Source organism: Clostridium pabulibutyricum (assembly GCF_058242705.1).
On sequence record NZ_JBZAYZ010000006.1, the window covers coordinates 115343 to 158405 of the forward strand.

The 43063-nt window shown below is 35.3% G+C and carries 43 protein-coding genes, 1 pseudogene, 1 riboswitch and 1 other annotated feature (1 of these 46 only partly in view); of the genes and pseudogenes, 6 read left to right on the forward strand and 38 right to left on the reverse strand.

Going from position 1 to position 43063, the window contains the following annotated elements:
- The 3 genes from AC4CVH_RS08570 to AC4CVH_RS08580 form a co-directional block, all read right to left on the reverse strand.
- Nucleotides 1-900, reverse strand: partial view of an MFS transporter gene (locus AC4CVH_RS08570; protein WP_490787341.1) — the 5' portion only. The gene continues 420 nt to the left of window position 1, outside the view; only the first 900 of its 1320 coding nucleotides appear in the window; its start codon is at nucleotides 898-900; the stop codon falls past the left edge of the window.
- A gap of 147 nt (nucleotides 901-1047) precedes the next feature.
- Nucleotides 1048-1308, reverse strand: a binding site (T-box leader).
- An 80-nt stretch (nucleotides 1309-1388) separates the two neighbouring features.
- Entirely contained in the window at nucleotides 1389-1982 is a 594-nt protein-coding gene (locus AC4CVH_RS08575; protein WP_490787342.1) for a TetR/AcrR family transcriptional regulator, read from the reverse strand.
- An 87-nt stretch (nucleotides 1983-2069) separates the two neighbouring features.
- Nucleotides 2070-4064, reverse strand: a complete 1995-nt coding sequence (locus AC4CVH_RS08580; protein WP_490787343.1) for an oxidoreductase — start codon at nucleotides 4062-4064, stop codon at nucleotides 2070-2072.
- A 352-nt stretch (nucleotides 4065-4416) separates the two neighbouring features.
- Between AC4CVH_RS08580 and AC4CVH_RS08585 the strand changes: the two genes are divergently transcribed.
- Nucleotides 4417-4749 (forward strand): LytTR family transcriptional regulator DNA-binding domain-containing protein, encoded by a 333-nt coding sequence (locus AC4CVH_RS08585; RefSeq protein WP_490787344.1) that lies wholly within the window; start codon nucleotides 4417-4419, stop codon nucleotides 4747-4749.
- Nucleotides 4750-4761: 12 nt separating this feature from the next.
- Complete coding sequence (locus tag AC4CVH_RS08590; RefSeq protein WP_490787345.1) at nucleotides 4762-5043, forward strand: hypothetical protein; 282 nt, start codon at nucleotides 4762-4764, stop codon at nucleotides 5041-5043.
- A gap of 31 nt (nucleotides 5044-5074) precedes the next feature.
- Here AC4CVH_RS08590 and AC4CVH_RS08595 read toward each other — a convergent pair whose 3' ends face one another.
- Genes AC4CVH_RS08595 through AC4CVH_RS08610 form a run of 4 tightly spaced genes read right to left on the reverse strand, consistent with a single transcriptional unit; the run spans nucleotide 5075 to nucleotide 7661 of the window.
- Entirely contained in the window at nucleotides 5075-5635 is a 561-nt protein-coding gene (locus AC4CVH_RS08595; RefSeq protein WP_490787346.1) for a UbiX family flavin prenyltransferase, read from the reverse strand.
- A gap of 25 nt (nucleotides 5636-5660) precedes the next feature.
- Entirely contained in the window at nucleotides 5661-6002 is a 342-nt protein-coding gene (gene lpdD, locus AC4CVH_RS08600) for a prenylated flavin chaperone LpdD (RefSeq protein ID WP_490787347.1), read from the reverse strand.
- Nucleotides 6003-6007: 5 nt separating this feature from the next.
- The gene (locus AC4CVH_RS08605; protein ID WP_490787348.1) at nucleotides 6008-6241 is read right to left on the reverse strand and encodes a non-oxidative hydroxyarylic acid decarboxylases subunit D; all 234 of its coding nucleotides are present in this window, start codon (nucleotides 6239-6241) and stop codon (nucleotides 6008-6010) included.
- Between the two features lie 13 nt (nucleotides 6242-6254).
- A complete protein-coding gene (locus AC4CVH_RS08610) occupies nucleotides 6255-7661 on the reverse strand; it encodes a non-oxidative hydroxyarylic acid decarboxylases subunit C (protein ID WP_490787349.1) in 1407 nt (468 codons plus the stop codon).
- 264 nt (nucleotides 7662-7925) lie between these two features.
- Here AC4CVH_RS08610 and AC4CVH_RS08615 point away from each other — a divergent pair, with 264 nt between their 5' ends.
- Together AC4CVH_RS08615 and AC4CVH_RS08620 are read left to right on the forward strand one after the other, a co-directional pair.
- Complete coding sequence (locus tag AC4CVH_RS08615; RefSeq protein ID WP_490787350.1) at nucleotides 7926-8798, forward strand: methyl-accepting chemotaxis protein; 873 nt, start codon at nucleotides 7926-7928, stop codon at nucleotides 8796-8798.
- A gap of 47 nt (nucleotides 8799-8845) precedes the next feature.
- A pseudogene (locus AC4CVH_RS08620) lies at nucleotides 8846-9611 on the forward strand (3-hydroxyacyl-CoA dehydrogenase family protein).
- A gap of 20 nt (nucleotides 9612-9631) precedes the next feature.
- Here AC4CVH_RS08620 and cytX read toward each other — a convergent pair.
- The 7 genes from cytX to AC4CVH_RS08655 form a co-directional block, all read right to left on the reverse strand.
- A complete protein-coding gene (cytX, locus tag AC4CVH_RS08625) occupies nucleotides 9632-10813 on the reverse strand; it encodes a putative hydroxymethylpyrimidine transporter CytX (RefSeq protein WP_490787351.1) in 1182 nt (393 codons plus the stop codon).
- 6 nt (nucleotides 10814-10819) lie between these two features.
- A complete protein-coding gene (gene thiD / locus AC4CVH_RS08630; protein ID WP_490787352.1) occupies nucleotides 10820-11611 on the reverse strand; it encodes a bifunctional hydroxymethylpyrimidine kinase/phosphomethylpyrimidine kinase in 792 nt (263 codons plus the stop codon).
- A 169-nt stretch (nucleotides 11612-11780) separates the two neighbouring features.
- Nucleotides 11781-11891: riboswitch (TPP riboswitch) on the reverse strand.
- A 43-nt stretch (nucleotides 11892-11934) separates the two neighbouring features.
- Nucleotides 11935-12363: a flavodoxin gene (locus AC4CVH_RS08635; RefSeq protein WP_490787353.1), complete on the reverse strand. Its 429-nt coding sequence runs from the start codon at nucleotides 12361-12363 to the stop codon at nucleotides 11935-11937.
- A gap of 170 nt (nucleotides 12364-12533) precedes the next feature.
- Entirely contained in the window at nucleotides 12534-14612 is a 2079-nt protein-coding gene (locus AC4CVH_RS08640) for a heavy metal translocating P-type ATPase (RefSeq protein WP_490787354.1), read from the reverse strand.
- A gap of 77 nt (nucleotides 14613-14689) precedes the next feature.
- Nucleotides 14690-14941, reverse strand: coding sequence for a DUF6110 family protein (locus AC4CVH_RS08645; protein ID WP_490787355.1), 252 nt, complete (start codon nucleotides 14939-14941; stop codon nucleotides 14690-14692).
- 138 nt (nucleotides 14942-15079) lie between these two features.
- The gene (locus tag AC4CVH_RS08650) at nucleotides 15080-15670 is read right to left on the reverse strand and encodes a class I SAM-dependent DNA methyltransferase (protein ID WP_490787356.1); all 591 of its coding nucleotides are present in this window, start codon (nucleotides 15668-15670) and stop codon (nucleotides 15080-15082) included.
- Nucleotides 15660-16199 (reverse strand): ECF transporter S component, encoded by a 540-nt coding sequence (locus AC4CVH_RS08655; RefSeq protein ID WP_490787357.1) that lies wholly within the window; start codon nucleotides 16197-16199, stop codon nucleotides 15660-15662. Before AC4CVH_RS08655 ends, AC4CVH_RS08650 begins: the two co-directional genes overlap by 11 nt.
- Nucleotides 16200-16380: 181 nt before the next feature.
- Here AC4CVH_RS08655 and AC4CVH_RS08660 point away from each other — a divergent pair, with 181 nt between their 5' ends.
- Nucleotides 16381-17154, forward strand: a complete 774-nt coding sequence (locus tag AC4CVH_RS08660) for an SDR family NAD(P)-dependent oxidoreductase (RefSeq protein WP_490787358.1) — start codon at nucleotides 16381-16383, stop codon at nucleotides 17152-17154.
- 67 nt (nucleotides 17155-17221) lie between these two features.
- Here the strand turns inward: AC4CVH_RS08660 and AC4CVH_RS08665 are convergent, their stop codons facing one another.
- The 19 genes from AC4CVH_RS08665 to AC4CVH_RS08755 all read right to left on the reverse strand — a co-directional run bounded on the left by AC4CVH_RS08665 (nucleotide 17222) and on the right by AC4CVH_RS08755 (nucleotide 37502).
- On the reverse strand, nucleotides 17222-18169 hold the full coding sequence (locus tag AC4CVH_RS08665; RefSeq protein ID WP_490787359.1) for an aminopeptidase: 948 nt from the start codon (nucleotides 18167-18169) through the stop codon (nucleotides 17222-17224).
- Nucleotides 18170-18181: 12 nt separating this feature from the next.
- On the reverse strand, nucleotides 18182-19798 hold the full coding sequence (locus AC4CVH_RS08670) for an OPT/YSL family transporter (protein ID WP_490787360.1): 1617 nt from the start codon (nucleotides 19796-19798) through the stop codon (nucleotides 18182-18184).
- Between the two features lie 21 nt (nucleotides 19799-19819).
- Nucleotides 19820-21331: an AroM family protein gene (locus tag AC4CVH_RS08675; RefSeq protein ID WP_490787361.1), complete on the reverse strand. Its 1512-nt coding sequence runs from the start codon at nucleotides 21329-21331 to the stop codon at nucleotides 19820-19822.
- Nucleotides 21332-21333: 2 nt separating this feature from the next.
- Nucleotides 21334-22263 (reverse strand): DUF1177 domain-containing protein, encoded by a 930-nt coding sequence (locus AC4CVH_RS08680; RefSeq protein WP_490787362.1) that lies wholly within the window; start codon nucleotides 22261-22263, stop codon nucleotides 21334-21336.
- A 23-nt stretch (nucleotides 22264-22286) separates the two neighbouring features.
- The gene (locus tag AC4CVH_RS08685; protein ID WP_490787363.1) at nucleotides 22287-23372 is read right to left on the reverse strand and encodes an S-methyl thiohydantoin desulfurase domain-containing protein; all 1086 of its coding nucleotides are present in this window, start codon (nucleotides 23370-23372) and stop codon (nucleotides 22287-22289) included.
- 26 nt (nucleotides 23373-23398) lie between these two features.
- The gene (locus AC4CVH_RS08690) at nucleotides 23399-24040 is read right to left on the reverse strand and encodes an aspartate/glutamate racemase family protein (protein ID WP_490787364.1); all 642 of its coding nucleotides are present in this window, start codon (nucleotides 24038-24040) and stop codon (nucleotides 23399-23401) included.
- A gap of 232 nt (nucleotides 24041-24272) precedes the next feature.
- Nucleotides 24273-25868: a PucR family transcriptional regulator gene (locus tag AC4CVH_RS08695; protein ID WP_490787365.1), complete on the reverse strand. Its 1596-nt coding sequence runs from the start codon at nucleotides 25866-25868 to the stop codon at nucleotides 24273-24275.
- A gap of 123 nt (nucleotides 25869-25991) precedes the next feature.
- The gene (locus AC4CVH_RS08700; RefSeq protein ID WP_490787366.1) at nucleotides 25992-26858 is read right to left on the reverse strand and encodes a DMT family transporter; all 867 of its coding nucleotides are present in this window, start codon (nucleotides 26856-26858) and stop codon (nucleotides 25992-25994) included.
- A gap of 63 nt (nucleotides 26859-26921) precedes the next feature.
- A complete protein-coding gene (locus tag AC4CVH_RS08705; protein WP_490787367.1) occupies nucleotides 26922-28001 on the reverse strand; it encodes a polyamine ABC transporter substrate-binding protein in 1080 nt (359 codons plus the stop codon).
- A 2-nt stretch (nucleotides 28002-28003) separates the two neighbouring features.
- Entirely contained in the window at nucleotides 28004-29644 is a 1641-nt protein-coding gene (locus AC4CVH_RS08710; RefSeq protein WP_490787368.1) for an amidohydrolase, read from the reverse strand.
- Between the two features lie 2 nt (nucleotides 29645-29646).
- Complete coding sequence (locus tag AC4CVH_RS08715) at nucleotides 29647-30459, reverse strand: ABC transporter permease (RefSeq protein ID WP_490787369.1); 813 nt, start codon at nucleotides 30457-30459, stop codon at nucleotides 29647-29649.
- Nucleotides 30460-30472: 13 nt separating this feature from the next.
- Nucleotides 30473-31345 carry an ABC transporter permease gene (locus tag AC4CVH_RS08720; protein ID WP_490787370.1) on the reverse strand — a complete coding sequence of 291 codons (873 nt, stop codon included), beginning with the start codon at nucleotides 31343-31345 and terminating at the stop codon, nucleotides 30473-30475.
- Nucleotides 31346-31359: 14 nt separating this feature from the next.
- Complete coding sequence (locus tag AC4CVH_RS08725) at nucleotides 31360-32481, reverse strand: ABC transporter ATP-binding protein (protein ID WP_490787371.1); 1122 nt, start codon at nucleotides 32479-32481, stop codon at nucleotides 31360-31362.
- A 35-nt stretch (nucleotides 32482-32516) separates the two neighbouring features.
- Nucleotides 32517-32858 carry a P-II family nitrogen regulator gene (locus AC4CVH_RS08730; protein WP_490787372.1) on the reverse strand — a complete coding sequence of 114 codons (342 nt, stop codon included), beginning with the start codon at nucleotides 32856-32858 and terminating at the stop codon, nucleotides 32517-32519.
- A gap of 92 nt (nucleotides 32859-32950) precedes the next feature.
- A complete protein-coding gene (locus AC4CVH_RS08735) occupies nucleotides 32951-34087 on the reverse strand; it encodes an NAD(P)/FAD-dependent oxidoreductase (protein ID WP_490787373.1) in 1137 nt (378 codons plus the stop codon).
- Nucleotides 34087-34413 carry a (2Fe-2S)-binding protein gene (locus tag AC4CVH_RS08740; RefSeq protein ID WP_490787374.1) on the reverse strand — a complete coding sequence of 109 codons (327 nt, stop codon included), beginning with the start codon at nucleotides 34411-34413 and terminating at the stop codon, nucleotides 34087-34089. The genes AC4CVH_RS08735 and AC4CVH_RS08740 overlap by 1 nt, the downstream gene beginning before the upstream one ends.
- An 11-nt stretch (nucleotides 34414-34424) precedes the next feature.
- Nucleotides 34425-35993: an FAD-dependent oxidoreductase gene (locus tag AC4CVH_RS08745; protein ID WP_490787375.1), complete on the reverse strand. Its 1569-nt coding sequence runs from the start codon at nucleotides 35991-35993 to the stop codon at nucleotides 34425-34427.
- 19 nt (nucleotides 35994-36012) lie between these two features.
- Nucleotides 36013-36327, reverse strand: a complete 315-nt coding sequence (locus AC4CVH_RS08750; RefSeq protein ID WP_490787376.1) for a (2Fe-2S)-binding protein — start codon at nucleotides 36325-36327, stop codon at nucleotides 36013-36015.
- Nucleotides 36328-36353: 26 nt separating this feature from the next.
- Complete coding sequence (locus AC4CVH_RS08755; protein WP_490787377.1) at nucleotides 36354-37502, reverse strand: tyramine oxidase subunit B; 1149 nt, start codon at nucleotides 37500-37502, stop codon at nucleotides 36354-36356.
- Between the two features lie 289 nt (nucleotides 37503-37791).
- On the opposite strand from AC4CVH_RS08755, the gene AC4CVH_RS08760 reads away from it, so the two are divergent.
- On the forward strand, nucleotides 37792-38643 hold the full coding sequence (locus tag AC4CVH_RS08760) for a MerR family transcriptional regulator (protein WP_490787378.1): 852 nt from the start codon (nucleotides 37792-37794) through the stop codon (nucleotides 38641-38643).
- Between the two features lie 43 nt (nucleotides 38644-38686).
- Here AC4CVH_RS08760 and AC4CVH_RS08765 read toward each other — a convergent pair whose 3' ends face one another.
- The 5 genes from AC4CVH_RS08765 to AC4CVH_RS08785 all read right to left on the reverse strand — a co-directional run bounded on the left by AC4CVH_RS08765 (nucleotide 38687) and on the right by AC4CVH_RS08785 (nucleotide 43051).
- Nucleotides 38687-38869 (reverse strand): hypothetical protein, encoded by a 183-nt coding sequence (locus tag AC4CVH_RS08765; RefSeq protein ID WP_490787379.1) that lies wholly within the window; start codon nucleotides 38867-38869, stop codon nucleotides 38687-38689.
- Nucleotides 38817-39836 (reverse strand): Rossmann-fold NAD(P)-binding domain-containing protein, encoded by a 1020-nt coding sequence (locus AC4CVH_RS08770; protein WP_490787380.1) that lies wholly within the window; start codon nucleotides 39834-39836, stop codon nucleotides 38817-38819. The genes AC4CVH_RS08765 and AC4CVH_RS08770 overlap by 53 nt, the downstream gene beginning before the upstream one ends.
- A gap of 22 nt (nucleotides 39837-39858) precedes the next feature.
- Nucleotides 39859-41025 (reverse strand): iron-containing alcohol dehydrogenase, encoded by a 1167-nt coding sequence (locus AC4CVH_RS08775; RefSeq protein ID WP_490787381.1) that lies wholly within the window; start codon nucleotides 41023-41025, stop codon nucleotides 39859-39861.
- A 150-nt stretch (nucleotides 41026-41175) separates the two neighbouring features.
- Nucleotides 41176-41925 (reverse strand): 2-dehydro-3-deoxy-phosphogluconate aldolase, encoded by a 750-nt coding sequence (gene dagF / locus AC4CVH_RS08780; protein WP_490787382.1) that lies wholly within the window; start codon nucleotides 41923-41925, stop codon nucleotides 41176-41178.
- A 19-nt stretch (nucleotides 41926-41944) separates the two neighbouring features.
- Nucleotides 41945-43051 carry a DgaE family pyridoxal phosphate-dependent ammonia lyase gene (locus AC4CVH_RS08785; RefSeq protein ID WP_490787383.1) on the reverse strand — a complete coding sequence of 369 codons (1107 nt, stop codon included), beginning with the start codon at nucleotides 43049-43051 and terminating at the stop codon, nucleotides 41945-41947.
- Between the last annotated feature and the right edge of the window lie 12 nt (nucleotides 43052-43063).

Here is a 43063-nt window from a genome sequence, read left to right on the forward strand (position 1 = left end):
TGAAGTGGAATTCCCATTTGCTATAAAACCTACAAGTGCCACTGCCATAGGTATTATAATTAAAAAGCTCACATTTGAATTACTCATGCCGGATACTGATTTTAAAACTGTTGGCAGCCAAAATCCAAATCCCCAAAAGCCTGTAACCCACATAAAATATATAAAACACAATTTTAAAACAGTCCTATCTTTCAATGCTTCCCAAAGAGTGTACTTTTTAACAGAGTTTTTAAGTGCTATTTCTTTTTCATACTCTGATTTTATTTTTTTCTTCTCTTCCTCTGTAAGCCATCCTGCATCTTCAGGTTTATCTTTAAGCCAGAAAATAAGAATTATTCCGAATATAAATGCAATAAGTCCTTCAAGTACAAAAAGCATCTGCCATCCTTGAAATCCAAAAGCCTTTATTTGAAGAATCAAACCTGCAAGAGGCGATCCTATAATGCTTGAAACCAGCATTGAAGTAAGAAGAACTGAAAGCGCCTTTGGCCTTTCCTTTGCATTGAACCATCTTGGTATTACAGCAGAATAGCACACAGGATAAAAGCTTGCTTCTGCCGCTCCTACAAGAAAACGCACAATATAAAATTGAAGTTCCGTATGAACAAATCCCATAAGACTCGTAACCATTCCCCAGGTAATCATTATTCTCACGATCCACTTGCTTGGACTTCTTTTCTCTGCAAATACAGTCCCCGGCACCTCAAATATAACATATCCAAAAAACAAAATTCCCGCACCCATTCCAAATACCTGTGCACTAAAACCGAGATCTTCATTCATTGTAAGCGCCGCATAGGATATGTTAAGTCTATCTATATAAGCAATCATAGATCCTATAAAAAGCGGTAAAATAATATTCAAATACTTTCTTCTTGTCACACTGCCCTTAACAGACATATTTCTAAGCCCCCTTAATTCTAAATGATACTATTGCCCCAATTTTTCTAAAATTCTAGATTATATTCTTCCTCCTTTCTTTTTTATATCATGTAAATTACAAAAGTAAAAAAATCTTTCATCCTCATAAACACATTAAAATATGTTCATAAGGACGAAAGATCTACTTCCGCGGTACCACCTAGTTTACAATTATCTAAAACAAATAATTGTCCCTTCAATCAAGTCTGTATTTTAAAACAAACCCTAACCATATATCGCCGGTGTACGTCCTTGTCTACTTGACAAAATGTCTTTCTACTCGGAAACTCCAGAGTGATTTCCACATTCCCTTAACGCTGATTTCCACCACCCATCAGCTCTCTTCTGTCAAATCAGGAACATTTCTTTCTCCATCAAAGTTTAATTCATTTAAGTTAAAACAAGTATATTATTTTTTTTATTGCTTGTCAAATATTTTTTAAAATAAAACATTTTAAGATTTGGCCTTATAACAAATTATCAGCATAAAATCCCTTAAGCGTCAGTGATATTACCTCTGTCATTTCTTGTTTCAAATCCATTTCCCCACATTTCAAACACCACTCATACACCATTCCTCTGGCTATAATAAAAAGTATGTTTACTGCCTTGTGAGAAGAAATATCACAAGGAAATTCACCATTTTTTTTACCAGCTTCTATTATTTCTTTTAAAACATTCTGCATACCACGCCCCTCAGTAATAAACATCTTGTTGTCAGGCGTATATAGATTTCTGACCATGTCAAGACCGTTCGATATATTAAATTCGGCATATTCGCAAAAAAAATCTATGATTTGATCTGGACACCTTTTATGCTGCAATCTATTTGAAGCATAATCTATGAAGTAATCGTCTCCCCTGTTAAAAATTTCTCTGAAAAGTTCGAACTTCGATTTAAAATAATAGTAATACGTACCAACTGAAACCCCGGCCTCTCTTGCTATTTCTTCAATTGTTACACTTTTAAATCCATATTTTTTTATAAGACTTACGCCGCAGTCATAAATTTTATTCTTGGTCATCTCGGCTTGCTTTGCACGCATGGTCTGCTTCTTCATAGTACTCTCCTCTTTATGTTGAAAATAATAGTGAATATTAAAAACAGGAGCAATTTCACTCCTGTTTTTTAATATTATACCACACTTTTATATATATCTTGCAACTTCATAGGCATCCCATATAGCATACATTATATTGGCAACCTTCCTCGCATCCCCAACAATATGTATGTTTGGAATCTCATACTTAAGCTCCTCATACAACGACTTCTCAGAACTATATCCAACAGCCAGCACTATACTGTCAGCCTGAAGTTCTTTCTCGATTCCGTTTATATCAACCACAGCACCTTTTTCAGTAGCTTTAACAACCTTCGAAGATGTAAGAACTTCTATACCATTAAAAGGTATAAGTCTTTCAAGCATTTCGGAATTGGCATGACAAAGAGGACCATTCACGGCAAGAAGTTTATCCTGAAGTTCAACTATGGTAACTTTCTTTCCTTTTTTTGCGAGGGATAAGGCAAGTTCACATCCAACAAGACCTCCTCCTACCACAACTATCCGTTCTCCATAATTTACTTTTTCAAGCAGCACATCTGCAGCTGAATATACTTTTCCTCCACCGAGATCGAACATCTTTGGAACTGAACCTGTAGACACTATAACTTCATCTGCATTAATTTTCTTTACATCATCAAGTGTAATTTTAGTATTTAAATGAATTTCAACTCCAAGCTTATCCAGTATATTATCATACCAGGCAACAAGTGCAAGATCATCTTCCTTGAAATCAGGTGAACCTCCCGGAATAAGGTTGCCTCCAAGTCTATTTTCCTTCTCGCAGATTACAGGTTCATGACCTCTTAGCGCAAGAACTCTTGCTGCCTCGCATCCTGCAACTCCTCCACCTACAATGAGGACTTTCTTCTTCTTTAAAGCAGGCCTTAACTCCATTTCTTTTTCCCTGCAGGCAGTTGGATTTACAGCACAGTTCAAAGCTGAGTATTCCTGTATACGTCCCATGCAACCCTCATGACATGAGAGACATGGACGAACATATTTGTAATTTCCAGACTTAACCTTGTTTACATAATCCTCATCTGCAAGAAGTGGACGTCCAAGACTTACTATATCACAGGCACCATCCTCCACAGCTGAAAGTGCAAGTTCCGGGTTATCCATACGCCCTGCACATATAACAGGCACCGTTACAGACTGTTTTACTATTTTGGCATAAGGTATATAGAGCCCTTTTTTCTGATACATTGGCGGATGATTCCACCACCACGAATCATAAGTTCCAACATCAACATCAAGAGCATCATATCCATAAGATTCAAGAAGCTTTGCAGCCTGTATGCCTTCTTCTATATCTCTGCCTTTTTCTTCAAATTCTTCCCCTGGAAGACCTCCCTCTCTCCAGTCCTTTATAAAGCTTTTGAGACTATATCTAAGAGTTACAGGAAAATCCTCTCCACATCTTTCTTTTATTTCTTCAACAATCTCTCGAGCAAATCTTAAACGGTTCTCAAGAGAGCCACCATATTCATCTGTTCTGTGGTTGAAAAAAGAAATAGCAAATTGATCTATTAAATAGCCTTCATGAACTGCATGTATCTGTATTCCATCAAACCCGGCACGTTTTGCATTAAATGCGCCATCTCCAAATTTTTTTACTATATATTTTATTTCCTTTACGGTAAGTTCCCTACATGTCTTGTCAAGCCACCTATGCTGTATAGGCGATGGTGCAACCGGTGGGAATTCCCCAAGGTTTGTAGGAATAGTAACCCTTCCAAAACCTCCACTTATTTGCAAAAATACTTTTGAGTCATACGCATGTATTCTCTCTGTCATTTCCCTTGCAGTACGTATAAATTGCACCGGATTGTACGTAGAACAGGGGCAATTCGGCATTCCATGTTCTTCGACTTTGTTTTCAGCAAATGTCACCCCCGTAATTATGAGACCGGTACCGCCTCTTGCACGTGCCGTATAATATTCTATACCCCTTTGGTTAAATCCTCCCTGGTCATCTGAAAGTCCGAGAGGTCCCATTGGCGCCATGGCAAATCTGTTTTTTATTTCAAGTTTTCCTATTTTCACAGGTTCAAATAATTTCTTGAATCTATAATCCATATTGCACTCCTCCTTTTTTACAATAAATTCACTGAATATATTCAGTTAAATTTATTTTATACTTTAAAATCTTAAAGGTCAATGTAGACAACTTATTAAATTCACAAACAATGATATAATTATATTATTATTTGCAATAAGTGAGGTATAATATGCTAGAAATATTTATTTGCAACGACAATAAATCTTATAGAGATAAAATTAAGCAAATTATTGAAAACACTATTTTAAAGAAATCTTTGGATTTGGGCATGCCCATATGCATCAACTGGAATTTACTTTTTGGATGTTGACTTAAAAACAATATTACGGGAATAAAACTTGGTGAAAAGATAAGAGATTTAGATTCCTAATGAACTATCTTGTATTTGAATACAAAGTTGAAGCAATAGACTATATTGCTAAAGATGAGGATAACTTTAAATCACGGGTAACAAGTTGTCTTATAAAAGCTTACAGCATATATACTAGAAAAAATTTGAATGAAGGATATATTAAAGTAAATGAAAATTCCAGAATAATAAATATAAAACTATGTGATATCTTATTTGTTGAGACAAGCAGTACTCCTCACAAAATAAAAGTACATGAGCTAAACAGGCAAATAGAATTTTATGGAAATCTTAAGGATATGGAGGTTAAGCTAACTCAGAATTTTTACAGATATGTTCTTCCCTTCATTTGAGATTAGCTTATTATGTTGCATTTCAATATACATAATAACTTTGGAAATGTAACTCCAATAAGATTTTTATGGGAATGTCTTTTTAAAAATGAAATCATAAAAATGTTACATTCCAAAAAGTTATATGTACTTATAGCCTTTGTCATATTCATGATTTCAGCAATATGTTATATGACATATATGAATAAAGGCCATATAATATCTTTGCTTATGGTAAACGGAGTATCAGCTGTCTATCTTTTAGTTGCTTATTTCATAGGAAGAAGATTGTTCAAGAACATGAACTTTATCTAAAACTTAGAAAATATATTAAAAATAGGACATTTTAAATCCCCTGCCATCTGTTTTTATTATTATATCTTATTCCAAATTGATCTAAAACTTTCATTACATGATGGTTTATAATATCATCTATGGTGACAGGATTATTATAAAATGCAGGCATAGGAGGAAGTATCCTTACTCCTAGCCTTGAAAGCTTAAGCATGTTTTCAATATGTATGGTACTTAAAGGAGTTTCCCTTGGACATACCACAAGCTTTCTTCCTTCTTTTAGCATAACACCTGCACATCTTGATATAAGATTATCATCATAACCCTGTGCGATGGAGCCTAATGTTTTCATACTGCAGGGAAGTATAACCATACCGTCGGTTATACATGAACCGCTTGATATCCTGGCTCCAAGCTCCCTATAGTCATAGTTAAAATCTGCAATATTCTTTATATAGTCAACATCATATATCGTCTCAGTTTTTATATTTTCCTCAGCCCACTCACTAGTTACAAGATGAACCTTTACATTTTCAATGCCTTTCAATACTTCAACAAGTCTTACTCCATATATAACTCCAGTAGCTCCAGTAATCCCTACTATAATTTCCATATATCCTTCTCCCGCACAGTTAAAATCAAATACTCTTTTTTAGTTTTTTACATAAAATTTTCGCCATTTCACAGGAAATATTCTTCACAGACAATATCTCCTCTTTTGTAATATTATCAAAATGTATCCCACAGCATATTACAAAACTTTTTCCAAATTCCCGTATAAATACATCTGAAAGACTCTCAGTTATAACTTTTTCTTTATGACCGGAAAATGCAGTTGTTTCAACTATTCCATCGTGGAAAACCGTAACTGCTCCTATATGTTCCTTTCCACCAGTTAAAACAATGCACAAATCTTCTCCCATTTTTAATGCTTTTAATTTAAGATGTATTCTATTTACTCTTTTTTCTATGTATATCATAAATTCTATTTACTTTCGTGCACTATTTCAGGAATAGGAGGCATTTCAGGTAAATTTTTTATTTCTTCTCTAGTTATTTTGAACTCTTTATTGTACTCTTTAGCATCTTTAATATAGCTGTCTTCTGTAGACCTCCATGAAAAACAGCAGTCCTTGCATATATATACTTCCCAAACATTACCTTTCGGTGAGCTTGCCATCACTTCCACATTTTCAGATTCACATCTTGGACACATCATTTTCAATTCCTCCTTATTTAGTTGAATTTTTCATGTAGTTGAACCAGTACTCTGATTTTGGAGGCGGTGTAAGTGGATTTACTTTTCTCCAAGTATCAGGATATACCGGAGTTGTGGCATCTATTATAAGTTTTGTATGCATTCCAGTTGGATCAGATGACGGATCAAGCGGCATTCCAGGTGCATTTGGAATTAAAGCCACATCTTTATCCGGCCTTACTCTAGTTGTCATAGCCCACATTACCTGTGACAAATTAAAGGGATCTACCGTTTCATCAACTACTATGATTATTTTTGAATACGGCATTCCATGTGGCGTGGATAAAAGTCTCATGGCAACTGATTTTCCGTAACCGCCAAATCTCGACTTAGTTGAAATTATAACACCTATTCCATGAGTATACATTGCATTCACAGCAGAAACTTCGGGGAAATCCCTCTTAAGTTGTCTGTACAAAGGAAGGCTTGTATTTAATCCAACCAAATAATCAACTTCTGTCCATGGCATACCTATATAAAGGTTCTCAAATATAGGATTTTTTCTGCATGTTATAGCAGTTATTTTTATCTCCGGCTGAAGTCTGGCTCCTGAATAGCTGCCTGGGAATTCTCCAAATGGTCCTTCTATTTTTCTTGACCTCGGAATTATATACCCTTCAATTACTATTTCACTTCTTGCAGGAATATCCAAATTCCCATTCTCACTTTTAGTAAGTTCTATAGGTTCACCTTTGAGTGCACCTGCAAATTCATACTCTGATTGTGCATATTCTATAGGTGTACTAGCCATAAGATTTAGAACAGGATCGTTACCTATACATATTGCAACTGGAAGTTTCTCATTTCTCTGTTCTGCTTTTTTGAGGTGAACGGCTATATCATGAAATTGAAGTGGCTGTATTCCCAAAAGATCCTTTCCCTTTACCTGTATTCTATATGTTCCAACATTTTGCTTTTCAAAATTATCAGGATCATCCGGATCCCTTGTAACTGTAAGTGCTTTTGAAAGATAGAATCCTCCATCATATTTGTTTACTCTAAAAAGTGGTATTATATCAAAAATGTTGATGTCTTTTGTAATTTTTATTTCTTTAACAGGTGCATCGTCAATCCAAACTGGTTTTACAGGATACTTGGACCACCTTTTATCAAGTTCAAAAAACTGGTCTTTTACAGAAGTGTTTTTCGGAAGTCCCATCATTAGGGCACTATTTTGCCATGATCCATGTACATTTAAAACAACACTGTTATTGTACCCCTTTATATTTTCAACTATAACAGCAGGTCCATTGTTCAAATCCGGAGCGGATTTTCCTATAGCTGCAAGGTCAGGTTCCGGCATGACTTCCTCTTTTATGCGAATTAGTTGGTTTTCTTTTTCCAATACTTCTAAAAATTCTCTTAAATCTTTATATGCCATATTTTACTCCTTTATACTTTTGACATTATTGTAAATTGATATTATAAATTATATAATTAAATACAAAAAATATCAATTAATTATATAATTAGGCTAAATATAATATATATACTTATTTAATTTATTTTTTCATATAAGGAAAATTTTATTGCTTAGAAACCTTCAAAGTAATATAATTATATTGTTTATACTGTATTTATAATTTAAATTTTAATATAATTAATATTTTATATTTAAAACATTTTTAAATTGGAGGTAGTAATATTGTTAGAAAATAATGAAACTATATTCTCAAATCCATATTTTACAGAAAATGAAGATAACCTGCTTCTCCACTTTCTCGGAAAAGCCTGCCCGATATTTCAAAAAGGATTTTCCCTCGACTGTGCTATTGGAGTAACTGACAAAGAAAAATTTTTATGCTATTACAACGGTGATGAACTAAACTGCGGTGATCTTGAAGGCAAAACTATTCCTCCTGGAGGATTGATAACAGATGCACTTGAATCTGGTCAAATAGAAAGCGGTACAATGCCAAAAGATACTTACGGCGTTGCGTTTAAAGCATCTGTCATACCAATAAAGGATAAGGGCGATAATATAATTGGTACATTGAACATAGCAATAAATTTAAAAAACCAGGAGACATTGTCTGAAATAAGTGATACCATTCAATCTTCTTCGGAACAATTAAGTGCTACATCCCAAGAAATTGCATCATCTGCACAGGACCTTTTAAGCAAGATTCTAGAAGTTCAAAACTACACCGATAAAATAATGGAGCAGATAACTGGTACTCAAAAAATATTAGACTTTATAAACGAGGTTTCAAGAAACACCAAACTTTTGGGGCTCAATGCAGCAATAGAGGCCGCTCGTGCCGAAGAATACGGCAGAAGCTTTTCAGTCGTAGCGAATCAGATTCAAAAGATGTCGAAAGAAAGTGCTGATGCTGTAACAAATATAAAAAGTATGCTGGATTCAATAAATACAGTGGCTGAAAATCTTCAGCGGAAAGTAAATGAAACTACAGATATATCAAATATTCAAGCTTCTTCCACAGAACAAATAGCAGCTTCAGCAGAAGAGCTTAGTTCCTGCACTGCAAATATCTCTGAGATTGCTAAAATAATCTAAATTTTATATAATAAAGATCTATAGTTAATTTAAAAGGAGATAAAAATATGGATATTAAAAACATATCTGTCCTTGGCACAGGTACAATGGGTCACGGAATCGCCCTATTATCTGCAATATCCAAACTTAATGTGAAAATATACGGCAGGTCAGACGAAAGCCTGGCTCGTGGATTCTCTCTGTAAAAAAGAAGTAATTTTAGCTACAAATACATCCGGTCTCAGTCCTACAAAGATAGCCGAAGGTACAAAATACCCTGAAAGAGTTGTTGTTGCCCATTTTTGGAATCCGCCTCAGCTCATACCCCTTGTTGAGATTGTACCAGGTGAAAAAACCTCTAAGGATACAATAAGCAAGACAAAAGAATTAATTGAATTCATAGGTAAAAAACCCGTATGCATGGAAAAGGAGTGTCCTGGTTTTATAGGGAACAGACTTCAGCTTGCTCTCTTGAGGGAAGCCATGTATATAGTGGAACAGGGATTTGCAAAGCCCGAAGAAGTAGACAAGGCCATTGAATACGGTCATGGAAGGCGTCTTCCTGTAACAGGCCCGCTTATGAGTGCAGATCTTGGCGGACTGGATATATTCTATAATGTATCTTCCTACCTTTTTAAAGAACTTTGTGACTATAAAGACCCGTTTGACATGATGAAAGATAAAGTAGCTCATGGCAATCTCGGAAGTAAAAGCGGTGAAGGATTTTATAAATGGTCAAAGGAAGCTACGTATGAAAAGCAGAAAGATAGATCTGACGTGCTTCTTTACTTCCTTGATAAAGATAAAAACAAAAATAAACTAGAAAGCCACTAACACTAAAGTGGCTTTCTAGTTTATTCACTTCTAACCTTTTTAATAAAATTACATTTTGAAACTACAATATACATTAATATTGTCAAAATCATGTCAGGCAGGGTATTTCCTAAAAATATATCAACATGCATTAAAATTCTATACAGTATAAATCCCAAAAACCAAATAATGATATTCTTCATATTAAATCTTTTATTGGAAAAATCATTTTTAAATATGAAATAATCTGCAATCTGAATAGCTATCATTGGAGCAAATGCCGAGCCTATAAAATATAAAAAATCAGTTATATCATCCATGGGATAAATACTAGCTAGAATTACTCCCAATATAGTTACAAATATCCCAAAAAACTTACTTTTGAAGTTTTTATATATCGTCTGCATGGATACACCGGCAGAAAATGCATCCATGAATGTTGTCGTAACTGTTGAGAAAATTATAATAAGCAATCCTGCAATACCTGAACCTGCTTTAATTATCACACTTGCAATATCGCCTTTTCCCGTATATATTACAGCTGCCATTCCTATTATGTACATCCATGTGCTTGTCAAACCATATATAATAACACTGACAACAGTTGCTTTAAAAGGTTTTTCTGCTTCCCGTGTATAGTCACTTATAAGTGGAAGCCACGAAAGAGGCATCGCAACTGCAAGTTCCACAGCAGCCCCAAATGTCATTGCACTTTTGCCCATAATAAACTCTGAATTCCCTGTAAAAATATATTTACAAAGCCAAATCGTCAATACAAACAGAGCAGCCATTGCAACTGAATTCAATTTGCCGAGATTGTTTATACCAATTGTTATCCAAAGTATAATCAAAATTCCTATTATAATACACCAGATCCACATTCCAACACCCATGATCCTGTTTGCTGCAACTGCACCGTCATATATCATAATTGAAGTCCATCCAGCAAGCTGAATTACATTAAGCACCGAAAACAATATGCTGCCTTTGTATCCAAAGCTTGATCCAACAGCCTCCATAGAACTTTTTCTTTTCACTCCGCCTATAATACCTGAAAGGAAAAGCATGAAACAGCCAATAATATGCCCTACTATTATTGCAGCAATTCCTTTCTTGAATCCAAGCTGTGCAAAATAAGTACCTGTAATTATCTCTGCAATTGAAATACCTGCCCCAAACCAAATAAGCCCATTGCTGAAGAGTGAAGTTTTTTTATCCGCCATACTTGACTAAAACTCCCCTCTAAATGCAAAAGCATGGTTCATAGGCCCACTTCCTCTGCCAAGATTGAGCATGTCTCCAAGTGCACCTGATATATATTTCTTTGCTTTTTCAATTGAATTTTCAAGATTGTATCCTTTTGCAAGGTTTGACGCTATTGCACTGGATAGGGTACACCCTGTCCCATGAGTATTTGGATTTTCTATGCGCTTTCCATAAAACCATTTAAAAGTTCCATTACCGTACAGAAGATCATTTGCATCATTAAGATGATGTCCACCTTTACAAAGCACTGCACAACCATATCTTTCATTTATAAGTTGTGCAGCCTCAACCATATCATCCTCAGTCTTTACATTAATCCCTGAAAGTACTTCAGTCTCAGGAATATTTGGGGTTATAACATCAGCCATAGGTATTAATTTATCCTTTAGAACATCTATGGCATCATCGCTTATAAGTTTTGAACCACTCGTAGCTACCATGACCGGGTCAATAACTATATTATTCGCCCTAAAATTTTTAAGTTCTCCAGCTATTGTACATATTAACTCACCTGAAGATACCATCCCTATTTTCACCGCATCCGGATAAATATCGGTAAAAACAGCTTCCAGCTGTTTTTTTAAAAATTCAGGAGTGACATCCATAATCCCAGTAACACCGGTAGTGTTTTGTGCAGTAAGTGCAGTTATAGCACTCATGGCATAAACTCCATTTGCAATCATTGTCTTAATGTCTGCCTGTATACCGGCGCCTCCACAGGAATCACTTCCTGCAATTGTTAATGCTGTTTTCATGTTTCTTCCTCCATTTCTGTGTATTTTATGCAGCAAGTCAATGCATTAATTTTAATATAGCGACAAAAGGTGGTGCCCCCAATTTGCCGCTTTCATAAATTCATGAATACATTTCAGATAATACACAAAAGCTATGCACATACTCGCAGAGTATATACACAGCTCTAAGCTTCCATGTAAAACATATCCCTACGTTGGCATTATCCAAATCAGGTTATGGGTTTAAGCAAATTCAGCTTACTCTCAGCCCGTTTTTTTACGAGCACCCCTATTGTATTCACAATTTAATTATACTATATGCAATTTAAAAATCAAGCATTTAACTACTCAGCCAATTTTCTTCCAAACTCCTTGCACTGTTCTTCTGAATCATCTTCAGGACTTCCGTTCACAATTAATCCATCATCTACAACATCAGAGCCGTAATCACTCTGTACCTTTTCTGTCCAATCTTCCATCCACTTGCCTGTTCCCCAACCATACGAGCCAAACAAACCTACTTTCTTACCTTTTAAAGCAGCTGCAGCAGATTCAACAAATGGTTCCATTTCAGCTTCTTCTACAACTTCGTCTCCCATTGCAGGCGAGCCAAGTGCTACTACGTCAGCTTCCTCTATATCTTTAACCGAAGCTTCTGAAACATTTAAAAGTTTTACTTCAGCTCCTTTTTCCTTTGCTCCATCTGATATTAAAGAAGCCATAGACTCCGTGTTGCCTGTTCCCGACCAATATATAATATTTACTTTTTTCAAAATAACCACCTCCGAGTATATTGATAATGGATTTCATTATCAATTATTATATTATATATTTTTTTGCTGTTTGTCAACATGCTAAAGCATAAATTTATAAAATTATTCTGTTTTTTTCTATATTTAAAAAAACTTTCCATGGTATTTATTTTACCATGAAAAGTTTTTCCCTAATGAAAGCAAGGTCTCATGCTCGCCGCACTTATACCCATTGTTGAAAAATTATGCAGAAATGCAGATGTAGTAGGCCTTATAAAACCAGTCAATCCCATTAAAAGGAGTGATGTATTAAAAATTAATATGAAATTATAATTATTCTTTATCTTTTTCATTAATTTTTGACTTAAAATCCTTATAGTTACAAGATTCCTTAAATCAGATGACATCAATGCTATATCTGCAACTTCTCTCGCAATGTCAGAACCATCCTTCATCGCTATGGAAACATTTGCCGCAGCCAATGCAGGTGAATCATTAACTCCATCTCCAACCATTATAACCTTGTGACCTTTTTTCTTTAACTCTTCTATAATCCTTGCCTTATCCTCTGGAAGCACCTGGGAATAATAATCATCCATTCCTAGCTTCTCGGCAACTGCCTTTGCAGTTTTTTCACCATCTCCCGTCAGCATAATTACTTTCTTTATTCCCGTACCTTTGAGACTCTTTATTACATATTCAGCCTCATCTCTTATAGGGTCGCTTATACAAATAAATCCAGCCGGATGGTTTCCTATGGCAAGATATATAATAGAATAGCCATCGCCTTCACGCTCTATAACCGATTGCTGCTCATCAGACAATTCCACTCCCTCGTCTTCGAAAATAAAATGGTAACTTCCAACCAATACCTTTTTATCTCCTATGAATGAAGCTATTCCATGAGCCATAACATACTCAACCTTTGCATGCTCCTCTTTATGATTAAGTTTTTCATCAGCCGCCTTCTTTACTATGGCTCTGGCTGCACTATGTGGAAAATGTTCTTCAAGACATGCTGCTGTTTTCAAAACATATCTTGAATCGAATCCTGCGAAAGGAACAACTTTTTCAACAGTAGGACTTGCAGTTGTCAAAGTTCCTGTCTTATCAAATATTATGGTATCCGATTCCTCCACAGCTTCAAGATACTTTCCACCTTTAACCACTATCTTATAATTCGACGACTCTCTCATGGCCGAAATAACCGATATAGGGGTTGAAAGCTTAATTGCACATGAATAATCTACAAGAAGTATTCCCAATGCTTTCGTTATGTTTCTCGTGAAAAAATATGTAGCAATTGCTCCGATAAACGTAAATGGAACAATTTTGTCAGCAAGCCTTTCGGCTTTTCCCTGTATGTCTGCCTTTAAATTTTCGGATTTGTCTATCATCTCTATTATTTTACTTATTCTGCTTTCAGAACTTAATTTTTTTACTTCAACTATAATTGATCCCTCTTCTACAACAGTCCCTGCATAAACTACATCATCACTTTTTTTCTCCACTGCCAGAGATTCTCCTGTCATAGAAGACTGATTAATCATTGCATCTCCATCACGTACAATACCATCAACAGGTATCATGTTCCCCATATTGATTCTTATATAATCACCAACTTTAAGATCATCTATTGATATAAGAAACTCCTCACCATCTTTTACCATCCATACACTTTCAATATTTATTGCCAAATTTCTTGCAAGTACATTTTTGGTCTTGTTCTTTGTATACTCTTCAAGAAGATTGGATACATTCAGAAGGAACATTATGGATCCTGCTGTTGAATACTCTCCCTGTCCAATCGCGGCTGCAACAGATGCAGCATCCAGTACATCAACATTTATACGCATATTGAACAAACTTTTCAATCCATTTCTTAAAAATTTAATGGATCTGTAAAACATTATGAATTTTCCTATATTCACCGGTAAAAGGAATTTTATAAACATTCTACCGCTAATCATGCCAAAGAGTGATTTTCTGAATTCAATATCAATCTGCTTTGACGTATCAAAACTTTGATCACTAATTTCAGACAGTTCACCTGGATTCAAGGCACTGATCAGCTTTAAAATTTCACTTTTAAAACTTTCTTTATAAAATATTAAAATACTCCCTGTAATATGGCATGATTCTGCTTTATAGACATATACATTCCTATTTAAAAAACAATCTATTTTATAGCTATCTTCTAAATTAAAAGCAAATCTTCCACATCTAACCCTCAATCTCCCCGGCATATCGTGGACTATACTATAATTCACCATATCATCTCTTTTCAATAATTGAGGTTTCATAACTTGATTATTATGGAATGCATGAAACCATCACATATATTTTTCTATTTTTCGCTGCTACAGCACTGCTTGTCCTTTTCAACCTGTTTGCTAGCTTCGTAACACATATCCTGTGCATCTTCCCTTATCGTTTCATATAAATTTTGTGCATCGTTTTTTATTTTCATACCACCGGCCAATGTCTTGACATAAAAATTCTTCGCCATCTTACTCTTTAAAAAACCCAATCCTAAAGTTCCAAGTGCAACTCCCGCTGTAAACACCACGGATTTTTCATTTTCAAACAATTTTTTCATCTCATCGCTTCCTTTTTATGATAATAATTTTCATTCTCATAATATCATCATAATTATAAACTAGTCAACACAATTACTGAACAATTTTGAAATAAAATGGCAAGTCCCCGATAATTTTCATCATCAGGGACTTTTAGCTTATTTTTGAACTTCTGCTGAATAGATATAAAATTCCTCGTTGTCCTCTTTATAAAAAGTAACAAATCCCATTTTCTTCGCAAATTCAGCAAGCTTCTCTATTCCAACAAGCATACTTGAATCTACTTTTTTTTCCACTCCACGATGATTTGAATTTATAGTTTCCTTTCCTTCTACATGTGCTATTATGATTTTCCCATTTTGCCTTAACAAATCAAAGGACTTTTGGAAAAATTTCTTTTTGTCAATAAAATGAGGATAACATGAATATGCCATTATACAGTCATATTTATCATCTGAGTTATACTTGTAATAATCACTTATTTCAAAATCTAAATTTTTATATTTGTTTTTTTTCTTTGATATTGATATCATATTTTCAGAAACATCAAGCGCAGTTATTCTTCCTGTCTCTCCAACTTTATCCTCAATATATGGTATGAGAACTCCTGTACCACTTCCAATATCGAGCACATTATCCCCTTTTGATAAACCTGTGCTTTCAATTACATGTCTTATTTTCTCTTCTGGTTTGCAGCATATATCGTCCCAGCTTTCAGCCATTTGGTTAAAAAATTCTCTATTGTCCATTTTCAACTCCCCTTTTAATTAAATTTTTTTGAAGAACACTAACTACAATCGGTATAAATACAAGCTGAATTATGATACCTGGAATTCCAGTAACAAACAGTCCAGAAACAACATATTTGAAATCAAAAGGCTGTGCCATAATAATATGTAATATCAGAAATGTTCCTATCATACTCACTATTCTACCACCTATCATCCCCAAAATTAACGACGTATACATTCCTACACCTAATTTATTGTATAAAAATGATATCAAAAATGCATATGCAGCCAACTCAATTACCATGACATATAAATATGGTATGGGCGGCATACCAGTGAATAAAGAACTAAGTATTGGAGCTACTGCTCCAACCATGACTGAATACTTCGGTTGAAGTATAAATCCTCCAATCAAAACAGGAATATGCATTGGAAGAAAAATACTTCCCGCATTGTTTATTCCATGAAAGAAATACGGCAGTATCAATGCTATCGCAACAAGCACTGCCGCTCTGACCAATTGTATTAAATTTTTTCTGTTTTCCATACTAAAACCTCCCTGCAATAATTTATAATATTAAAACACATGCAACTATCATACCAATATAAGTAATAAGCTTTTATCTATAATCATCAGTTAAAACATGAAATCAATTTGAGAAATATCTCATATTGATAAAAATAATATTATCAATATGAGATATACTAAAAGTATGGAGGTATATAATATGAATCTACGCGACAAAAACATAATATTAACAGGAGCATCTTCTGGAATAGGAAGAGGACTTCTCAAAAAACTTGTAAGCTATAATACTAACATTATTGCAGTATCGAGAGATGCAAATAAAATTCCAAATTACAGTAAAAAAATAATTTCCTTTTCGTGCGACATATCAAAGCCCGATGAAATTGACAAACTTTTTGACTTTGCTGTTGAACAATTAAAAACCATAGATATTTTTATAGCAAACGCAGGATTTGCATACTGTGAAGAATTGACCGACCCAAATTGGAATCATAATAAAAAAATATACGACACAAATGTATTGTCTCCAATATATACTGCAGAAAAGATGAAAAACATAAACCAAAAAAATAAAGAGTATCTTGTGGTAATAACCTGCTCGGCAGTACACAATATTTCTCTTCCCGGATACTCTCTTTACTGTTCGACAAAAGCAGCACTGCATCAATTTGCAAAAACATACAGATACGAAATGAATAGCAATGGGAAAATACTACTTATATACCCAATAGCAACACACACCAATTTTTTCAGCAAGGCAGGAGGCAAAAAGGCTCCTGTACCAAAACCTGTACAGTCAGTTGAAAAAGCTGCGGACAATATAATACAGGGAATAGAAAAATCAAGGAAATCAATATATCCATCTGCTGTTTATCCAGTATCCGAGGTCCTAAACAGAATACTTCCTTTTTTGTATCCTCTATATGAAGGCATCCAATATAAAAAATTTAAAAAATGGCTTAAAACTAGATAAAAGATTAATCTGTATAACTTGCTTGAAGGTTATACAGATTAATCCTGTAAACAAATCTCTTAATATTTTATAAAAATTTTCCTTTGCTCAAAACAAGCACATCATCCAAATACAAATCCGGTTCAAGTATTATTCCATCCATATGGCAGTCAGCCTTTATATTTCCTCCAAAAGATGTATTTGTACCAAATGCTATATGAACTGTTCCATACACTTTCTCATCTTCAAGAATTATTCCCGTAATCCTTGCATTCATGTTGGTACCTATTCCAAGTTCACATACACTTGAATTGTTCTTGTTATTGAAAAGTACACCTAGTTTATCCGCATCTTTTCCTTTAAGCTCAACAAGCACGCCCTTTTCTATTTTGACATGAAGAGGTTCAGACAGTTTTCCAACTCCCACCATGCTTCCGTCAATAATCATTTCACCTTCCGTGGTTCCCTCAACCGGTGCTATAAAACCTTCACCAGATGGAAGATTTCCAGAGGTTCCCGGTTTCTTATAGACACCTGTACTTGCCACTCCATTCCTGTTTTCAAGATTCAACTTCAAAGTGCAGTTGTCTTTTACAATCTTAGCAGTTTTGGCTTTTGTAAGAAGATCGGTTATTTTCAAAGTAAGCTCCTCAACCTTGCCATAATCCGCTGTAATTGCACCATTTGAAAACATTTCCTCAGTTATTCCAGGCATTGTTCCAATTCTCGCACCATTTTTTACAGCATTTATTTTTGCATTTGTATGGGTGAGAGATGCATTTGTAGCACATACAACCACATCAGCATTTTTCATGGCTTCCGCAACTACAGATGGCGGTTCCTCTCCACTTACACTTCTCGACTTCATTACCATTAGAACTGCCTCTCCAGCTTTATTTTGTGCCTCGCTGAATAAAGCCTCACCTATGTTCTTTTTAACTTCATCTGTAACAACAAGAACACTTTCATCTTTATCAACTCCAAGGCAGTCCTCAATTATTATTTTACTTCCTTTTAACAAATCCAACAAAATCACCTTTTCTAAGTATTATTTTTTCAACTTGAACATTGAATTGAAAAAGCTGTATAAAGCATCACCCGCAATTACACCTGCCGCAAAAATACTCATTGCAGCTTCTGCCTCTTTTCCTTTTGTCTTTATTACAATACTTCTTATCAAAATACCAACAAGTACTGCCCAACATGCATTAGGAGATGTTATAAGAAGTCCCGTTGCAAACATAATTCCAAGCTGTCTGCTTGGTCCGCCTACAAGCTGAAGAACAATTCCTGGAACCATCCATATAAGAAGTTGTTTTGCAACCTCAGGAGATGCACCTGCTTCTATAGTAGAAACATATACTTTATCAACAGGTGGAAGAAGATTTTGTGCAAAATAGCCTTTATAACTTAGAAGAACAACTATAACTGCTACACAAAACGCAAATATTCCTGCTATATACTGATGCTTTCTTCCAAGAATTTCATATTCCTTATCTTTACCATTTCCTCTAAGTATATATCCTGCCTTGAGATCATAACCCATGTCAGCAAATGCAGGACCTGTAGCAGCACTAAAGCCTGCAAGAATAGCAAGTGCCAGAGGTGGAAATCCGACAAGCATACCTATAGTCAAAGTTATAAATGCAATTGCAAATGCAGGAAACCATCCTGAATGCATTGATGCAATTCCTACCAGAAGTTCATGAACAAAAGCCGCTACGGCTGCATAAATTATAAATCCTATAAGCATTCCAGGTGACATTTTTGTAAAAAGCCCACTTGCAAGAGCTATAAGTGCCGCCACTATAAGATATGCCACATATCCAAGTACAAATGTACGTTTAAAATGTGATATTGAACGGGTATAATGTCCTTCTTTCTCATTTGACCCATCCAGAGTTTTTTTCTGGCTGTTTAAAATTACTACAAAAATCTGAATTATTGCAATAATTCCAGCTCCTATCATAAGCCCATGTGGTATGTATAACTTATCTACATTAATACCAAACAGACTGCCTGAATATTGTCTGCATAGAAGACCAACTCCAAACATGAACAGTGCCCATATATTACCTATAAACGATATTCCGAAAGCTGACATTGACACATTCATATAAGAACCAATCAACCCTACAACTGCACCTACTCCAAGAAGTCCGGCTTTCTTTCCTCCTTCGTCACCTGCTATAATTGATTGCGCAGTGGCTACCCCTGGAGGCCATGCCCCCTCAGCTGGAAATATTTTTGAATCGTACATGTTATACAAAACAGTTGCATCTATAAACATTGCAGCAGCAGTTCCCAAAAGCATCGGTATTACAAGATCAGGTTTTCCTATGAGAAACGGTATTCCAATAGGTATCATAAGGCTATTGGCAGCTCCAAAGGTAGCAGATGATATGGATGTCTGCACAATATTTTGCCTGTGGATTGACTTGAATTTGTTAAATATAGACACGGGAAGCCTTGCTATAAGCATTGCTATAAGTGCACCTATAATTGATGTATTTGGTGTAACTCCGAGTGTTGTAACAAGCTGCATTCCAATAATTGCTCCAAGAATTGCACACAATAAATTTACTATAAAAGCAGAAGGTTCAAATATACTAGGGTGTATTTTTTTTCCTTCTTTGTTTCTTTCAATATGTTCATTCATATCCATTTTTTTAGCCCCCAATCATTTTTATAATATTTCAGCTATTATCCTTGATATAAGTGTCCTTGGAAGAATAACTGATTTTCCAGTAATAGATTTTACTTTTTCTTTCATCTCCATTGTATATCCTATACAATCCATAAAAATAAGTTTTACATTCTTTTTCTTTAAATTTGAAGCAGCTCTTTTTATATTTTCAATGTCACCGTAGGGAGATGCAGCTTCAAGCTCAACTTCTACTCCATTTTCACCCCACCATTTTTTCATCTGCTCGAACTGATCCGAACTTGGTACTATAGCTCCTACTTTTTCGCCCTCCATAAGCTTAGACACCAATGGCTGAAGAACTTTTTGCGGCTTTATCAGTATCCCATGACTCTCAAAAGGAGGGAACTTACCTGTACAGGCTAAAAGTATCGTCTGTATTCCTCTTTTTTCCAGCTTGTTTATACATTTCTGAAGGAGCTCAAGTATATATTTTTCTGCTATTTTGACCTGTGAACCATCTCTCATTCTTGTAACAAGTACAGCATCTTCAATTCCAGGTTTAAACTTTTCATTTACCTCGTCAAGTGTAAAATCATCAAGGGCGCCGGCTTCGAATATTCGAACCCCGTCTCCAAGAACCTTTTGGATCTCAGGTACCAAATCCACTCTTGGAGACTGACCTATTGTAATTACACCAATTTTAGATTCATCAGTAGGAACCAGTTCTCCTGACTTATATCCGCATCCGATATGTCTGCCGCAACTTACACAACCTGAAGAGCATTCTTGTAAAGATTCTGAACTTCCAGATAATTCAATCTTATTTTCTTTTATAGGCTTAATAATATTTATTATTTTATCGACTTCAGAATCGCTGCCCCATATGTCAAGTGTTGTACTTCCACTAGCCTCGCCTACACCGCCAGCTCCTATTGCCTGACATTCTACATCAGCAAGGTACTTGACAGCCTCAATTTCCGTGATTACCTCTCCTTTTATAGGCAGAAGTCCCACAGACATCCCCCACGACAGATTCTTTCCTTTCCTACCCGTTTTTTTTATTATATCTTCAATATCTCCTGGAATCATCTTTTCTATACCTACGGGTATTAAAACCGGAACACCCTCTGAATAAATTGCATTCAGAGCCATTCCTATATTTCCTCCTCCGCCGCTTCCAGCCATCATAGCAGCATTGTAATTAGAATCAACAGCATTGGCACTGCATATAAACAGGTCATCTTTTCCAAGCTTTAAAAATTCATCATTTATGCAATTATCGATATTTCTAAATAATTTGTTTTCCAAAAGTACTGTATGAGGATTTTTATCCTCATTTAAACCTGACACAGTACCTCTTCCCGTTATTCTCCCACTTATTCTGAGTTTTTTGTCAATCAGAATTTCAGATATTTTTGATACAGTGGTACCTCCTTTCAGAACAACCCTGCCGTCTTTGAGCGAATTCTTTAAAAGAGGATGTTCACATATTCCTAAGGCAATAAGCTGTTTAGACTCTTCCACCAAAAGCGAGACTTGAACTTTCTTCATTTTCATTCCCCTTTGCCTTTAAATTTTTCAAGGCTTCCATAAAGATTCAATATTTCTTTAAACTCTTCCTCATCATAAAAGCTGCACTTTCCTTTTCCAAAGTCTTTTGCAACTTCAATTGCAAATCTTCCTGTTTCTTCTACATCAATCTCGTGAGTTGCACCTGAAGCACATCCTGCTACAACAGTTTCCGTTGTAATTGCAACACCAACTACAGGAACAGACGTTGCAGTACAAGGCTGAAGTATACTGTTCAAATGATAAAGTCCATTCCCATAAGGAGTTATATCCTGTTGTGATATAGGAAATACATTTGGAAGCTTTCCCGTAGTTCTTATCATTATATCAAGAAGGTTGTCACTTACTTTTAATATATATCCGTCCTTGACAGTATTTGATATTGCAAAGCCTCGTGTGTTTATAATCTTGTTTCCCTTTGTAGTATCAATTGAAATTATTGCATCCACATCATCCACTACCTCAAGCTTGTTCATTACATCCATGCTTACAGGAGAATCCATAAATGGTGCTGGTTCATGCTTTCTTGTAGGTGCATCAGGACAAATATGCGTAGTAATATACACATCTCCTTCCAGCTGATCTCCTTTTTTCTTCATTTCAGATAGTTTAAGTGCTGCTGACAATGCTGTAAGTGCTCCATCTCCATCTGACACAAAACCTGTAACCTCAGGTCTCGCACCAATTCCACCAAGTCTACCTATTATACCTAAAGTAGGTGCTGAACCACCTGAGCTCTTCCCATGGATTCCTTTTATAAATACTTTTATAAAATCTGTACTTCCTTTTTCAGAACCCACCTTTTCAACAGAAACATCATCTGCTCCTCTTTGTTTCAGGTAATCTGCAACTTCTTTTCCATTAGCATCTTTTTTATCCAATAACTCGTACATATCCATTACTTGTTTAAGCATATAAATCATCTCTTCCTTCCAATTTAAAAATTATATTTTATCATTTCCTTAGAAATTACATTTTCAACTTCTTTAAATAGAGCCTTATCGTACATACCTTTTCCCAGCTTGAGATACTTCCTGTCAATTTTTATAAGTTTGACATTATCCCCCTGCCTTATTTGTGCGCTTGATTTTACATCACCTGTATTAAGATCCAGCGTCACTATGAGATCCGGAAATGTTGCTATTCTCTTTCCATCCATCTCTGCAGTCATGTATTCATTCCAAAAGTCCACATCAACTGTAGTTCCTACCGATTTAATGCTGATTTTTCCAAGATCAAATCCACCCTTTGTTACAAGTTCGCATTTTGAAACAATACCTTCAGCTAAAACTTCAACTTCCATTATTTTGGATATTTCATCAACTATTCTGTCAGCATCACCTCTAAATTTCAGAAAAGCCCCTCCAATTTCAATAGCATCTTTAATTCCACCTGCTGCTGCATTTTCTCTAACAAATTTTCCACTAACCTCGTTTCTTAGTACAGTTACAAGACCTCCAGCTTCAACCGACGCCATTCTTACCATACTGGAAGTACTTTCGATGCTTCCATACGCTGAAATTTCCAAATACTTGTCTCTTGGTCCTCCTACAGCTACTTGAAGCGTTTTAAAGGATTTATCCATGCTAAGTCCCATACTTCCCATTTTTCCAGTAGGATGAGCCCTTCCATTACATGGAGCATCAACTATCGGTATTCCTGTGCTTGCTGACAATATCCATCCATTTGTTGTTGAGTGGCCTCCGTTTTCATTTGTTATAATTCCTGATATTTTGTGTTTTGAATTTTTTTCATAAATTTCGTATGCCCTTTTACAGTCATCTGCAGTCACAGAACTTTCTTTGGATGCAGGAGATCCTACTGCAGAAGCTGTTATTATAAAGTCATCATCACAAATAAATTTAGATGGAACAATATATATATCTCCTATCTCAATAGCTTCTTCAGCAGTTTTCATACCTTTTTCAAGAGATCCTCCGCCTCCACCTCCAAGAAATGCTCCTCCAAGTACAGCTGCCCGAGCCATATCAATGTCAAGCTTTGTCTTGCATTTTTCATTCATTTTAAAATCACCCCAATTCTACACTTTTAAAATAAATCCTTAAGATAAGCACCCTCTGAATATACCGGATCAACAACCTCGATTCCAATTTTCTCTGTTAGCATCTCAGATACTCCGGCAGTGGACATTCCTGTACATGCCAGTGCTATTACATCAACTCCAGAATCTTTCATATCCTGTCCTGCTTTAACAACCGACAGTTTGCCTTCTTCTGTCTGAAGATCATTTGTATTGTATATATTCTGAGGTCTTATGTACTTTACAAGCTTGTCGCCTAAAACTTCTTCAAATACTTTAGGTGCCTTTTCTTCTATTCCAATGACGCCTACCTTATTCCCATATTTCATACTGCGCCTCGCTGTAGGTTCTCCTGCACCTGTAACAGGTATCTCAAGTATCTGTTTTAGTTCGGATACAGCCGGATCCCCTGCACAGCTTACAACCAGTCCATTGAATTTATTTTGAATCTGTTTTGCAATTTTTATAATTTTCGGATAAGCAACCTTATAAGAAAGCTCGTCATGTATTCCCTCGGGTTGATTCTCTATGCAAAAGCTTTCACTTTCAAATTCATCAAAATACTTTTCCAAAAGTTTTCCATGAAGATCGGCTAAGTTCTTATCCTTTAATGTAACAACTCTGATTACACCTATCCTGAATCTTTGCACACTAATCCCTCCAATGCCCTTTTTATATAAATTTCCTCTAAAAATATATGATATCTAATTATTGTAGCCATTAAATTAGAATAATATTTTTAATGATGTATTAATAATATGCTTTACTTTTTTTATAATTATTGCATTATATGCTTAAATATTATCATTATTTAATTATTTAATCCACGTTAACATTTCACATTTATTTTTGTATTTTATTGTGCTTTTTGTACAATGAAATTTATTTTATGATATCATGTATTACAAGTGCAAGTTGAATATATAGCCTGTCATTATAATTATCCAGTTTTTTGTTAAGTATATCTTCTATTTTACTTAATCTTGCTTTTAAAGTATTCCTATGAATAAACAATCTCTTTGAGCAAAGAAGATTATTGCCATTGCTTTCGAAATATACTCTGAGAGTGTTCAAATAATCAACATTACGCTTTTTATCATATTCTACAAGCAAATTTAAGTGTTTTTCATGAAAATAAATCAGTGACTCCATTGAAATATTTTCTTTTAAGAAAGCATATAATTCTACATCATTATAATGCTTTACAGAAATTCCTGTTTTCAAATTTGCAATATCAAGTGCCATAAGCGCCTGGTTATATCCTATATCAAGCCCTTTCAAAGGGTAAAATCCATTTCCTATACCGCAATGGACTACTTTCTTATATACTGCATTCAATTCCTCCGATATCCTGGTACATACATTGATCATATAATTCTTTTCATTTTTTCCTGGAATATCACTGCAATCAATTAATATAATTATTTTTTCTATTTTACATGTTATAATTCCGCTGCAATTATATTCCCTCAGGCATCTTTTAACAATATTTATCAAATTTATATAATTGTAATCAAGGTTCTCTATTTCAATTTTTTCTATAGTCATTACTGCAACAAAATATCTTTTATTTAAATCCCACTGTATACTTCTCGCAAGATTCCTCACTACATCTTTATTTTTTGTATTTCCAAGCAAAACATTATAAATTATATCGCCTCTGGTTCTTATTTCCGTCTCAACTTCAATTTTTTTCTTTAAATTTTCTATACAAATATTTGTAGCAGTCATTTCAAGATATATCTTAAAATATTCTTCATCATCTTCTATATCAATACAAATTATATAACCATAACTTATATCTTTTACTTTTACAGGAGTCGCAAGAATGTTAACTCCTTCAATTCGTATCTTTCTTGAAATATTTATTTTATATGAGGAGAGCTTAGGTATAATTTTTTCTTTAAAAGAAGATATTCGTTTATGGTCTCCACTCTTCTCAAGTACATTGAAATTATTGTCTAGAAGTAATATATCCTTCTTTATCTCTTTATTTATCATATTTATAATAGATTTGGAACCTTTTGAAAGGAGTATCAATTTGTCGAGTTGATTATGTATTCTATTGGTTTTGTCAATTATATAAGATTGATTTTTTAATACCATACCAAGAACAAGATTTATAACATCGATATATGCTATTTCCTTAGGAAGCTGAATTATTGGGAAATTTTTCTTGTTGGCAATTTCCACAACATAATCCGGAATTTCATCAATAAACCGTCCAACTTTTATTCCAAGTGCAGCTATGCCAGCTTCAATAAAAGCAAGGATATATTTCTCCTGAACTTTTTTATTATCTTTCATCAAATAACCTGTTGTAAGAAGAAATGTCCCTTTTCTAAGCCATTTTTTAATGTCTGGTACTTCTGCGACATCTACATACTTAATTTCATTGTCAAGTCCACCTTTTCCAGCTATCAATCTAGCATTCTCAAAAAGTTTTGTTTTCATTATTGTATTTAATGTTATCTTCATTTCACATCATTTCCCCTAAGTTAAATAAATTTTACGAAAAACAATTCTAATAATATTCTGCATTTTCTTGCATTTATAGATTTTAATTATATATATATTATAGTAAATAATCAACACAATGCATCAAATTGCATCAAGATTGCTATCATCTGGAATCAAGATTGAAATCAAAACCATTATACAACCAACAAGAATCTTCAAAGAAAGATTTTCTCCCAATATAAAATATGAAAAAATACATGCTGTTATACTTTCAAAAGACATAATAATTCCAGCTATACCTGGTGAAATAATTTTCTGTCCCTTTAGCTGAAGCAAAAATCCTATTCCGAGCTCAAATACTCCACAATAAAAAGTCCCAAATAAAGCTTTTTCGCTGATACTTTCTGGAAACGTCTCTAATAAAAACGCTGCCGCAACTGCAAAAATACAGCATGTTACAATCTGAATAGTATGAATTCCCACGGAGGATACTTTCTTTGGAATTTCGTCAATCTTTATAATATAAAATGTATAAATCACTCCTGACAAGAGGCATAATAGATCGCCGGGGCCTATTTTAAAGCCATTGTCAAGAGTAATAAAACCAATTCCAGACATACAGATAAATGCAGCAATTATATCTCTTGATTTAATTTTTTTATCTTTCCAAAAAAATTGTACAAATGGAATCAATATCACATATATATTGGTAATAAACGCACTTTTCCCGGCAGTCGTCATGTTAATTCCTTCACTCTGAAAAAACATGGCACAAAAAAGAATACCTCCTAAAATTATTCCATTTTTTATATTTGCTTTTGAAAATTTATTCAGGCTTTTAAAACAAAATAAAATCATAAAAACGGATGCAAATATAAACCTTATTGCAAGATTCCAAATTGGAGTCAGTGACTCCATTGAATCCTTTACAACCGCAAAAGAACTTCCCCATATTAAACTGCAGATTACAAGATATACAGTTCCTCTAATTTTAATATTTTTATCCATATTTCATTATTTCCTTTCTAAAAAATCAGGACCATTACAAATGTAACAGTCCTGATTTCAAATTTATCTTGAAGACTTAACTCTCGTCATAACATCCACCATTGCAGAAGTTGCATCGGCATTAAAATTATTGAGATAGAATAGTTGTTTCTTCATCTTGTCAGTTAATACACAAGCTTTATTCTTTGCAAGACTTTCTGGCAATTTTGAAACTGCCGCTTTATTCAAGCTTACATATTTATAGGCTTCTGTAAGTTTTGCCGATACATCAGGTCTCAAGCAGTAGTTAATAAATAATTCTGCTTCCTTCTTATGCTTGCTTCCTTTTAGAAGCACAAAGTTATCAACAGAAAATGATTTTTTCTCATCATCCATTACAATTTCAAGATTCTTATTCTGTTCCATTGCCTGGAGAGCGTCCCCACTATACACATTCGCCAGCGCAATTTCTCCTCTTGCAAGCATTGTTCTCGCATCACTTACATCTGAAATTGATTTTACATAGCCCTTGATGCTTTCCCAGTAACCTGCCGTAGATTTTATTGTATTCACATCCTGACTTGTAGGATCTTTTCCCATGGCTGTAAGTGCCACAGCAGTATCATCTTGAGGATCATCTGTAATAACAACATTGTTTTTAAGTGCATCATTTTTCAAGTCACTCATTTTCTTTACAGTCACACCTGCTTTATCAAGCATACTTTTATTTCCAACCCACAGGCTCACAGTGCCCATATAAGGAACCGTATATTCATTGTTCTTGTCATACGCCAAATTTCTATAACTCGGATCTATGTTCTTCAAATTTGTAATTGAATTCTTGTCATATGGCTCGAGAAGCCCCTTTGCTTTCATTGAATTAATATAGTAATTTGTAGGAACCGCAATGTCATATTGTCCTTTTTTTCCTGCAGTAAGTTTTGCCATCATCTCATCATTTGATTCATAGGTCGACTGTATAACCTTAATTCCATATTCCTTTTCAAATCCATCAAGTACGTCCTGTGTCATATATTCAGACCAGTTGTAGAGATATATTTTATCTGCATAACCATTCTTAGCTGATTTGGAGTCTCCACATCCCGAAAAAACTCCAATAATCATAACACAGCACATCAAAACAATAAAAACCTTTTTTTTCATAATTATTCCCCCCTGTTAAATACTAATTTTCCATTTATATACGTTTTACATATTTGCGTTTTATAAATATCAGAGCTATCGACAGCAAATATGTCCCTGTCAAGAACGACAAAGTCGGCATCTTTTCCTACAGATATGCTTCCCTTTCTATGCTCCAGATTGCTCTCATAAGCTCCATTTACCGTAAGCACCAAAATTGCATCTTCTACAGAAATTCTCTCATCCGGATTAAGCGGTTCAATTTTCTTGCTTCCAGGCTCAAATCGGTTCACCATAAGATGAAGACTTGTCATGGTATCTGCCGGAACAGTAACCGGCCAGTCACTTGCCTGACTTGTAACCACTCCATTTTTTATAAACGATCCTACAGGATATTGTTTGTCTGCACGCTTCTTTCCAAGAAAAGGGATTTCAAGCTTTTCATAATAAAGCGGATCTTTAAAATGCCAGTATGGATTTACTACTGCTACTACATTAAGCTTCTTCATAAGCTTTATTTGATCTTCCTGTACAATTTGAAGATGAGTGACAGCATTTCTCCTGTCAAATATCCCTGTTTCATTCTGAGCATATTCATATGCCTCTAATATATAATCAAGAGCTGCATCTCCTATAGCATGAGTATGAATTACATATCCTTCCTCCATAGCTGTTTTTACTATTTTTTTTAGTGTCTCTATATCAAAAAGGCTTTTTCCAAAATCACCTGGAGAATCTGCATATTCATCCCTTAAAAATCCAGTATGTGCTTCAATTACACCATCTATAAATATTTTAATAGTCGTAATATTAATCTTTTCATTATGAATTTTATTTTTAATTGTTTCTGCTTTTTTGAATATTTCGTCAACATTGTCATTAGGTTCAATTGGATATGCTCCGGTAAAGGTAACTTTTAGTTTTCCTTCTTCTGCAAGCTCCATATAAGCTTTATACCTTACATCATAATCTTTTCTTTTATCAATCATAGGTTCTAATACATTGGTCACTCCCGTTGAAAGTGCAATATCCTGATATGCAATTATTCCTTTTTTGTAATTTTCTTTTTTATAATGCGGCATAATACCCTGTATTAAATCACCGGCAAGTTCTTTCAGCCATCCCGTTGGTTTTTTACTACCTGGATATCTAACTATAACTCCTCCTTCAACTTCAGGAGTTTTCTCGTTTACTCCACTGATTTCCATTACTTTTGAATTAACCCAGAATGTATGCTCATCTTCGCTCAACATTATAATCGGAATATCCTTTGAAATTTCATCAAGCATAGCTGCTGTAGGACCCAGGTTGTCAAAAACTCCGTTCTGGTATCCCTGTCCAAAAAGTATTTCTATATCACTGTTATTTTCATAAAATTGTGCTATCTTTTTAATATACTGCTCTTGAGTTCCAATGTCATGAAGATTTACCCCGAAAACAAGATCCGTGGTACTCGTAACGTGAGCATGTCCATCAGTCATACCGGGTATAATAATGCCATCTTTATTCTCAATAACTTCGGTACATTCTCCAAAGTATGCGGAAAGTTCACTTTTCTTTCCAACAAATATTATTTTTCCATTTTTTACTGCAAATGCCTGAGCATAGGGAATATTACTGTCTGCCGTAAATATTTTTCCTTTTACAATCAAATCAGCATTCATGATCATGCCTCCCTTTTCTCTAGAAATACTTTTTTAAGTATAAAGTATATCAGATATGTAACAACAATTACAAATATAATAAGCGACGATAATGCATAAACATCAGTTGATATTTTTCCTCTCACCATTCCATAAACTTTTATTGGGAATGTAATCTGCCCTGCTCCACAGACAAAATAACTTATAACAACATCATCAACGGATAATGTTATGGACAAAAAAGCCCCTGAAACTATACCTGGTACGAGCATTGGAAGAGTAACCCTCTTTAATGTATGCCATTGGTTCGCTCCAAGGTCCATTGCAGCTTCCTCAATTGACTGGTCAAAATCTGCAATTCGGGCTCTAAGAGTAATAATTACAAAAGGCAGACAAAATGTAACGTGGGCAAAAACCAAAGTGGCAAACCCCATGCTGAAACCCATAAGTGTAAATGCTGCAAGAGAAGCTATACCTATTACAAGTTCCGGAATTACAATTGGTATATAGAGAAGACCATTTATAAATTTTTTAAGTTTGAACTCATACCTGTACATACATATGGTGGCAAGAGTTCCAAGAACAACTGAAATAACAGTGCTTACTGCCGCCAGTTCTATTGTAAGAACCATGTAGTCTATAATCTGGTCTCCCTGAAAAAGCTCCTTGTACCATTCCAAAGTAAATCCATTGAACACAATATTACTGTCATTTTTATTGAAGGAATAAATTATAACCATTATAATTGGAAGATATAAAAACAAATACACCAAAAACATAACGGTATAAGAGAGAAATCCCAATTTTTTCTTTTCTTTATTTTTGATATTTTTCATAATTTTCATCCCCCTATGCCAGTTCATCCATATTACCAACTTTGGAATATAATTTTATAATAATCAGGGTAAACACAATTAAAAGTACAGAAAATGCGGCTCCAAAACACCAGTTTCTAGCTACCATAAATTGATTCTGAATCAAATTGCCGAGATAGGTAGAATTTCCTCCACCCATTACATCTGCCACATAAAATGCTCCAAGACTTGGAATAAACACCTGTATTGTACCTGCAAATATGCCAGGCAAAGTTAAGGGCAAAATAACCCTTAAAAATGTATGAATCTTTTTAGCCCCAAGGTCATTAGCAGCTTCTACAAGACTAGGATCTATTTTTGAAATAGACGTCTGCAGAGGCAGAATCATAAACGGGAAAAATTCATATACCATACCAAACAATACAGAATTATCTGTATATATCATCTTAATTGGTGATGAAATTATGCCAAGCTTCATAAGCAAAGTGTTTATTATTCCTGAATCCCTCAATATATTTGACCAGCCATTAAGCCTTATAAGTCCGTTAACCCAGAATGGAAGCATTATGAGAAGCAGTAAAAATGCTCTTTTTTTAGGTTCAACCTTGCTTACAAAAAATGCGAAGGGATATGAAATCACAAGACATATCCAACTGCTGTTAAAGGCTAAAACTATTGACTTCCATACAACCTTCATATATAGAGGATTGAATATTTGTTTGTAACTTGCAGTAGAAAACTTCCATTCCACTCCTCCATAGGGGCTTCGTGTTGCAAAACTTATAGCAATTACATAGACAAGAGGCAGCAGGAGGAATAAAAAAAGCCATAAACCCGTAGGTCCAATCATAGGTAAAATCGTAAGTTTATTATTATTTTTTCTATTCTCCTTTTTTTGTAAAATCATAATTTTTCACCTCCCTACTTAAATACCGCATCATCAATTAAATTGTATAGCGAATCATCCTTTGTATGCATTACAACAGCTTTTTCCACATCCCAATACACATTTACAATCGCACCTTTGGATTCAAGTTCAATATCCGGATGATTATTTAACCTTACAGTTTTTCCACTAGGCAGCTGGACTACTGTTTTTGTGTTTGAGCCTGTATATATATGTTCTTTTATAACACCCTTCAGGCAGAAACCTTCTACCTCTTCTTTAGACAATTTTGTATGTTCCAGTCGAACTGATATGCAAACTATTTCATTCTCTTTAAATTTATCTCCAACTGCAGGCACTACTCCGTCCTCCAAAGTAAGTTCAAGCTTTTCTCCTTTTTTATTTGAAACTGTTCCTTCAAATATATTTGATTCTCCAATAAAATCTGCAACAAATCTTGTCTTTGGTTTTTGATATATCTCTTTTGGAGTTCCAAGCTGCTCAAGTACCCCTTTGTTCATTACTCCAATACGGTCACTCATTGTAAGAGCCTCTTCCTGATCATGCGTGACATATACAAAAGTAACTCCAAGCTGCTGCTGAAGATGCTTTAATTCAAGCTGCATTTGCTTTCTAAGTTTCAAATCCAGTGCTGCAAGAGGTTCATCCAGAAGAAGAACTTTTGGATTGTTCACAAGAGCTCTTGCAATCGCAACCCTCTGTTTCTGGCCACCGGACATTTCTTTCGGCTTTCTTTTTTCAAAATTACTCAACTGAACCAATTCAAGAATTTCTTCAACTTTTTTCTTTATCTCGTTTTTCTTCATTTTCTTTTCCACAAGTCCGAATGCTATATTGTCAAATACATTCATATGAGGAAACAATGCATAACTTTGAAATACTGTATTTACGTCCCTGTTGTATGGCTGAAGATTAGTTGCATCTTTTCCTGCAATTATTACGCTGCCCTCTGTTGGAGTCTCAAAGCCTGCTATAATGCGCAAAGTCGTAGTCTTACCGCATCCAGACGAACCAAGTAAAGTTAAAAATTCTCCTTTATAAACATCAAGATTTATTTTTTTTAGGACCTGATTGCCGCCAAAATATTTGCTTACATTTTTTATCTGCACAATAGGAACAGCGTTTTCATAATCCATATGAACCACCCCTTATATTATTAAGTAAACTTCTTTTATAAAATGTCTTTTCCACGTTCTCCTGTACGAATTCTCATTACATCTTCCACATCCGATACAAACACCTTTCCATCCCCGACATTGCCTGTTGACAAATTTTCTACCATCTGTGACAATATGCTTTCCAAATCTTCATCCCAAACAATTGTCATTACATATAGTTTTGGAAGCAGGTTAATACTTAATCCAAGTTTCTCAAATTCAGGATTCTTAAAGCCTTTTTGATGTCCACATCCCATAGCAGACATTACTGTAAATCCACTGTATTCATTTTTAGATAAAATTCTCTTTAAATCATCTAATTTTTCCGGTCTTATAATTGCTTCAATCTTTTTCATGATACGGCCTCCCCAATAATATTTTCCAACTTGATTTTTATAAAAATAATTATAAACTATTGTATAATACCATAGTCAATAAAATATTTTATCTATCTCAAACTTTTAAACCTGTCATACCTAAGCGCCGTAATGTCAACCACTGTATCCTGCCCTTCCACCATCTGCGCCAGCATATACCCAACTGCAGGAGCAGTTCCAAATCCATGCCCTGTAAATGCACATGCCAGTATCAATCCAGGTACTTCATCAATATAACTGATAACCGGGACTCCATCAATACTTAAATCAAGCCATCCCCCCCAGCTTCTTACAATCTTGGCATCCTTTAAAATCGGAATGTATCCCATAATTGCACGACACCCAGCTGACATCGTAAGAGAAGACGTCCTTAAATCATCAAAATTCATGTCATTTGCCTCTTCAAGGCCAGATTCCGACCCGAATACAAAAGATCCATGTTTGCACTGATGTCCGTAGAAATCCGCATCAGCCGTACCAAGCATCATATCAAACATTGGAACTTCCATCTCAGTTACAAGTGCTTCTTCAAAATACCTTGTCATTGGTATGTCAACTCCAACAGTCCTTGCAATTTCGCGGCTTTCATATCCTGCAGCAAGAATAATTTTTTCTCCCTCAAAAGTTGTACCATCCTCCAAGACCACCTGTCTTGCCTTTCCATGAATTTTTCTTATCTCTGAAACTTTTGCCTCCGTATAAAATTTTGCTCCAAATTCAACCGCTCTTCTATAGTATGCCAGAGTAGCCAGCATTGGATTTGCATGACCATCTGTAGAACACCAACTCGCTCCTATAATATCATCTGAAAGATAAGGACACAACTGTTTTACCTCTTTTTCATCAATCATTTTAACATCAAGTCCCAATTTTTGTGCATTGTCTACAAGATATCTCAATTTTTTTATATGTGCCTCCGTTTTTGCAAGCCTTAAATTTCCGGATTGAGAATACTCCACATCTATGCCAAGCTCCTCTGATAAATTGGGCCAAAAATTTTGAACACTGTATATTGCATATGGAAGCTCTCTGGCATCTCGACCAGACTGCCTTACTCCACCGCCATTCCTGCTTGAACCACCATGTCCTATACTTTCAGACTCTTCAAGTACAATGACATCCTTAATTCCTCTTTTACAAAGATAATATGCTGCAGAATTCCCCACAATGCCACCGCCTATTATAATAACATCCGCAATTTTTTTCATTACACATTACCTCCGTCATTTCCTAGAATTTTCATTTCAATTGGTCTCATAGGTGCCCTGGAAACAGCCGGCTCCATTTCAAGCACAGACATCTGAAGTTCTTTTGCCATTATAGATTTTACCAGTTTTTCGCACGTTTGTCCCTGGCATAATCCCATACCGGTCCTCAAATAACGTCTCATCTCTTCAACGGTAAAAATTCCTTTGTGGATTGCACGCCTTATCTCACCTTTTGTAACTTCCTCACACCTGCAGAGAACAATATCATCATCTTCCTCCGGAATATAATTGCCAATTTTCTTTAAAATTTCGCTTACATCAACCATATAAATTCCTCCTATCCGCGATAAAATCTCGCCCTCATTGCCATATCCTTCGGTACTTTCATTGTGAGGAGATTTGTGCTGTCAAAAGCTCCAGCAGACTTGATTCCTACAACTTCAGCTTCACACAAAACTTTTCCGCTTCTATCTAAAGCATTTCCTTTTTCACCTTTTTTCGGCATCGGCAAAAATTCATATGGGATGGTTACAGCTGCATGTTCCTCGTCAAAATCTTCATTTACAAGAAAAATCGCCTGACCCGGACAGGAAGCTACACACATTCCGCATCCAATGCATGTACTTTCCGTATCTACTACCGGAAGTGATGTAATATTTTCTCCTATCCTTATGCAGCCCTTGGGACATGCATCTTGACACGGATTGCAGGGAATATTTTGTGTACACTCAATTACAGGATGTATACATGAATTTTTACTTACACCGGGATACTTGAAAATTTCATTATCCAATATATAACCTTTACCCAAAAGATTTGTAGATATGTCAATGTCTTCATCGGTTTTCTTCAGCAATTTTCCTCTATTTTCCGGAGAAAACATGCCTTTTCTCAGATTTCCTAGGTCCTTATTTAATTTGCTGCAGTACTTTTCTCTCTTTTCGCCTTTCAAATAACCAAGGGTATATGCAATATCAATTCCAGAAATACGTCCTTCAATCATTGCAGAACTCGCCTCTTCAATTGATGATACATCTCCTGCTGCAAAAATTCCGTGAATGGAAGTTTCCCCATATTCATTGCAAACCGGAATGTATCCTCCTCTGCTGTTTTTCATCTCACAGCCTGCCTGTTTTAAAAGCTGTGACATTGGTGAAAGCCCAACTGCAATACAAACAGTGTCAACATCAAAATGTTTCTCCGTACCAGGCTTTATCTGCCATTTTTTATCCACTTCTCCAATTATGGCACCAGTTACAAACTCCTCTCCCTCTGCCTTTAAAATTGTATGTGAAAGATAAAACGGAACACCACACCTGGCGACTTTTGCCGCATGTACCCCATAACCGCCTATTCTAGGCGAAGCATCCAAAAGCGCTGCAACTTCACATCCCGCCTGCATCAATTGATATGCCACAACCAATCCAACATTTCCAGTGCCTACCATAAGCACCTTATTTCCCGGTTTTACATGATGTATATTCATCATAGTCTGTGCAGCTCCCGCACCTATCACTCCAGGCAGGGTCCACCCTCTAAAGCTCAGTGCATTTTCACTGGCGCCTGTTGCCACAAGAACTGAATCTCCTTTGTAATGAAATACATCATTATCTATTTTTACTGTAATTTCCTTTTCAGGATACAAACCGATTACTACAGAGTTTAATTTTACTTCAACACCATATTCCTCTGCCTTTTTTAGAAGTTCCTCACCTATCTTAAATCCACGGATTTTTGCCCTGTTTTCCTTTGAGCCAAAGAATTTATGTATCTGCTTGAAAAGCTGTCCTCCCGGCTTTGCATTTTCATCAAACACAATTGTTTTCATACCGCTCTTTGAAGCTTCTATAGCTGCAGACAATCCTGCAGGACCTGCCCCTACAACGATCAAGTCGTATCTTTGCATATCAACCACTCCCCTCAAATCAACTTTTTTTTGTTTCCACTCCATACTGTGTCTGTACAATCATTCCCTCTGCAAGAGGAGTAATACATGTTCTAACATTTGGCTTTCCATTTACAATCATTACACAATCAGTACATCTGCCAATGGCACAGAAAATGCCTCTTGGCTCATGCCTTTTCTTTGTATATCTGTGAACCATGATTCCCTCAGCTCTGAGTGCGGCTGCAATAGGTTCTCCCTCATATCCTTTCAATTCCCTTTCATCAAAGGTAAATGAAATTTTTTTTCTTTTCATGTCTTCTCCAAGAATTGGATGTTTATCTATTCTAAACATATAATTATCTCCTTCCATATAATCATCTAAAGCATTGCTGACTTGTCCCAAAGATTCAGTTTTGTACCAAGTCCTTTTTTCAATGCACTTTTGTAGCACTCATATCCCCAGGCAACATCTTCTATAGGAAGCCCCTCTATTGATACAAGTATAATTTCGTCTTCGGATATTCTTCCTGGAACCTTTCCTGTAATAATGTCTCCCAAATTTGTAATACTTTCTCTCTTTATTAGGCCATCTCTAACCATATTTACAAAATCTTCACCCATGCATCCAGTAGGTTTTCTTTTTCCATGCTTGTCAAATAAAACTGGATCTTCATCGGAATAACTTTCATACATGCTGTAGTCATCTACTATTTTCCTTATATCTACAATACTTTCCTGATCCATATTAAATGTACTTGCAGAAATAATTAATGTTCCTTTTTTAAACCATTCCCTTTCATATTTCGGCCACTGTCCTTCTTTAACAGAAGCGGCCTCACTGACTATATCTGAATTCCTTATGGCATCTTCCAATGTAGAGCAAATTTTAATATTTTTTATGCCTGGATATCTTTTTTCAATAAATGTCTGCATCTTTTTTGCGGTTTTTGATTCAGGTGAACTTCCCTTTATTTTTACTGTTTCAATTTCAGGAAAACATGCCATAATTGCCATAGTGCAAGCTCTGTTTATTGCACCCGGTCCCACAATTGAAAGTACCCTTGAATCCTGTCGTGCCAAAAGCTTTGCAGCAAGCCCAGGCATGGCTCCGGTTCTCATTGCACTCAATAAATTTGCAGACATGTATGCTATCGGTGCCCCTGTTTCCACATCATTCAGTGAAGCCATTAGTATAGATCTCGGCAAACCTCTCTCAATATTTCTTCCATTTGATCCATACCACTTTTGTCCGGCTATATGAAAGCGTCCTCCCAGGTAAGCCGGCATGGCAATAAATCTTCTATCTTTTGAATTGTTTAATGGAAAATTCGGAATATACGATTTTTTAGGGAACTCCAGCATAATCCCATGAGCATTGTGATTTGGCCCACCCATTATATAATCTCCATTGCTAAGCAGTGCCATAGCTTCTCCCATTACTTCCACACATTTGGAAGCATCCAGTACGCCGGCTTTAATCATATCCTGTTCACTTAAATATAAAAAATCAATTTTACCACTTTCCATAAATATCTCCTCCGTATTTTCTTGTACGTCTACATTATATTGTCTAGTATGATACCAGTGTCAATAATTATTAAATATGATTTTATGTCGCCAAACTTATTGACAAAATAATATTTTATGTTATATTATTTATTAAATCGTTAATTAAATAGGTTTAAAAATATAAAAATACTAATATATATTTATAATATTTTTAAATTAAAAATTCGCTTGTTAAACTATACAGCAATGTTATTTTCCAAAACCCATAGTATAATACCATTTTATTGTGAAAGGGGCGATTAATTTTATGGTTAATGACAATTATTATAAAATTGGAGAAATATCCAGATTATTCAATATAGGCCTAGACTCTCTTCGTTACTATGAAAAAGTTGGAATTTTATCTCCCAAAAGAGATCCTATAAACAATTACCGTATCTATACTCTAGACGATATCAGGGAAATTGCTATAATCAGAGAACTTATGGAACTTCGTTTTCCTTCAAAAAAAATAAAAGAACTTGGAAAAAACAGAAACTTAAGCACCTCAATGGAGTTACTTGAACATGAAATAAATGTTGTAAATGAATCAATTGTAAATCTATATCAGACAAAAGAAAGCTTGAATACAAGATTGTCGTCGATCAGGGGAATTTTAAAAAATTCCATTGAATTCTATAGAATAAAAATACTGTCCTTTCCCGAGAGGTCTTGTGTAATGATCAGTGAAACCAATCTTCCCGATCGCATGGTTACATATGCAGCCACAGAATACATGCACAGGACAAAACAAAAATTTCCTATAATAGGTTCCTGCGATTGTTACACTCTTGATCTTGAAAACAGCAACCCCGACTCGGATTATTATAAAACAGAAAACGTATTTTTTTATTCAGAGAATTCAAGTTATGCCGGCAATTACTTTCTTCCCTCAGGCAAATACCTTTCTCTATTTTATAGGGGAAACTTGAAGCAAACAAAAAAATATGTTCCCAAGATGCTTTCCTTTGCAAAACAGCATAGTCTTGAAATTGTTTCTCATCCAATTGAAATCGGTCATATAGATTGTTATGAAACTTTAGATGAAGAAGAATTTATAACTGAAATACAAATACCTGTAAAACCAATCAAACACTATAGTAAATCAAATATAAATTAAAGATTAACTGCTCATATTCAAATCAATGAGCAGTTATCTTAAATTAAAGCAAATGTGGTTCATTCCACAATTTCAATTTTGTGCCGCATCCAAGTTCCAATGCTCTTTTATAACATTCATATCCCCATGCAATATCAAGAATCGGCATACCTCCGGAACTTATGAGAAACATCTCATCCTCTGAAGTTCTTCCTTTTGAAATTCCCCTTATAATGTCTCCAAGCAATATATACATCCTTCTTGTCTATTTTTCCATCCTGTATCATACCAACAAAAAACATCCCTGGTGTACCAGTTGATATTCTTTCTCCTGTTTTCTCATCCCTGTGTTCATATGTTTTAATATAATTTTCATACATATGGATATTGTCAACTACCTTGGTCATGTTCTTACACAAGAAATTCCTGTCTATTTCCATTGTTCCAGAAGAGATAAGTATACATCCTTTTTTTAGCCACTTGCCGTTAAACAACGGCCATTCACCATGTTTTGCAGATACGGCCTCACTTATGATATCAGCATTCTCTACAGTTTCCTGCAGGGTTTTACAAATTTCCACTTTTTTTATTTCCGGGTAATTTTCAAAAATATACTTTCTTAATTTCGCTGCGGTTTTTGATACTTCAGAATTGCCTTTTATTTTTATTTTCTCTATACCTTTAAAATACGGCAGAATACTTACAATACACGCTTTGTTTATTACACCAGCTCCAATTAATGCAATTATTTTTGAATCCTTCTTTGCAAGATGTTTTGCTATGACTCCCGACATGGCTCCAGTCCTAACTGCACTTAAAAGGTTGGCAGACATAACTGCAAGCGGTTTTCCAGTTTCAACATCATTTAATGTCATCATTAGAATTGATCTTGGCAATCCTTTTTGGCTGTTGCTTCCATTGGACCCATACCATTTTTGCCCTGCAATATGAAATCTTCCTCCAAGATATCCCGGCATAGCCATAAATCGTCTGTCTCTAGTATCTGCCAAAGGGAAATCATCTATTTTTGATTTCTTGGGAAATATAACTTCAATACCATGTTCATTGTTGTCTCTTCCTCCCATCAAATAATCCCCCTTGCTCAAAAGCACATTCACTTCTTCTGCAACTTCAACACACCGTTTTACATCAAGAACACCTGCATCTATCATATTTTCTTCATCTAAATATAAAAATTCAACTTTTTTATCCATTATAAACACTCTCCATTCAAAATCAAAAACAGGATTCATAAATCTTTATTACATCATCTTCATGTAAAGGTACAATACATCCGTCCATACTGGACTTGCAAGCTTTAAGAGCCATGACCTCAAATTTGTCTTTCGAATTGATTCCAATATCGCGCAATCTCAGAGAAAGTCCCATGTGTTTAAAAAGATTTCTGGTTTCCTCTATAGCTTTCTCCGCTATTTCAAAATCTGACAATTCTGGATTTATGTTAAATACATTTTTCCCGTAATTTGAAAATATATATGCGGTTTTTTCGCTGAGTATATATTTCATCAGCGATGGGATAACAACTGCAAGGCCGTGTCCATGAGTAACATCATAATATGCACTTAATTGATGTTCAATTGCATGTGCTGGCCATGGCCCAATCTTTCCACATGCTATAAACCCATTTATAGCCCAGCTTGCAGTCCACATAAGATTTGCTCTTGCCTCATAGTCATCTGGTTTTTCGCATGCCACAGGTCCATAGTGTATACAGGTTTTAAGCATTCCTTCAATTACACGTTCCTGAAAATATGTACCTTCTACTCCATTGAAGTATACTTCAAACAAATGTGACATTATATCTACAGTTCCACAAGCAGTTTGATATTTTGATACGGAAAAGGTATTTTCAGGATCCAGAATAGAATATTTAGGATATAAAAGTTCATTTTCTATTTCAAGTTTGTCATTTGTCTTCTCGTTTGAAATAACCGAAAAATAATCCATTTCAGAACCTGTAGCCGCCAAAGTAGGTACTGTAATAATTGGAAGAACTTTTTTTACAAGACTGCTGTCAAGAACAAGATCCCAGGCATCTCCTTCATAATAAAATCCTGCGGCCACAGCCTTGGCACAATCTATACTGCTTCCTCCACCAACTGGAAGAACCACCTGTATATTATTTTTCCTGCAAATTTCAATTCCCCTCTTAACTGTACTTAAATGGGGGTTGGGTTCTACTCCAGACAAATCGTAATATTCTATACTGTTCTTTTGAAGAAGTCCTGCAATATTCTGGTATAACCCCGTCTTTTTTATACTTCCTCCACCATATACAAGTAAAACCCTGTTTCCAAATTCCCCTATAAACTCCGGAAGTTTATTTATCATTTTTCTTCCGAACGCCACTTTTGTCGGTATGGAATATATAAAATTTTGCAAAGTATCACCTTCCTGAAAAGCTAAATTCATTATAGTGAATACTATATACTCTGGTATAATACAAGAGTCAAGTATTAAATAAAAAAACCAGCAGAGCTTGAAATAGCAATTCTGCTGATTTTTATATATATTCTTTACTTGTTAATTTATTTAAGCAAGCTTTTTCATTATATCGTACAATTTCTTTACATCCTCAGTTCTTGTTTTTCCAGTTTGCTTGTCTATAATCGAAGTATATACATGAAGCATAACTTTCTTTACTCCTGCATCTAGGCATGTCTTCAATATTTCCTCGAAATTCTCCGTATCTATTCCGCCTGTCGGCTCTATCATAGGAAGATCATGTCTTGCGCATGCCTCTGCAAGTGCTTTAAGCTCTTCTATGCTCTTCAATCCTCCCATAGGGAAAAACTTTATTGAGTCTACTTTCATATCCTTCAGCATCAATACTGCTGTGTCTGCATCTACAACTGCATCTTCTGCCTTGGAACTTAAAAGACCTGTTGAAATCTTGACTTTTCCAGGAGTTCCGGTAGGGCTTACAAGAGAATTTACCATTGTATTTTCTGCATTGTTTGCCATAAGCATTCCTCTTGCCACAGGTGCTCCTGTAAATACTTCATTTACATGTCCCGCATCCGTTGCTGCTGCTATCTTTGCCGCCTTTTCCCACTGGCTTGGATCTCCTGCTCCAAGTCCTACTGATACCGTAGGTATCTTCTCAAGCCATCTTTTTACCTCGCAAATTCCTTCATCAACTGAATTAAACTGTTTTGAGAGCACTCCTACCGCAACGTGTCCATCTGCTGCATCAACTACTTCTGCTGCATTTTCTACATCCTTTGCAAGAACATTTATTGCAACTTTGTCTTTATAAAAGCTTATCTTTTTTCCTGCCATAATTGTAATCTCTCCTTATTTATCTATTTATGATTTCCTTTAATCTCTTCACTATAATTTCCTTGTCTCCCTCAAGCATAGGCCTTGGGTCAAAACTCATGAATCCAAGATTAACCTTGTGGTTTCTCCCGTATATTATCGGGTTTCCAGAGCTCAGTTCTTCTGCAACATGCTCCGCATTCATACCGAGAGCTGCCTCGTCCACCTTTACCTCTGCCCTGTATATCTCTCTTCCTGCTTCGTCTTTTATAATTTTGCACTCCAAACCATCTATCTTATTTATTTCATCCTTCAGATAATTTACAATGCTCTTCTGTCTCTCTACCTGTTTCTTTTCATCTTTATTCGTATACAGCTCAAGTGCTTTTAAGAGCCCCATTATACTCTCTTTTCCAACTTTCATGGCTCTTCCTATTCCCTTGTACTGCTTCTTTGCATAGGAGATGTACTGCTTTTTCCCTGTTACAAAGCCGGAGGTTATTGCCTCTATTGCTTTTGCTCCACTGTATACTACAAGATCAGCACCGGTTTTAACGTATTTTTTCAGGTCTTCCTCCGCAGCTGCATCTACCAGTATAGGAAGGTTGTGTCTGTGTGCAATTTCAACCATGTCTTCAAGGGAAACCATTCCCTTCTGAACGCAGTGGTGTGATTTTACATACATAAGTGCCGCAGTCTTGTCATTTATTGCATTTTCAATGTGCTCTTTTTCTACTAGATTTGAATATCCAACTTCTTTTGGCACACCGCCTGCAAGTCTTATCATTGTTGTCATTGGAGCACCATAGTCAACTGCATGTCCTTTTTGAATTATTATCTCGTTTTTCAGTCCGTCGCTTTCAGGAAGTCTCTGAACCAGGTCAATCCTTCCTTTTGTTATAATTCCAGCTATGGAAAGGACTATTGCCGCAGATGCACAGGATGTTACGCAGGAATCTTCGGCTCCAGTATACTGTGATACTATTTCTCCTGCCCTGTCAAACAGATCATCTATTACTACATAATTCTGTCCGCCCTGCTTTGCAAATTCTGCTGTTTCGTCGCTTATAGTTGATACACCCAGAAACGTCATCCTTCCAGATGCATTTATTACTCTCTTCAAACCTATTTCTTCGTAAACGCTCATAAATTTCCTCCT

Bases quoted from the DNA above. Each gene is read 5' to 3' on its own strand.
- AC4CVH_RS08760 (WP_490787378.1), top strand. From the start codon at position 37,792: ATGGTTAATGACAATTATTATAAAATTGGAGAAATATCCAGATTATTC.
- AC4CVH_RS08680 (WP_490787362.1), bottom strand. From the start codon at position 22,263: ATGCTTAAACAAGTAATGGATATGTACGAGTTATTGGATAAAAAAGAT.
- AC4CVH_RS08580 (WP_490787343.1), bottom strand. From the start codon at position 4,064: ATGGATTATAGATTCAAGAAATTATTTGAACCTGTGAAAATAGGAAAA.
- AC4CVH_RS08590 (WP_490787345.1), top strand. From the start codon at position 4,762: ATGTTGCATTTCAATATACATAATAACTTTGGAAATGTAACTCCAATA.
- AC4CVH_RS08650 (WP_490787356.1), bottom strand. From the start codon at position 15,670: ATGGACAATAGAGAATTTTTTAACCAAATGGCTGAAAGCTGGGACGAT.
- AC4CVH_RS08755 (WP_490787377.1), bottom strand. From the start codon at position 37,502: ATGGAAAGTGGTAAAATTGATTTTTTATATTTAAGTGAACAGGATATG.
- lpdD (WP_490787347.1), bottom strand. From the start codon at position 6,002: ATGATATACATAGAAAAAAGAGTAAATAGAATACATCTTAAATTAAAA.
- AC4CVH_RS08720 (WP_490787370.1), bottom strand. From the start codon at position 31,345: ATGATTTTACAAAAAAAGGAGAATAGAAAAAATAATAATAAACTTACG.
- AC4CVH_RS08705 (WP_490787367.1), bottom strand. From the start codon at position 28,001: ATGAAAAAAAAGGTTTTTATTGTTTTGATGTGCTGTGTTATGATTATT.
- AC4CVH_RS08575 (WP_490787342.1), bottom strand. From the start codon at position 1,982: ATGAAGAAGCAGACCATGCGTGCAAAGCAAGCCGAGATGACCAAGAAT.
- AC4CVH_RS08745 (WP_490787375.1), bottom strand. From the start codon at position 35,993: ATGCAAAGATACGACTTGATCGTTGTAGGGGCAGGTCCTGCAGGATTG.
- AC4CVH_RS08715 (WP_490787369.1), bottom strand. From the start codon at position 30,459: ATGAAAAATATCAAAAATAAAGAAAAGAAAAAATTGGGATTTCTCTCT.
- dagF (WP_490787382.1), bottom strand. From the start codon at position 41,925: ATGGCAGGAAAAAAGATAAGCTTTTATAAAGACAAAGTTGCAATAAAT.
- AC4CVH_RS08660 (WP_490787358.1), top strand. From the start codon at position 16,381: ATGAATCTACGCGACAAAAACATAATATTAACAGGAGCATCTTCTGGA.
- cytX (WP_490787351.1), bottom strand. From the start codon at position 10,813: ATGGCGGATAAAAAAACTTCACTCTTCAGCAATGGGCTTATTTGGTTT.
- AC4CVH_RS08675 (WP_490787361.1), bottom strand. From the start codon at position 21,331: ATGAAGAAAGTTCAAGTCTCGCTTTTGGTGGAAGAGTCTAAACAGCTT.
- AC4CVH_RS08670 (WP_490787360.1), bottom strand. From the start codon at position 19,798: ATGGATATGAATGAACATATTGAAAGAAACAAAGAAGGAAAAAAAATA.
- AC4CVH_RS08750 (WP_490787376.1), bottom strand. From the start codon at position 36,327: ATGTTTAGAATAGATAAACATCCAATTCTTGGAGAAGACATGAAAAGA.
- thiD (WP_490787352.1), bottom strand. From the start codon at position 11,611: ATGAAAACAGCATTAACAATTGCAGGAAGTGATTCCTGTGGAGGCGCC.
- AC4CVH_RS08785 (WP_490787383.1), bottom strand. From the start codon at position 43,051: ATGAGCGTTTACGAAGAAATAGGTTTGAAGAGAGTAATAAATGCATCT.
- AC4CVH_RS08645 (WP_490787355.1), bottom strand. From the start codon at position 14,941: ATGAAAAAATTGTTTGAAAATGAAAAATCCGTGGTGTTTACAGCGGGA.
- AC4CVH_RS08735 (WP_490787373.1), bottom strand. From the start codon at position 34,087: ATGAAAAAAATTGCGGATGTTATTATAATAGGCGGTGGCATTGTGGGG.
- AC4CVH_RS08610 (WP_490787349.1), bottom strand. From the start codon at position 7,661: ATGGCATATAAAGATTTAAGAGAATTTTTAGAAGTATTGGAAAAAGAA.
- AC4CVH_RS08725 (WP_490787371.1), bottom strand. From the start codon at position 32,481: ATGGATTATGAAAACGCTGTTCCTATTGTGCAGATAAAAAATGTAAGC.
- AC4CVH_RS08685 (WP_490787363.1), bottom strand. From the start codon at position 23,372: ATGAATGAAAAATGCAAGACAAAGCTTGACATTGATATGGCTCGGGCA.
- AC4CVH_RS08695 (WP_490787365.1), bottom strand. From the start codon at position 25,868: ATGAAGATAACATTAAATACAATAATGAAAACAAAACTTTTTGAGAAT.
- AC4CVH_RS08655 (WP_490787357.1), bottom strand. From the start codon at position 16,199: ATGGAAAACAGAAAAAATTTAATACAATTGGTCAGAGCGGCAGTGCTT.
- AC4CVH_RS08585 (WP_490787344.1), top strand. From the start codon at position 4,417: ATGAACTATCTTGTATTTGAATACAAAGTTGAAGCAATAGACTATATT.
- AC4CVH_RS08605 (WP_490787348.1), bottom strand. From the start codon at position 6,241: ATGATGTGTCCAAGATGTGAATCTGAAAATGTGGAAGTGATGGCAAGC.
- AC4CVH_RS08710 (WP_490787368.1), bottom strand. From the start codon at position 29,644: ATGAATGCTGATTTGATTGTAAAAGGAAAAATATTTACGGCAGACAGT.
- AC4CVH_RS08595 (WP_490787346.1), bottom strand. From the start codon at position 5,635: ATGGAAATTATAGTAGGGATTACTGGAGCTACTGGAGTTATATATGGA.
- AC4CVH_RS08770 (WP_490787380.1), bottom strand. From the start codon at position 39,836: ATGGATAAAAAAGTTGAATTTTTATATTTAGATGAAGAAAATATGATA.
- AC4CVH_RS08740 (WP_490787374.1), bottom strand. From the start codon at position 34,413: ATGGTTGATGTAAGCGAAATTTTAAAGAAAATTGGCAATTATATTCCG.
- AC4CVH_RS08700 (WP_490787366.1), bottom strand. From the start codon at position 26,858: ATGGATAAAAATATTAAAATTAGAGGAACTGTATATCTTGTAATCTGC.
- AC4CVH_RS08730 (WP_490787372.1), bottom strand. From the start codon at position 32,858: ATGAAAAAGATTGAAGCAATTATAAGACCGGAAAAATTAGATGATTTA.